The organism is Tsukamurella sp. NPDC003166, from assembly GCF_040611135.1.
Classification (GTDB): Bacteria; Actinomycetota; Actinomycetes; order Mycobacteriales; family Mycobacteriaceae; genus Tsukamurella.
Genome location: NZ_JBEXNL010000022.1, coordinates 1 through 57,671, shown reverse-complemented (window position 1 = coordinate 57,671; position 57,671 = coordinate 1). Strand labels below are relative to the sequence as shown.

Below are 57,671 nucleotides of genomic sequence, written 5' to 3'. Positions count from 1 at the left end.
CGCCGGTCGCTGATCCGGCGGGTGCGATAGTGCAGGGGTGAGCTTCCAGGATCTCGTCGACTACAACGCCTCGCTGCCCTTCAACCGGTGGGCGGGGATCGAGGTGCTCAGTGCGGACCGCGAGGAGGTCGTGCTCCGCCTCGAACGCCGTGACGACCTCTGCCAGAACGTCGGCGGCCTGCACGCCGCGCTCATCGCCGGCGTCCTGGAGAACGCGTGCGGTTACGCGCTCGCGATGCACCCCGGCGCGGGCGGCCTGGTCACCCAGATGGACACGCAGTTCCTGCGGCCCGCTCAGGGCGATGCCTTCCTGGCCGTCGGTCGGGTGATCAAGCCCGGCAGCAAGCAGAGCTTTTCCGAGGCCGACTTCTTCGTGGAGGTCGACGGTGCGCGAGGGCCGCGGTTCGCCACGGCCCGCGCGCTCATCGTCCCGACCTAGCCGCCGCACCTCGACTATCGGCAGCGCGCTGCCGGAACTCGTGAACGCTGCCACCTATTGGCAGCGTTCACAGGAACGTGCAGCGCGCTGCCGAAACCTTCGGCCGAGCCGCTCTGTCGCTGTGCCTACCGACGGTTTCACTCCTTGTCGGCCCGCGCCGGTCAGGCCGTCAGGTGGATGCCCGCACCGTCGACGGTGACCGTCACCCCCGTCAGGTCGTCGACCTGCACGTCGGGGGAGAACCGGCCCGCGCCCCGCCCGATGCCGACGACGCGCATCCCCGCGGCCCGCGCCGCAGCGATCCCCGCCTCGGAGTCCTCGAAGACGATGCAGTCGGCGGGGTCGACGCCGAGCAGTTCCGCGCCGCGCAGGAACCCCTCGGGGTCGGGCTTGCTGGCGCGCACGTCCTCCGCGGTCACCCGCACCGCGGGCAGCGGCAGTCCGGCCGCACCCATGCGCGCCGTCGACAGCGCCACGTCGGCGGAGGTGACCAGGGCGTGCGGGGCACCGTCGAGCGCGGTGAGGAAGGCGAGCGCACCGGCGATGGGGACGATGCCATCCGTGTCCGCGGTCTCCTGCGCGAGCAGGAGCCGATTCTCGGCGAGGTTGACCTCCATCGGCCGGTCGGGCAGGAGGGCGGCCATCGTCGCGTGGCCCTGCCGGCCGTGCGCCACTGCCAGCACCTCCGCCGGGTCGAGGCCCTTCTCCTGCGCCCACCTCGACCAGCACCGTTCGACCACTGCGCGCGAGTCGACGAGCGTGCCGTCCATGTCCAGCAGCAGTGCACGACCGGTGAGCATGTGGTCCTCCTGGGACTCGTGGGGTGGGCTACGCACTCACCCTACGGTTCGGCGGGTTCCGACACGCCGCGCCCGGCGCCGGCGGTCACTGTTCGACGATCAGGTCGCGGGTCAGCTCCGACAACCTGGTCCGGGTGACGAGCCCGGTGAAGTCCGTCGTGGTCAGCGGCAACCGGAACTCGGTGATCTGCGACTGGAGCTTCGCGAAGACCTCGGACACCGGGCTCGGCAACACCGTGAAGTGCTGACGGGACAGAAACACTCGAGCCGGTTCCAGGGCGACCTCCGCGCCGGCTGACTATGCTGGTCGGTATGACGAGGTTCAGCCCCCTCGAATGGCCCGTGGTCCGGCAGCTCCGCTCCGGGGACGTGTTCGGCCGCGGCCCGGCCGTCGAGTCCCCGCGCACTCGGGCGCTCGAGCCGCGCACGAAGACGGCCGATCGGGTGGTGCAGAGCGTGTGCCCGTTCTGCGCCGTCGGCTGCGGCCAGAAGGTCTACGTCAAGGACGAGAAGGTCATCCAGATCGAAGGGGATCCGGATTCGCCCATCTCGCGCGGCCGCCTGTGCCCCAAGGGTTCCTCGAGTGAGCAGCTGGTCAACAATCCGCTGCGGCAGACGAAGATCCGTTACCGGGCACCGTTCGCGACGGAGTGGCAGGACCTCGACCGGGACACCGCGATCGACATGATCGCCGATCGGTTCGTGCAGGCGCGGCGGCACGGCTGGCAGGACTTCGACGAGCACGGTCGCCCGCTGCGCCGCACCATGGCTATCGCCTCGCTCGGCGGCGCGACGCTCGACAATGAGGAGAACTACCTCATCAAGAAGTTGTTCACCGCCGCGGGCGCCATCCAGATCGAGAACCAGGCCCGCATATGACACTCCGCCACGGTTCCCGGTCTGGGAGCCTCGTTCGGGCGCGGCGGCGCCACCCAGTCCCTGCAGGACATGGCCAACGCGGATTGCATCGTGCTCATGGGCGGCAACATGGCCGAGGCGCACCCCGTCGGATTCCAGTGGGTCGCTGAGGCGAAGGCGCGCGGCGCGCGGGTGATCCACGTCGATCCCCGTTTCACCAGGACCTCCGCGGTCGCGGACCGGCACGTGCCGATCCGCGCGGGTTCCGACATCGTGCTGCTCGGTGGGCTCATCAACCATGTGCTGAGCACCGAGAAGTACTTCCACGACTACGTGGTCGCGTACACCAACGCGTCCGAGATGGTCGGCGAGGACTTCCGCGACACGGAGGATCTCCACGGCCTGTTCTCCGGGTTCGACCCGGAGACGGGCACCTACGACCCGTCCACGTGGCAGTTCGTGCCGGGGCGCGATGAGACGCTGCAGGATCCGCGCACCGTCTTCCAGGTGCTGCGCCGGCACTACTCCCGGTACACCCCGGAGGTGGTGGCCGACATGTGCGGCGTCTCGGAGGCGGAGTTCCGCTACCTGGCGGATTCGATCACGAGCAACTCGGGCCGTGAGCGCACCACGTGCTTCGGGTACGCCACGGGCTGGACGCAGCACACGATGGGCGCGCAGTTCATCCGCACCGCGGCCATCCTGCAGCTGCTCCTGGGTAACGTCGGGCGGCCGGGCAGCGGCATCATGGCGCTGCGCGGGCACGCCAGCATTCAGGGCTCCACCGACATCCCGACGCTGTTCAACCTGCTGCCGGGCTACCTGCCGATGCCCTCGGTGGGCAAGCACGACACGCTGGCCGACTACATCGCATCGGTCCGGCCGGAGACGGGCAAGGGGTACTGGCAGTACGCCGACACGTACATGATCAGCCTGCTCAAGGCCTGGTGGGGCGATGCCGCCACCGCGGAGAACGACTACGCCTACGACTACCTGCCGATGCTGAACGGCCCCGCCGGCACGTACCAGACCGCCGTCGACATGCTCGACGGGAAGGTCGACGGGTACTTCGTGCTCGGTCAGAACCCTGCGGTCGGTTCGGCGAACGGGCGGCAGCAGCGCATGGGCATGGCGAAGCTCAAGTGGATGGTGGTCCGCGATCTGAACATGATCGAGACCGCGACGTGGTGGAAGGACGGCCCGGAGATCGAGTCCGGTGAGCTCCGCACCGAGGACATCGGCACCGAGGTCTTCTTCATGCCGGCGGCCACGCACGTCGAGAAGGCGGGCTCGTTCACGCAGACCCAGCGGATGCTGCAGTGGCGGCACCAGGCCGTGCAGCCGCCCGGGCAGGCGCAGAGCGAGCTCGACTTCTTCTACGAGCTCGGCGTCCGGATCCGCGAACGGCTCGCCGGCTCGACCGACGATCGTGATCGCCCGTTGCTGGACCTCACCTGGGACTACCCGATGGACGAGCACGGCAACCCGGATCCCGAGGCGGTGCTCTCGGAGATCAACGGTCGCTTCGTCTCCGGGCCCGACGCAGGGAAGAACCTCACGTCGTACTCGCAGCTGAAGGCCGACGGTTCGACGATCGCGGGCTGTTGGATCTACACGGGCGTCTACGCCGAGGGCAGCAACCACGCCGCCCGGCGCGTGCCCCAGGGCGGCGGCGGGATCGCGCAGTCCGAGTGGGGCTGGGTGTGGCCCGCGGACCGTCGGATGCTCTACAACCGCGCCTCGGCCGACCCGCAGGGGCGGCCCTGGAGCGAGCGCAAGAGGTACATGTGGTGGGACGAGGCGGCGGGCCGCTGGACCGGGCCCGACGTGCCCGACTTTCCGGCCACCCTCGCGCCCGGCACGGTGCCCGAGCCCGGGGCCACGGGGGCCGACGCCCTCGCGGGCGATGACCCGTTCATCATGCAGGCGGACGGCAAGGGCTGGTTGTTCGCGCCGACGGGGCTGGTCGACGGTCCGCTGCCGACGCACTACGAGGCGCAGGAATCGCCGGTGCGCAACGCGATCCACCCGCAGCAGCAGGCGCCCGCGCGAGTGATGTTCCCGCGCGAGGACAACCTCGACGCGCCGAGCGCCGGCGACCCGGGCGCGGACGTGTACCCGTACGTGTTCACCACCTACCGGCTCACCGAGCACCACACCGCGGGCGGGATGAGCCGGTGGTCGCCGTATCTGGCGGAGCTGCAGCCGGAGATGTTCTGCGAGGTCTCCCCGGGGCTGGCCGCGGAGTGCGGGCTGGAGAACGAGGGCTGGGCCACGATCATCTCGCCGCGCGCCGCGATCGAGTGCCGCGTGCTGGTCACCGAGCGGATGCGACCGCTCACGGTGGGCGGCCGGACGGTGCACCAGGTGGGATTGCCGTACCACTGGGGCGTGGGCTCCGATGCTGTGGTGACCGGTGACGCCGCGAACGACCTGATCGGCGTCACGCTGGACCCGAACACGCAGATCCAGGAGTCGAAGGTGGGGTCCTGCACCGTGATCGCGGGCCGCCGGCCGCGCGGCGCGGCGCTCGAGGAGCTGGTCCAGAGCTACCGGGACCGGGCGGGGGTCACCGTCGAGACCGACAACGTGCGCCTGACCGACCCACGGCCCGAGGACATCTTCCCCGACCCGGAGCGAGACGATCCCGAGCAGGAGGGGTTCACTCGATGGTGACCAGCACACGACGAGGAGGAGGTGTCAGGCGATGGGACAGCTGACCGGCCCCACCGACCCGAGTGTCGACGCGCACTGGCACGTGCACGAGGCGCGGCGTGGCTTCTTCACCGACACGTCGATCTGCATCGGCTGCAAGGCCTGCGAGGTCGCGTGCAAGGAGTGGAACCGCAATCCGCGCGACGGTGACCTCGAGCTCACGGGCATGTCGTACGACAACACCGTGGCGCTCGGCGCCAGCACCTGGCGACACGTGGCCTTCATCGAACAGGACCGCGAGAGCATCGAGCGCGCCCGCGAATCCGGCCGTGCGCTGGTCGGCCTGGGCATGCCCGCGATCCGCGGTACTGCCCCGACGAGTGCGGGGGCTGCGGCGACCGAGGAGATGCCGGCCAGGGGTGACGCGGACGTCACGCCGCCCGACACCCCCGAGTTCCGCTGGCTGATGTCTTCGGACGTCTGCAAGCACTGCACCCATGCGGGCTGCCTCGACGTGTGCCCCACGGGCGCGATGATGCGCACCGAGTTCGGCACCGTCGTTGTGCAGAACGACATCTGCAACGGCTGCGGCACCTGCGTCGCGGGCTGCCCGTTCGGCGTGGTCGAGCGGCGTAGCGACGGCACCGTCGCCCCGACCACACGGGAGGGCTATCGCAAGGGCGAGCAGCCGCCCGTCGACAACCGTGGGATCGCGCAGAAGTGCACGCTCTGCTACGACCGGCTCCGCGACGACGAGACGCCCGCGTGCGCCAAGACCTGCCCCACCACGTCGATCAAGTTCGGTGAGCGCGACGAGATGGTGGCGACGGCCCGCGAACGCGTCGCGCAGCTGCATGCGCAGGGCATGACCGAGGCCCGCCTGTACGGCGCCAACGAGAACGACGGTGTGGGTGGCACCGGCTCGGTGTTCCTCCTGCTCGACGAGCCGGAGGTCTACGGTCTCCCGCCCGACCCGCGGGTCTGCACGGCCGACCTGATGACGATGTACAAGCGCGCCGGCGCCGCCGCCGCGGGGATGATCGCGGCCGCCGCCGTGTCCTTCCTATCGGCCCGGAAGCGGGGCCGATAGATGACGAGCTCGGAGTTCGACCAGTTCCGCCCGCCCCTGCCCGAGCGGCGCGGCAAGCGCGGCGACGGTTCGGGCAGGTCCGGGAAGTCCAGGCGGCCTGACGATCTCATGGTGCCCGAGGCGGTGATCGAGCACGTCGACGGCTACTACGGCCACCCGATCGTGAAGCCGCCGCCGTGGGAGGCGCCCGTGGGCGCGTACCTCGTTCTCGGTGGCATCGCGGGCGGCTCGGGCCTGCTCGCCGCGGGCGCGCAGCTCTCGGGGTACCCGGTGCTGCGCCGCAACGCCCGCCTCGCCGGCCTCGGTGCCGCGGGCGTGGGCGCGCTCGCGCTGGTCGTGGATCTCGGTCGGCCGGAACGCTTCCTGCACATGATGCGCACCTTCAAGGTCACCTCGCCGATGAGCGTCGGCTCGTGGATCCTCTCCGGGTACAGCGGCATGATCGGCGTGGCCGCCGCGGCGGAGGTCGACCGGCTCCTCGGCGAGCGGCTTCCGCTCGGCCCGCTGCGGAAGGTGCTGCGGAGCGCGGAGGCGCCCGCGGGCCTGGGCGCCGCGGTGTTCGCGACGCCGCTCGCGGCGTACACGGCGGTGCTCCTCGCGGACACGGCGATGCCCACCTGGAACGCCGCCTACCGGGATCTGCCCTTCGTCTTCGTCAGTTCGGCGAGTCTCGCCGCCGGCGGGTTGGCACTCGTCACCACCCCGGCCGCGGAGGCGGCGCCGGCCCGGAACCTCGCGGTGCTCGGTGTGATCGGTGATGTGGCCGCGACGCGGATCATGGAGTCCCGCATGGATCCCGTGGCCGCGGAGCCGTTGCATCACGGCACGCCCGGCACGCTCATGCGCTGGGCGGAGCGGCTCGCGATCGCCGGGGGCGTGGGTGCGCTGCTCACGGGCGGTCGCCGGGGCCGGGTCCGACGGTGCCTCGCCGCCCTGTCCGGCGGCGCGCTCGTCGCAGCGTCGGCGTGCACCCGGTTCGGTGTCTTCGAGGCCGGCCTGGAATCGGCGAAGGACCCGCGCTACACGATCGAGCCGCAGAAGCGGCGCCTGGCAGCCCGCCGCGCTGCGGGGAACACGGGCGACTCGATCACCGGATGACGATGCGCCCGGCCGGCCCGGTGACGGTGCGGCCGATCACCGGGTAGCCCGGTACCTCGCCCACCACGAGCAGGCCGCCCGAGGTCTGCGCGTCGGCGAGGAACAGCAGATCGTTGTCGCTCGCCCCGTCGACCTCGAGGTGTGGCGCCACCCAGTCCAGGTTGCGGCGGGTGCCGCCCGAGACGAATCCGTCCCGCAGGGCCTCGCGCGCACCGTCGACCAGCGGGACGGCGGCGGCGTCGATCTCCGCCGCGACACCCGAGGCCCGGCACATCTTGAACAGGTGCCCGAGCAGGCCGAACCCGGTGACGTCGGTGGCGGCCCGCGCCCCCGCCGAGAGCGCGGCGGCGGCCGCATCCCGGTTGAGCGTCGTCATCGTCGCGATCGCTGCCTCGAAGACCTCGCCCGTGCGCTTGTGCCGGTTGTTGAGCAGCCCCACGCCGATCGGCTTGGTCAGCGTGAGCGGCAGCCCCGCGACGGCGGAGTCGTTGCGCAGCAGCCGGTCCGGATGCGCGACGCCGGTCACGGCCATGCCGTACTTGGGCTCCGGGTCGTCGATGCTGTGGCCGCCGATCACCGGACACGCGGCCTTCTGCGCCACGGCCAGGCCCCCGCGCAGCACTTCGGTCATCAGCTCCATCGGCAGCTGCTCGCGGGGCCAGCCCACGAGGTTGATGGCCATCACCGGCCGGCCGCCCATCGCGTAGACGTCCGAGAGGGCGTTGGCGGCGGCGATCCGGCCCCAGTCGAAGGCGTCGTCCACCACGGGGGTGAAGAAGTCCGCGGTGGAGAGCACGGCCAGATCGTCGGACAGCCGGACCGCCGCGGCGTCGTCACCGTCGTCCAGCCCCACCAGGACGTCCGGGGCGACTTGACCCTGCAGGCCCCGCACCGCGTCCTCGAGTTCACCGGGAGGGATCTTGCAGGCGCAACCGCCGCCGTGCGCGAAGGAGGTGAGCCGGGCCGGGTCTGCGGTCATGGCACCACGCTAGCGCGCCGACCGAACCCCGGAGGCGGGCGTCGGGGTCTATGTTGGTCGGCGGAGGTGTCCGGGTTCCTGGTGGGCCCCCCGGTCTTCAAAACCGGTGAGGTCGAGTATCTCGGCCTGGCGGGTTCGATTCCCGTCCACCTCCGCCACCTTCCGGCGGACGGACGAGCAGAGGAGGCCGCGTGACGGATCCCCGCAGGCGGATTCCCCGCACCGATCGGCTGCTCGCCGAGCCGGCGCTCGTCGCGGCGGCGGCGCGGCTGGGCGAGCGGCGGGTCCGCGCCGCGATCGCGCGGGCCCAGGACGCGGCTCGCCGGGGCGAGTTGGCGCCCGAGGCCGTCTCGGGCGCGATCGAGCGCGACCTCGCCGCGACGGCCCCGTCGTCCCTGCACCCCGTGCTCAACGCGACCGGCGTCGTGGTGCACACCAACCTCGGCCGGGCGCCGCTGTCGCCGGCTGCTGTTGCGGCGCTGGTCGACGCCGCCGGCTATGTCGACGTGGAGCTCGATCTGGTGACCGGCATGCGGAGCAAGCGCGGCGTGGCGGCCCGAGCGGCACTGCTCGCGGCGTGCCCGGTCGCGGAGGACGCCCTCGTGGTCAACAACGGGGCGGCGGCACTCGTGCTCGCGACCACCGCGCTCGCCGCCGGCAGCGAGGTGGTGATCAGCCGCGGCGAGCTGATCGAGATCGGCGCGGGCTTCCGCCTGCCCGATCTCATCGCCTCCACCGGCGCCCGGCTACGGGAGATCGGCACCACGAACCGCACCCACGCCCGCGACTACGCCGAGGCGATCGGCCCCGACACCGGATGCGTCCTCAAGGTGCACCCCAGCAACTTCCGCGTCGAGGGCTTCACCGCCGAGGTCGGGCTCCCCGAACTCCGCGAGGTGTGCGGCGACGTCCCGCTGGTCATGGACCTGGGCAGCGGCCTGCTCGCCGCGGATCCAGCGTTGCCGGGGGAGCCCGACGCCGCGTCCGCGCTCGCCGCGGGCGCCGACCTGGTGACCGCGAGCGGCGACAAGCTCCTCGGCGGCCCGCAGGCCGGAATCGTCCTCGGCCGTGCGGATCTCGTGCAGCGTCTCGCACAGCACCCGCTCGCCCGCGCGGTGCGCGCCGACAAGCTGGTGCTCGCGGCGCTGGAGGCCACCGTCGGCGGGCCGCAGGCGCCGGCGATCGCGTACCTGCACGCCGAACCTGACGGGCTGCGCCGCCGCGCGGAGCGACTCGCCGAGCGCGTCGGCGGCACCGTCGTCCCGCACGACGGCAGGGTCGGTGGTGGAGGTGCACCGGGAGTCCCGTTGCCGGGCTGGGCGGTCCGGCTGCCGGAGGGGCTCGCGGCGCCGCTCCGCGCGGGCGATCCCGCCGTGCTGCCGCGCGTCTCCGACGGGGCCTGCCTGATCGATCTGCGATGCGTACCGGAGGACTCCGATGCGGCCGTGGCCGCTGCCGTCGAGCGGGCGTCGGCGTGGACGTCGTAGCCACCGCGGGTCACGTCGATCACGGCAAGTCCACGCTCGTGCGTGCGCTCACGGGGATCGAACCCGACCGCTGGGCGGAGGAGCAGCGGCGCGGACTGACGATCGACCTCGGATTCGCGTGGACCGCGCTGCCGTCCGGCCGGGAGACTGCCTTCGTCGACGTGCCCGGGCACGAGCGCTTCCTCGGCAACATGCTCGCCGGACTCGGGCCCGTGCCGGTCGTCTGCTTCGTGGTCGCCGCCGACGAGGGGTGGAGCGCGCAGTCCGACGACCACCGCGACGCCGTGGCCGCCCTGGGCATCCGGCACGGACTGGTCGTGATCACCAAGACCGATCGAGCCCCCGCCCGCGTGGCCGCGGTGCGTGAGCAGGCGCGGGCGCGGCTCGCCGGTACCGGGCTCGCGGACGCGCCGACCGTCGCGGTCTCGGCGACGACGGGGGAGGGCCTCGATGCGCTGCGGTCGGCGCTCGACGGTGTCCTTGCGGGCGTTCCCGCGCCCGACCCCGCTGCCCGCGTACGGATCTGGATCGACCGGGCGTTCAGTGTCGTGGGTGCGGGCACCGTCGTCACCGGTACGCTCGCCGCGGGTACGGTGCGCGTGGGAGACGAGCTCGAGCTCGTCGGCGCTGCCGGGACACGGAGGGTCGTGGTGCGCGGTCTGCAGCGGCACGGCGCGGCCCGGGACGAGGTCGGCCCGGTCTCGCGCATCGCGGTCAACCTCCGCGGCGTCGCGGTCGAGGACATCCGCCGGGGTGATGGGCTGCTCGCGCCCGGCCTCTGGCCGGTGACGGACGTCGTGGACGCTCGGCTCGCGCTCACGGACGCCGAGACGCGCGTCCCGGAATGGCTCACCGTCCACGCCGGCACCGCCGCCGTCCCCGCCCGGGTACGGCCCTTCGGCGGCGAGCACGCGCGCCTGACTCTTGCCCGCCCCCTGCCGCTGGTGCTCGGTGACACGGTGGTGCTGCGCGATCCGGGCGCGAAGCGCATCGTCGGCGGAGCGACGGTGCTCGACGCGGATCCGCCGGCGCTGCTCCGGCGGGGTGACGGTGCGCGCCGCGCGGGTGCCCTCGCCGACCGGGGCGCTGATGGGGACTTGCTCGCGGAAGTCGCCCGCCGCGGCGCGGTCCGGCGCGACCGCCTCGTCGACCTGGGCTACGGCACAGAGGTCCCGGACGGCGTGCGGGTGGCCGGGGACTGGTGGATCCACGAGAAGACCCTCGACGCCTGGCAGGCGCGGCTGCGTGGTGCGGTCGCGGACCTGCACGAGCGGGATCCGCTCGCGGCGGGCCTGTCGCTCGGTGCGGCGAGCGAGACGCTCTCGTTGCCGGACCCGTCCCTGCTGCCGGCCGTGCTCGACGGTGCGGGACTCGACAGCGAGGGCGGACGGCTCGCCCTGCCCGGTCACCGTACCGATCTGGGGCCCGCGGAGACCGCGGTGGCGGAGATCGAGCGCCGGTTGGCCGCAGCGCCCTTCGCGGCGCCCGACGCGGACGACCTGGCGGCGCTCCGGCTCGGCGGCCGCGAGCTCGCCGCGGCGGAGCGCGCGGGGCGTCTGCTCCGGATCGCCGACGGGGTGGTGCTCTCGCCGCGCGCGCTCGCTCTCGCGATGCGGGAGCTGGCGGGGTTACCACAGCCCTTCACGACCTCGGAGGCGCGGCAGGTGCTGGGCACGAGTCGGCGGGTGGCGGTTCCGCTGTTGGAGCACCTCGACGGGAAGGGGTGGACCCGCCGGATCGACGCGGGACACCGTGAAGTGGTCCGCTGATTCCGTGACCTGTGGCCTCGTGCCGAGGTTCGTGTCGAGCGCCCGCGCGGAATGTGTTACGGCACACAGTGTCCGCGATCACATTTTAGCTCATTGCTTAAAGATTGGCGTCAGTCCCACGCGTCGCGGAGAGTATTGGGCATGACCAACTACCGTGACTTCAAGAGCCTCACCGCAGATCCCACCGCCGGCACCGTTTACGCCCGTCTCGCCGACGTTCAGGAGGACGCCGCGCTCCCCACCGCCGCGCCCCGCTCCGGATTCGCCGCCTCCGGCATCCGCGCCGCCCTGCAGCGCTTCGTATCGGCCAACCCCGAGTACACCGGACCCGCCGCACTCCGGTTCTGATCGATCACGGGCGGTGGCCGCGCGCCAACCGCTCACCGTCGGGTGTCCTGCGATAGAGCACCTCGCGCCCGCTCCGAGCCCGGTCGATGAGGCCGTTCTCGTAGAGCACGCGTAGGCTCTGGGAGACCGCCGACGGCGAGACCTCCAGACGCCGCGCCAGTTCGCCGACCGCCACGGGCTCGACGAGCGCATGCAGCACATCGGCTTTCGCCCCGCCGATCAGGCGGCGCAGCGCCCCGGGCGGTACTACCCGCGTCGACTCTGCGAGCGTCGCGCTGCCGCGCGCCGGGTAACCGACGTGCGGCGCCGCCGTCTCGGGGGAGTAGGCGCTCACCAAGCGGGTGACGAAGACGCTGGGCATCAGCGTCAGTCCCCTTCCCGCCGCTGCGAACTCGCCCTCCTCGCCGGCGTACGCAGTGTCGAGTCGCAGTCGGCCGTCGCGGTCCCACGCGAGTTGCGGTGCGAGTGAGTCGAACAACTGGGTCGGCCCGCCCATCGCGAGTTCCCGTCCGCGGAAAGTGATGTCCGCCTCGAGGATCCGGTTCACCGCTGCCCACACCGGAGCGATCGCCACGCGGTGGTAGCGCTCGAGCGCACCCGCGATCCGTGGCCCTGCGCGCTCGCCGTCGTCCAGCAGCCGCTGGAGCGGCGGCGACGGCTCGCCGCCCTCTCGAAGCTGCTGCAGCTGAGTGTGAATGAGCTCGGGATCGGTCGTCGCGATCGCTGTGAGGCCCTCGTCGAGCGAGGGTCGCGTGACGCCCGGCCTGGGGAGCGGGGTCAGGAAGTCCGGGATCGCCGGGCCGGGCGCGATCAGCGCGCTGATCAGCCTGTGGTCATAGCGATCGCGTTGCGCCTGCGCGTTGTCCTGCCACCGCTGCAGGTGCGCGGGCGTGCTGATCGTCCCGTTCAGATGGAACAGGCTCAGCGCCGTCTCGCTCATCGGAGCGAGCACGAAGCGCACGTCCGACAGATCGCGGACGTCGAGCACGTAGGTCAACATGAGACCGCCAGTGTATGTCCCGCAGGTCCCGCCCGATCGTGACTTAACAGCGTTAGCCCGGACGGCGTCCTGGGATTTCGTCTGCGACGAGTGCTTGCTACCCGCCGGTAACCGGGTTCACCGGGTGCGGTTCATCACGCGGAGCAGCGCGGGTCCGAGGATCGGCGCCGCGAGCGCCCGAATCATCAGGTCCTGCATCCGCTGATGCGCGCGGGTGGGCGGCGCGAACCGTGCCATCCCGATGCGGGCCTCTCGTTGTCGCGTCCGCACGTCGGACCGCAGCCCGGATTCCCATGTTCGCAACGCTGTTCCGAGGTCGCCGGGGTGGTCGGCGAGCGCCCTTGCGAGCCGGTCGGCGCCGGCCAGCGCGAGCCCCGCGCCGTGACCGGCGAACAGGGAGACGCACCACGCCGCGTCGCCGAGCAGCACGACCCCTCCGCGCGACCACGTGTCCATGACCACCTGGCTCACGGAGTCGACGTACGCGTCGTCGGTGTCGGCGCTCCGGCGCGCGGCCTCGTGCACGGGGCCCGAAAGATCGCCGAAGTGCGCGTTCAGGGCTTCGACGGGGTCGCGCGGCGCCTCGCTCGTCCGGTACGTGAAGAAGGCCGACGGTGCGCCGTCGCGGGGGCGGAACACCGCCGCGGTCCGGCCGACGTCGATGAACGTGCTCGCCGTCTGCTCGGGGAGCCCGTCCGGTGCGCCGTCCATCGGGAACGCGATCACCGCGTGGCCGAGGGAGCGGAGGCAGTCGTCCGCGGGGCCGAAGGCCAGCTCGCGGACACCGGAGTGCAGCCCGTCGGCGCCGATCAGCAGGTCCGCGTCGTGCTCGGTGCCGTCGCTGAGGGCGATGTGCAGCGGACCGGCGCCCGCGGCACCGTCGGACACGGCGGTGATAGTCGTGCCGAACCGGGGCTCGGCAGTATCGCCGAGTGCCTCGAACAGGACCGCCTCGAGGTCCCCACGGAACACCGTCAGGGCATGTGAACCTATTGATTCCTGCGCGAGAGCGGCGGGCATCGTCAGTTTGGTCGAGCCGTCGGCGCGGACGAGTCGCGAGGTGAAGATCCCCTGGTCCCGTTCGCGCAGGGCGGGGGCGAGGCCGAGCGCGTCCGCTGCGTCGAAGCCCGGTCCGAGGAGGTTCACCAGGTAGCCGCCGGTGCGGCGTTCGGCGGCGCGCTCCACGACGAGCACCCGGTGCCCGTCGCGCTGCAGTCGCAGTGCCGCTGCGAGTCCGGCGATCCCGGCCCCCGCGATGACGATGCGCAGTCCGTGGTCGGCCATGCATCCTCCTTGTTTGAACGAGTGTTCAAACAAGTATGAACGCTTGCTCATCAAGGCCGCAAGGTGGGCTAGGATCGGTGCCGTGCCCAGGGGAGTCGCGATCGACGGTGCCCGGCAGCGTCTGTTCGAGGCTGCCGAGGCGGTGATCCTGCGTGCCGGCGTGGACGGGCTCACGGGTCGCGCGGTGACGGCGCAGGCCGGCGTCGCGACCGGACTCCTGCACGCCCACTTCGGCGACTTCGAGGGCTTCCTCGCCGCCTACGTCGTGGACCGCAGCTTCTTGCTCACGACGGAGTCGGGGAACGCCGCCGGTCGCAAGGGGGATGTCGCGGAGGAAGTGTGTTCGGTGTTGGCAGGGCTGTCGCAGCCCGCGTCGACGGCGCTGGCGCGACTGCTCGCCGCGCGCCCGGGGCTGCGCGGCGCGGCGGCCGAGGTCCTCGGCGACGGTGCCGCCGGGTTCGAGGGGGTCATCGCGGTGGTGGCGGACCGTCTGGCCTCGGGTGCGATCCGCCCCGGCGTCGACGCGGGGGCCATGGCCTACGGCATCGTCGGCGCGGCGCTGTGGGCGTGGTGCGCAGGTGATTCCGAGACTCGATGGCGGTCCGCGGTCGCCGCGTTGCTCGCCCCGGCGCTTCCGCGCTGAACCGGCGCGGCGGCGACCCGGATCCGGATCGCCGCCGCAGGGATGTTCGTCAGGACTCGCGGAACTCCGCGGAGGTCAAGCCCTGCTCCTCGGCCTTGCGCAACTCGACCCGGCGGATCTTGCCGCTGATCGTCTTCGGGAGGTCGGCGAAGGCGATGCGGCGTACGCGCTTGTAGGGCGCGAGGTGCTCGCGGCTGTGGTCGAAGATCGACTGCGCGGTCGCCTCGTCGGGTGCGTGGCCGTCGGCGAGCACGATGTACGCCTTCGGCACCGCGAGGCGCAGCTCGTCCGGCGCGGGGACCACCGCGGCCTCCGCCACCGCGTCGTGCTCCAGCAGAACGGATTCCAGCTCGAACGGGCTGATCTTGTAGTCACTGGACTTGAAGACATCGTCGGTGCGGCCCACGTAGGTCAGGTAGCCGTCCGCGTCCACCTCGGCGACGTCGCCCGTGTGGTAGACGCCGCCCGCCATGACCTTCGCGGTCTTCTCGGGATCGCCGTGGTACCCCACCATGAGGCCGAGCGGCCGCGGGTCGAGACGCAGACAGATCTCGCCTTCGTCGACGCCCTGCTCGCCGGTCGCGGGGTCGATGAGCACCACGTCGTACCCGGGGCACGGGCGGCCCATCGACCCGTCCTTGAGCGGCTGGCCCGGCGTGTTCGCCACCTGCACCGTGGTCTCGGTCTGCCCGAATCCGTCGCGGATGGTGACGCCCCACGCGTCGCGAACCTGGGAGATCACCTCGGGATTGAGCGGCTCGCCCGCGCCGACGACGACGCGCGGCGGCATCTTCAGGGCGCTGAGGTCGGCCTGGATCAGCATGCGCCACACCGTGGGTGGCGCGCAGAAGCTGGTGACGCCCGCGCGCTCCATCTGCGTCATCAGGGCGGCGGCGTCGAACCTGTTGTAGTTGTAGATGAACACGCAGGCCTGCGCGATCCACGGCGTGAACACGTTGCTCCACGCGTGCTTCGCCCAGCCGGGCGAGCTGACATTGAGGTGGACGTCGCCGGGGCGCAGCCCGATCCAGTACATCGTCGAGAGGTGCCCCACGGGGTAGCTCGCGTGGGTGTGCTCGACCAGCTTCGGCGCGCTCGTGGTGCCGGAGGTGAAGTACAGCAGCAGGGTGTCGTCGGCGTGCGTGACGTGCGAGGGGGTGAAGTCCGACGGTGCCGTGTACGCGTCCGCGAACGACGTCCAGCCGGCGACGGGTGCGCCCACGGCGATTCTGGTGACCTCGGCGGCGGCGGGCACGCGCTCGGCGAGCTCGCTGCGCACGATGACGTGCTTCGCGCCGCCGCGGGCGATGCGGTCGGCGATGTCGCCCTCGGCGAGCAGCGTGGTCGCGGGGATGACCACGGCGCCGAGCTTGATCGCGGCGAGCATCACGTCCCAGAGCTCGACCTGATTGCTGAGCATGAGCAGGATCCGGTCACCGGGCTGCACGCCGTGGTCGCGGAGCCAGTTCGCGACCCGGTTGCTGCGCGCGCTCATCTCCGCGTAGCTGAACTTCGACTCGGAGCCGTCCTCCTCGACGATCCACAGGGCGGGAGCGTCGTTGTTCTCGGCCACCCGGTCGAACCAGTCGAGCGCGAAGTTCCACTCGTCGAGCTGCGGCCAACGGAACCGCTCGCGAGCGGCATCGTAGTCGTCGGCGAGCTCGACCAGCAGGTCACGCGCGGCGAGGAAGTCTCGATACCCCTGTGTGCTAGCCACTTTCAGATCCTCCGGTTGATTACTTGGATATCCAAGTATATAGTGATGGGCAACACATCGCGCAAGGGCTTCGCGATGGACCTCGATCGAGAGAGAAGGACACACATGGCTGACGTGCGCACCATCCCGCATTTCATCGACGGTCGCCGGGTCGAGGCCGGCGCTGTCATCGCCGGCTCCGCCGGCGGAGGCCGCACCGCCGACGTCTTCGACCCGAGCACCGGTCAGGTGCAGGCCACCGTCCCGCTGGCGAGCACCGCCGAGGTCGACGACGTGGTCGCGCGGGCGAAGAAGGCTCAGGTGCAGTGGGCCGCGTTCAACCCGCAGCGCCGCGCCCGCGTCTTCATGAAGTTCATCGACCTGGTCCACCAGAACGTCGACGAGCTCGCCTCGCTGCTCTCCAGCGAGCACGGCAAGACCATCGCCGACGCCAAGGGCGACATCCAGCGCGGCATCGAGGTCATCGAGTTCTCGATCGGCATCCCGCACCTGCTCAAGGGCGAGTACACCGAGGGCGCCGGCACCGGCATCGACGTCTACTCGATGCGCCAGCCGCTCGGCGTCGTCGCCGGCATCACGCCCTTCAACTTCCCGGCCATGATCCCGCTGTGGAAGGCCGGCCCGGCCCTGGCCTGCGGGAACGCCTTCATCCTCAAGCCCTCCGAGCGCGACCCCTCCGTGCCGGTGCGCCTGGCAGAGCTCTTCATCGAGGCCGGCCTGCCCGAGGGCGTCTTCCAGGTCGTCCACGGCGACAAGGAGTCGGTCGACGCGCTGTTGAACAACCCGGACGTCAAGGCCGTCGGCTTCGTCGGCAGCTCGGACATCGCGCAGTACATCTACGAGACGTGCGCCAAGAACGGCAAGCGCAGCCAGGCCTTCGGCGGCGCCAAGAACCACATGGTGATCCTCCCGGACGCCGACCTGGACCAGGCCGTCGACGCCCTCATCGGCGCCGGCTACGGCTCCGCCGGCGAGCGCTGCATGGCGATCTCCGTCGCCGTCCCCGTGGGCGAGGAGACCGCGAACCGCCTGCGCGAGCGGCTCGTCGAGCGCGTGCAGCAGCTGCGCGTGGGCCACAGCCACGACCCGAAGGCCGACTACGGGCCCCTCATCACCCCGGCCGCGGTGGAGCGCACCAAGAGCTACATCCAGCAGGGCGTGGACGCCGGCGCCGACCTCGTGGTCGACGGCCGCGAGCGCACCAGCGACGAGCTGACCTTCGGCGACGCCGACCTCTCCGGCGGCAACTACCTCGGCCCGACGCTGTTCGACCACGTCACCAAGGACATGTCGATCTACACGGACGAGATCTTCGGCCCCGTGCTGTGCATCGTCCGGGCCAACACCTACGAGGAGGCCCTCGCGCTGCCCACCGAGCACGAGTACGGCAACGGCGTGGCCATCTTCACCCGCGACGGCGACGCCGCCCGCGACTTCGTCGCCCGCGTCGAGGTCGGCATGGTCGGCGTCAACGTGCCGATCCCGGTTCCTGTGGCGTACCACACCTTCGGCGGCTGGAAGCGGTCCGGCTTCGGTGACCTGAACCAGCACGGCCCGCACTCGATCCTGTTCTACACCAAGACCAAGACGGTGACCTCGCGCTGGCCCTCGGGCATCAAGGACGGCGCGGAGTTCTCCATCCCGACGATGCACTAGGAGCGCGACGTGCCCTACCCGAACCTGACGGGGGACGACCTGGCCATCGTCGAGATGGCCCGCGACTTCTCCCGCAAGCGCCTCGCGCCCTACGCACTGGAGTGGGACGCCACGAAGCACTTCCCCGTGGCGGAGATGAAGGAGGCGGGCAGCCTCGGCATGGCCGCCATCTACACCCGCGAGGACGTGGGCGGATCCGGCCTGCGCCGGCTCGACGGTGTCCGCATCTTCGAGGAGCTCGCCAAGGGCGATCCCGTGACCGCGGCGTTCATCTCGATCCACAACATGTGCACCTGGATGGTGGACACCTACGGCTCCGAGGAGCAGCGGCAGGAGTGGATCCCCAAGCTCGCGCCGATGGACGTCATGGCCAGCTACTGCCTGACCGAGCCGGGCGCCGGCTCGGACGCGGCCTCGCTGACCACCAAGGCGGACCGCGACGGCGACGACTTCGTGCTCAACGGCACGAAGCAATTCATCTCCGGCGGCGGCGCCTCCGACCTGTATGTGGTCATGGCGCGCAGCGAGGGCGAGGGCGCCCGCGGCATCTCGACCTTCCTCGTGGACAAGGGAACCCCCGGTCTCTCCTTCGGGCCGCCCGAGGTGAAGATGGGCTGGCACAGCCAGCCCACCACCCAGGTGATCTTCGAGAACGTGCGGATCCCGCCCTCGCGCATGCTCGGCGGGGCCGACGGTGCCGGCAAGGGCTTCGGCATCGCCATGAACGGGCTCAACGGCGGCCGGCTCAACATCGCCGCCTGCTCCCTGGGCGGCGCCCAGGCCGCGTACGACAAGGCGCTGCAGTACATGACGGAGCGTGAGACGTTCGGGCGCAAGCTCATCGACGAGCCGACCATCCGGTTCGCGCTCGCCGACATGGCCACCTCGCTCGAGGCCTCCCGGCTGATCCTGTGGCGCGCGGCCACGGCACTCGATGAGAACGATCCCGACAAGGTCGAGCTCTGCGCCATGGCCAAGAAGTTCGTCACCGAGACCTGCTTCCAGGTGGCAGACCAGGCGCTGCAGCTGCACGGCGGCTACGGCTACCTGCACGAGACCGGCGTCGAGAAGATCGTCCGAGACCTGCGGGTGAACCGGATCCTCGAGGGCACCAACGAGATCATGCGGATGGTGATCGGCCGCGCCGAGGCCGCCCGCATCCAGGGCAAGTAGGAGAGGCGTTTTCATGAGCACCATCGCATTCCTCGGGCTCGGCCACATGGGCGGCCCGATGGCGAAGAACCTCGTCGCGGCCGGCCACACGGTGCGCGGTTTCGACCTCGTCCCCGCGGCGCAGGACGCGGCCCGCGCGGCCGGCGTCACCGTGATCGACACCGCCGAGGAGGCCGTGGTCGGTGCGGACGCCGTGGTCACCATGCTGCCCAGCGGCGCCATCGTCAAGGCGGTGTACGACTCCGTGCTCCCGCACGCCGCGCGGGGCACGCTGTTCATCGACAGCTCGACCATCTCCGTCGACGATGCCCGCGCGGTGCACGCGCAGGCCGAGGCCGCCGGGATGCTCCAGGTCGATGCGCCCGTGTCCGGTGGCGTCAAGGGCGCCGACGCCGGCACCCTGGCGTTCATGGTCGGCGGCGACGACGCGGCCTTCGCCGCGGCACAGCCCGTGCTGGATCCGATGGCCGGCAAGGTGATCCACTGCGGCGGCGCCGGCAACGGGCAGGCCGCCAAGGTGTGCAACAACATGATCCTCGCGGTCCAGCAGATCGTCGTGGGCGAGGCCTTCGTCCTCGCCGAAAAGCTGGGCCTGGCGGATCAGGCGCTCTACGACGTGGTCACCGGCGCCACCGGCAACTGCTGGTCGCTGCACACCAACTGCCCCGTACCGGGACCGGTGGCAGGGGCACCGTCGGGCAACGAGTTCAAGCCCGGCTTCGCGACGGCACTGATGAACAAGGACCTGGGGCTGGCGATGGACGCCGTGGCGTCCACCGGCTCGACCGCCCCGCTCGGCACGCACGCGGCATCGCTGTACGCGGCGTTCGCGCAGGACAACGGGGGCCTAGACTTCAGCGCGATCATCAACACACTGCGATAGGCGACACGGAGGGCGGCGCGATGACAGAACCGGACGTCCGGGACCCGATCGCGCGGGCCCGCCGCAATTGGGAGGACGCCGGGTGGGGCGGCGACATCGCCTCCGGCATGGAGGCGGTGACCTCGGTGATGCGCGCGCACCAGATCCTGCTCGCGCGGATCGAGGCGGCGCTCAAGCCCTTCCGGCTGTCCTTCTCCCGGTTCGAGCTGCTGCGGCTGCTCGCCTTCACCAAGCGCGGCGAGCTGCCGATCTCGAAGGCGAGCACCCGGCTGCAGGTGCACGTCTCCTCGGTGACGCACGCGATCGATCGGCTCGGCGAGGCCGGGCTGGTCGAGCGCAAGCCGCATCCGACCGATGGACGCACGACCCTGGTCGCGATCACGACGGAGGGCCGGGAGCTGGTGGAGAAGGCGACGGTGGTGCTCAATGACGTCTTCGCCGACATCGGTATGCCCGACGACGAGTCCGCTGCGCTGGTGGGCGCGATCCGCTCGCTGCGCCGCTTCAACGGCGACTTCTGACCGTCGCCGGCGGAGCCGGGGCGTCCGTGCCGCCGTTCGACGGTGCGCGGTGCAGGCTCCGCGCACACCCGGCGAACGCGACGGCGAGTCCCGCGCGCACGACCAGGATCAGCGCGAAGGCGTGCTGCGCGGGTATGCCGCCCGCCAGTGCCGCGCAGCCCGTCCCGAGCGTCGCGACGCCGAGCGCGAACGCCGCCTGCTGCGCCGTCGACACCAGCCCGCCGGTGAGCCCGGCGATCCGGTCGGCCACCGCCCCCATGATCGCCCGACCAGCGGCCCGAACTGCATCGCCTGCGCGGCGCCCACGAGGATCGGGGCGCGCTGCGCCGCCCACGCCCAGACCTGCGGGGCCGCGAGTCCGCTCGCCGCGAGCGCCACCAGCCCCACGGCGTTGAGCAATGCCCCCATCGGCACGTCGCTGCGCATGCTCACGTCCCTGCCGCGCGACGACGCGACGCGAGAGCGGCTCACGCGGATAGTGCCTCCGGAGTACGCCGGGGACTTCTGAGAGTCGTCCACGTTGTCCCCGGTCCTCGCGGCTCCGCCGCCGTGCGGGCTTCGCGCGCCTAGCATCGGCGGCATGCACTGGCTGGCGCAATGGTGGGCGCGGGAAGTGGTGGACGGCTGCAAGGGGCCGCTCCTGCTGAGCTTCGTCGCGTTCGTGGTCGCCTTCGTCGTGGTCCGGTTCATCACCCGGATGATCCGCGCCGGGAAGGGGCCCTTCCACGACATCTCCGGCGGCGGTGGCGTGCACCTGCACCACTCGACGCCGGGAATGCTGATCCTGATGCTCGGCGCGTTCATGGGAATCGGCTCTCCGCCGTTGTCCGGGTGGACGTACGCCGCAGGTGTGCTGATCGGGGTGGGCACGGCGCTCGTGCTCGATGAGTTCGCCATGCTGTTCCGGCTGCAGGACGTGTACTGGTCGCAGGAGGGGCAGCTGTCGGTGAACATCGTCACCCTCGCGGCCGCCCTGATCGGGCTGGCCGCTGTGGGGGTGTCGCCGCTCAACATCAAGGACCTGCCGCCGGAGGTCGCCGCGCTGCGCGGCGTGATCGTCTGTTGGTTGGTGATCCATTTCGGCTTCGTCGCCACGACCGCCCTCAAGGGCAAGTACCCGACGGCGCTGATCGCGCTGTTCGTCGGCCCGGTCGCCTTCGTCGCGGCCGTCCGGCTCGCACGTCCGACCTCGCCCTGGGCGCGGCACCGCTACTCGTCGGAGAAGCTGGAACGAGCCCGCGAGCGCGCCGAGCGGTTCGACGCGCGGTGGGGACGCTACCGAGCGCGCTGGGACGATGCGATCGGGGGCGCGCCCACCGGACAGCCGCGGCACTGAGCACGTGACCCGCCGGTAACCTCGCGGGGCGCGCGGGCAACCAATAGGGTCGGTAGTCGTGCACGCAGAAGGAACCTTCACCGTCGAGCCCGTCTACCCGGAGTCGCTCGCCCCGCTCGCCGACCTCGCGCTCAACCTGCGCTGGGTGTGGCACGGACCCACGCAGGACCTGTTCTCCGCCCTCGCCCCCGAGGTGTGGGCGGCCACCCATGACCCGCTCGAGGCGCTCCGCGGCGCCGATCAGGCACGGGTGGCCGAACTCGCGGCGGACGAGGAGTTCGTCGCCCGCGTGCGGGCGCTCCACGCCGACCTGAACGACTACCTGACGCGGCCGGCCTGGGCGGACGAGCTCAAGGACGGCGCGAAGGGGATCGCGTACTTCTCGATGGAGTTCGGGGTCAGCCAGACACTGCCCAACTACTCGGGTGGCCTCGGCGTCCTGGCGGGCGACCACCTCAAGGCCGCCTCGGACCTGGGCCTCCCGCTGATCGCCCTGGGCCTGATGTACCGGCACGGCTATTTCCAGCAGTCGCTGTCGGCCGACGGCTGGCAGCTCGAGCAGTACCCCGAGCTGGATCCGAAGCAACTACCGCTGCGCCCCGTGACCCTCTCGAGCGGGCAGCAACTCGTCGTCTCCGTGCCGCTCGAGGGTCGCGTGCTCAGCGCGGCGGTGTGGCGGGCCGAGGTCGGCCGGATCCCGTTGCTCCTGCTGGACACCGACATCGAGAACAACGATCCGGACCTGCGCGGGATCACGGACCGGTTGTACGGCGGCGACGCGGAACACCGCCTGCGCCAGGAGATCCTGCTCGGCATCGGTGGGGTCCGCGCGGCCCGCGCGTTCTGCGACCTCACCGGGCACCCCGGCGTCGAGGTGTTCCACGCCAACGAGGGGCACGCCGGATTCCTGGGGCTGGAGCGGATCCGCGAGCTCATGGCGACGGAGGACCTGTCCTACTCGGAGGCCAGGACCCTCGCCCGCACCGCCACCGTCTTCACCACCCACACCCCGGTGCCCGCCGGCATCGATCGCTTCCCGGTCGATCTCGTGCGGCGCTACTTCGGCGACGGCGGGCAGATGTGCACGATGTTGCCCACCGTTCCGCTCGACGAGATCATCGCGCTCGGCGCGGAGGCGGACCCCGGCGTGTTCAACATGGCGCACATGGGATTCCGTCTCGCCCAGCGCGCCAACGGGGTGTCGGAGCTGCACGGGGCTGTGAGCCGCGAGATGTTCGCCGACCTGTGGCCCGGCTTCGAGCCCACCGAGATCCCGATCGGCTCGGTGACCAACGGCGTCCACCGCGGCACCTGGGCCGATCGCCTGGTCACCGAGCGCGCCACCGACCCGCTCTCGATGCCCGACGAGGCCCTGTGGCGCCTGCGGACCACCCTGCGGCACCGCCTCGTCGACGAGGTGCGTTCCCGCACCCGCGCCGCCTGGATCGAGCGGGGCGCCGTCGACGCCGAACTCGGCTGGACGGACCGGATGTTCGACCCCGAGGTGCTGACCATCGGCTTCGCGCGCCGGGTGTCCACCTACAAGCGGCTCACCCTCATGCTTCGCGATCCCGAGCGGCTGCGCGCCCTCCTGCTGGACCCCGACCGGCCCGTGCAGGTCGTGATCGCCGGCAAGAGCCACCCCCACGACGACGAGGGCAAGAGGCTCCTGCAGCAGTTGCTCCACTTCACCGACGACCGCACGCTGCGGCACCGGATCGCCTTCCTGCCCAACTACTCCATCGGCATGGCCGGGTACCTGTACCACGGCTGCGACGTGTGGCTCAACAACCCGCTGCGGCCGCTGGAGGCCTGCGGCACCTCGGGCATGAAGAGCGCGATGAACGGCGGCCTCAATCTGTCGGTGCTGGACGGCTGGTGGGACGAGCTGTACGACGGCAACAACGGCTGGGCCATCCCGTCGGCCGTCGGCGTCGACCCGGGGCGGCGCGACGACATCGAGGCCGACGCCCTCTACGACCTGCTCGAACACGATGTGGTGCCGGCCTTCTACGACCGGCGCGACGCCGACGACGCCCCGCCGCGGTGGCTGTCGAAGGTGCGGCACGCGCTGTCGGCGACGGCGCCCGAGGTGTCTGCGGACCGCATGGTCCGCGAGTACGCGACCGACTACTACCGGCCTGCGGCGCGGTCCGCCCGGGCGACGCGGCCGGTGATCGGTGAACTGGTCGAGTACATCGCGCGGGTGCGGGCGGGCTGGGACGCGGTGCGCGTCGGCCCGTCGACGGTGGCGGTGGTCCCCGAGGGGGTCGACCTCGCCGCCGACATCGACCTCGGCCCCCTGGAGGACGGCGATGTGCGCGTCGAGGCGGTGATCGGCGGGGTCAGCGAGGGCGGGGACATCGTGGGCGGCAAGCCCGTCCGGCTCCACTTCGACGGCGAGCGGTACCGCGCCGTGCTGCCCGCGCAGGTGGGCAGGTTCGGATACGCGGTGCGCGTCCTGCCGCAGAACCGCCTCCTCGCCGGTCCCGCCGAGCTCGGTCTGGTGCGGTACGCGCGATGACGGTGCTCGCGGTGGACCTCGGCGGCACGAAGGTGGCGGCGGCGCTCGTCGAGCCCGACGGCACCGTCGTCGAGGCCTCGCGGCACCGCGCGCCGACCGGCGTGCGGGCGTCCACCGCGGATCTGCAAGCGGCGATCGCGGGTGTCGTGCGTGACGCGCTCGCCGCCGCGGAAGGGCCGGTCACCGGGGTCGGGCTCGCCGCGGCGGGTCCGGTCGACGAGGCCGCCGGGACCGCTTCACCGATCAACCTCGAGGCCCTGCACGGCTTTCCGCTCCGCGACCTGGTCGCCGACGTCGCCGGCGGCCTGCCCGTGGAGTTCCGCCGCGACGGTGTCGCGATAGTGCTGGGCGAGCATTGGCTCGGAGCCGCCCGCGGCTACGACGACGCCCTGGGGATGGTCGTGTCGACCGGGGTCGGCGGCGGTTTCGTGGTGGGCGGAAAGGCTCTGGGAGGCAACGCCGGCCACATCGGCCAGGTCGAACTGTCCGGGTACACGGGCAGCGTCTCGCTGGGCCGGACGACGATGCTCGAATCCGTCGCCTCCGGCCCGCACACCGTGGACTGGGCACGTGCGCAGGGATTCCGTGGCTCGACGGGCGAGGAACTGGGTGCCGCGTACCGGTCGGGCGACGAGGTCGCGGTCGCCGCGGTCCGACGGTGCGCCGCCGCCGTCGGGCAGGGGATCGGCAGCGCCGTCGCGTTGGTGCCGGTGTCGGTCGTTGTCCTCGGCGGCGGATTCACCCGCGTCGCCGACGATTTCGTGGCGCTCGTGCAGGCCGCCGTCGCCGCGCACCCGCTGCCCTACGTGGCCGCCGCCCGAGTGGTGCCGGCCGGTCTCGGTGGTGACGCCCCGCTCGTGGGCGCCGCCGCGCTGATGTACCGCCGGGACCTGCTGCCGTGATCGGCGGGCTGCTCTCTCCGCGGGATGCCCGCACTCATTGGTCTTCCCAGGTCGTGCCGAGCGACCAGTTCCTGCTCTACTGCTTCGACCACGGCGCCGCCCGCGGGCCCTCCGCGGCCGAGGTGGCGGATCTGGTCATCGCCCGCGCACCGTCGATCACGGACCTGAGGCTGCGGATCGCGCCCGCCCCAGGCGATCTCGAGCACCCGGCCTGGGCGCCGAACGTCGTCGTGGACGTGCGCGAGGGCATCGCCCGGACCTGGGCCGAGGTGCCCGCCGCTCTCGCGCGGCTGTTCGCGCGCCAGGTGGACGCGACGGTGTCGCCCTGGCGCGTGCACGTCCTCCCGCACATCGCCGGCGCCCCGCGGTGCACGGGAACGGCAACCGTCGTGGTGCTGCAGGTGGCGCACGCCCTCGCGGACGGGCGCCGCGCGTCCGCCATCGCGCGGACCCTGTTCGACGGTGCGCCGGGCCCGGAGGCCCCCGTCTTCCACCCGTTGCCGGGCGCGGTGCGCGCCGCGCGGGGCATCGTCGGGCTGCCGGTCGCGCTGGCGCGGACGGTGGCGCTCGGCCTGCTCAGCTCGCCGGCCAGGGCGGAGATCGACCGGCGCACCCGCGCGGGGAACCTGCCCGAGCCCGTCCCGGGCTCCCCGCTGACCGTGCTCAACGTCCCGCCCGATACCTCGCGGGACGTGCGGATGGTCGTGCGCGACAGTGCTTCCCTCCGGTCGGAGCACACCGTGACGGTGAACGCGCTCGCCGCGGTGTCGCTGGCGGTCGAGCGGTACCTGCGTCGGCGCGGTGCCGCGGTCCCCGACGCCCTCGCCGCCGAGGTCATGGTCGCTCGGGAGCGTCGGAACGGGGAGCGCAACGCCTTCGGGAACGTCTCGGTGCCGCTCTATCCGGAGGTGCCGCCCGCGGAGCGCCCCGCGCTCATCGCCGGCGCGCTCGACCGCGCGCGGGTCCGGGCGGGGAGCCCGCTGTGGCGCACCGTGGGCGCAGCGGAGGAGGCGGCACCGTCGGTCCTGGCGAGCATGGGCGTGCGGGCCTTCGACCCCTCCGTGCGGCCCGAGACGATGGCGGGCGCGACCGTGCTGTCGAGCGTGTACCGCGGACCGTCGGACCTGGTGCTGCTGGGCGGGAGATCGGTGTTCACCGCAGGATTTCCGGCGCTCTCGCCCGCGATGGGGCTCACGCACGGCGTGCACGGCCTGGGCGACGCGGTGACCGTGTCGGTGACCAGTAGCTGTACGGCGGTACCGGACCCGGACGACTACGCGGAGCTGCTCGTGGCGGCGCTCGACGAGGTCGCTCAGCTCCGCTCCTGAGGCGCGGGCCCGGTCGTGTCGCCGACGACGAGCTCGACCTCCATCGCGAGCGTGGGCAGCGGCGCACCGTCGTGGGCGGCGAGTACCGCCTGCGCCGCGAGACGGCCCATCTCGACGATGGGCTGCCGGATCGTGGTGAGGGTGCGGGCGAAACCGTCCACCCGGACACCGTCGAAGCCCACCACGGAGAGGTCCTCGGGAACACGGAGCCCCCGGACCTCCGCCGCGCGGATCACGCCCACGGCCAACAGATCCGACTGCGCGATGATCGCGGTGAGACCGCGGTCGAGCAGCTCGGCGCCGGCGCGGAAACCCTCGTCGATGGTGCTGTCGGCGGTGACCGCCACGGGCGCGTCCGGGAACGCCGTGCGGGCGGCGTCGGTGCGTGCGCGCTCCACGTCGCCGTGGCGCAGCCGGACGATGCCCGCCGCGCGGTGGCCGAGTTCCTTCAGGTGATCGGTGAGCCGGGTCGTGGCGGCGCGGTTCTCGACCCCGACGCTGCCGATCTCGTCGACCTGGTTGCCGGCGGTGACGACGGGGACCGAACGCCTGCTCATCGCGGCCCGGAGCTGGGGGAGCGCGGGGGAGCACCCCGCGGCCACGATCCCGTCGACGGGGAGCGTGCGCAGGCGCTCCTCAGGCACCGAATCGGGGATCAGGAGGACCGAGGTGGGGCTCGAGGCGAGCGCCGCGGACACCCCGTCGAGGATGCCGATGATGACGGGATCGCGGAAGGCGCGCCCGGCCTCGTCGTCGACCTGGACGCCGATGATGTCGGTGCGGCCGCTGCGCAGGGAACGGGCGCGCGGGTCGGGGCCCTCGTAGCCCAGCTGGGCCGCGGCGGCGAGGACCCGGGCGCGCGTGGCGTCGCTGATCGGCTTGTCGACGCCGAAGGCGTGCGAGGCCGTCGACAGCGAGACGCCCGCCGCCTCGGCGACGTGCACCAGCGTTATCCGGTTTGACCCGCGTGTCATGGGGACCTAGTCTAGCAAGCAGTAATCGAAACGTTTCGAAGGGCTGATCGGTGAGCGTGGACTTCCAGGAGCAGAAGACGGACGCGGCAAAGGGCTCGGTGCTCGCCTGGCGCAATGCCGTCGCGGTGATCTTCGCGCTCAGCGGCCTCACCTTCGCGAGCTACCTGGGCCGGCTGCCGCAGGTGCGCGACGAGCTCGGCGCCACGACGCTGCAGGTGAGCCTGCTCACCTTCGGGCTGGCCGTCGGGTCCGTGCTGGGCCTGGTCGGGTCGGGCGCGCTGGCCGCCCGGTTCGGGGCGCGGCGGGTGATCGCGGTGACGCTGCCGGCGCTCGGCGTGACGATGATCGCGGCTGCGGCGGGCGCGCAGTCCGGCAACTACGCGCTCACGTTGCTGCCGCTGGTGTTCGTCGGACTTTCGCACGGCATCACCGACGTGTGCATGAACCTCTCCGGTGCGGAGAACGAACGGGCGCTGGGGCGCACCGTGATGCCCGCCTTCCACGCGGCGTTCTCGATGGGCACCGTCGCGGGCGCCCTCACCGCCGCCGCGGCGCAGGCGGCGCACATGCCGCTGCTGCCGCACTTGGTCGTGGTGAACGGCGTGCTGCTCGTCGCCGGGTGGTTCGCGCTGCGGCACGTCCCCTTCCAGGCGCACGACGCCGACGATCACGCGCCCGTCTCCCGGCGCGAACGGATCGCCGTGTGGCGCGAGCCCCGCACCCTGCTCATCGGCCTCATGGTGCTCGGCATGGCGTTGACCGAGGGCAGCGCCAACGACTGGCTCGCGCTGGCCATGGTCGACGACCACGGCACGTCGAAGACCGTCGGCACGCTGACCTTCGCGGTCTTCGTGGCCTTCATGACGATCGGCCGGCTCGCGGGCACCGGTGTGCTGGACAGGTTCGGGCGGGTGCGGACGCTGCGCACGTGCGGCGCGTTGGCCTTCGTCGGGCTGTCTCTGGTGATCTTCGGCCCGACCTGGGCCGCGTACGTGGGCGTCGCGCTGTGGGGCCTCGGCGCCTCGCTGGGTTTCCCCGTGGGCATGTCCGCCGCGGCCGACGATCCGCGGATGGCGGCGGCGCGGGTGTCGGTGGTCTCGACGATCGGCTACCTGTCCTTCCTCGCCGGCCCGCCGATCATCGGCGCGCTGGGCCAGTACGTGACGCTGCTCTACGCGCTGATCCTCGTGCTCGTCGCGGTCGCGGTCGCGGTGTTCGTCGCGCCGGCGGCGCGCGAGCAGCGGACCGTCGCCGGGGAGTAGTGGGGACTGGTAGCGCAGGCTGGCGGCGCAGGCTGGCGGCGCAGGCTGGCAGCGTTGGCGCCGAGCGCGGGGTTGTGGGGCGTGGTTGTGCCGGGTGTCGCTCGCAGTGGGATGCGGCTCGCCGCGGTGGGTCGTCCCCCGCGCGGCACCGATCCGCCCGCTCTACGTTCGAGCCCCACTGGAAGCCGTGCGTGCGGTGAGGGGTCGTCTGACCCCTGCGCGGCGTTCGGTCCCCCGCTGGAAGCCGCGAACGTTCAGCCGGGGATGGGGCTGACTCGGTGCCCGATACCCGTGCCCGCACCCCACGCGCGGCGCATGGCCGACTCGAGCCGAAATCGCTGGACCTGCGCGTTTGGATATACGCAGAGTGCATAGCCCACTACGAGAAAACGGCTCTGACCGGCATAAATATGGGTATGCGCTGTGCGTATAGCTGCGCGAAACGATCATCCTCGCCGCCTCGCCGCCTCGCCGCCACGCCCGCCACGCCCGCCACGCCCGCGGACCAGGCGGAAGCAGGCGGCGACGGATCAGCGCAGGAGCTGCCAGGCGAAGGCGGCGGCCAGGGCGCCGGCGCCGTTGAGGCACCAGTGCAGGGCGATGGGGGCGATGAGGGAACCGCTGCGGGAGCGGAGCCAGGTGAACACCAACCCGGCGAAGGCGGTGGCCAGCACGGCACCGGCGATGCCGAGGAACTGCGCCAGCGCGCCGGCGCCGAGCAGCTTCGTCAGGCCCGCGTTGCCGCTGGTCAGCCCCAGCGACGAGGCGATGTGCCACAAGCCGAAGAGCAGTGAGCCCGTCACCACGACCCAGCGGACGTGCATCGCGCGCGACAGCGTGCCGTGCAGGGCGCCCCGGAACGCGAGCTCCTCCGGGATCACCGTCTGCAGCGGGATGATCACCATCGAGGCGATGATCGCCGTCGAGAAGGTGGCGTAGCGGTCGTTGAGGAAGAGCCCGCGGGTCACCGGCAGCAGCGCGCCGATCGCGATCACCGCCGCCACCACGAACACGGCCGCGGCGGCGTACTTCGCACCGGACCGCCAGTGCTCGCGACCCAGCCCCAACTCGTGCCAGTCCAGCCCGCGATGCCGGGCGATGCCGATGAGCAGCACCGCGGACACGGGGACGGCCAGCAGCGCGGCCCAGCTGCCGGTGAAGTGCGCGATGAGATTGGTGGCGACCAGCACCGCCACGACCACGCCCACGTCGACGATCGCGCGCGCCCCCGACACCGCCGAACGCAGGGCGGAATGATCGGGAGGGCTCGCCTGTGCAGCAGTCACCCGCTCCATGGTCCAGACCCGCGGCGGTTCGCGCAACGGGCGTGAGCATCGCTAAGGTGTCCACCCGTGACCAAGGACCGCATCGCGCAGGCCGACGGCGGTCTCGCCGGCGGGCTCCGTCGGGCGGCACTCCCGCTCTTCCTCACAGCGGTCGGGGCCCGCATCGTCTGGATTCTGGCGGGCAGGCACAACTTCAACTTCGTGGACCTGCGGGTCTACTACGAGGCGGCGCGCCGGGTCACCGACGGCGGGCTCTACGACTTCGCCCTCCGCGACTACACGCCCGACCAGCCGCTGCCGTTCACGTACCCGCCGTTCGCGGGGCTGTTCTTCTTCCCGCTGCGTTTCCTGCCCTTCCCGGTGGTCGCGGTCGGCTGGGTGGCGCTCACCGCGGGGCTGTTGTTCCTGGTGATCCGCATGTCCCTCGCCATCCTGGCCGCGGGGCGCGGCGCACCGTCGCGCCTGGGCGACGTGCCGCGCGAGCTGCCCCTGCTCTGGACCGCCGGCGCGCTCTGGATCGACCCCGTCCGCACAAACCTGGACTACGGGCAGATAAACGTCGTCCTCATGGCCTTCGGGGTGTGGGCCGCCTACCTCGTGGCCCGCAGCGCGCCCGGCCCGGCGCTCGCGCTGCGGCCCGCCGAGGTCGACGGTGCCTCCGGCCTCCTGATCGGCATCGCGGCCGGCATCAAGCTCACCCCTGCGGTGGGCGGGCTGTTCCTGCTCGCGCGCGGCCGGGTGTGGGCCGCGGTCTGCTCGGCGGTGACCTTCGGCGCCACCGTCGGGATCAGCTACCTGCTGCTGCCCGCGGAGACGCGCCGCTACTTCACGGTGCTGCTCGGCGACACCGGGCCGATCGGCGATCCCGCCAAGCCCGACAACCAGGCGCTGCGCGGCGCGGTGTCGCGGTTCGTGGGCCACGACGTGGGGACCGGCGTCGCCTGGCTCGTCGCGGTTGCCGTCGCGGCCGCACTGCTGTTCGCCGCGTGGTGGGTCGTGCGCCGCGGCGACGCCCTCGTCGCGCTCGTCCTCGTCCAACTGCTGGGGCTGCTCGGCTCGCCGATCTCGTGGATCCACCACTTCGTCTGGGTCGTGCCGTTGCTCATCTGGGTGGTGCACGGTCCACTCGGCCGGGCCGGCGGCGAAGGCTTCACGACCCCCGGCGCCGCGTACACCCGGTGGTCGACGGCGCTCGCGGTCGGGCTCGCCGCGATGTACTACGTCGGCGTGCACTTCACGGACGACCTGCTCAAGCTGGTGGGGTTGCACGACGGTCTCCTCCGCGCCGTCCTTCTGGCCGAGGGGGTGCTCGCCGCCCTCGGCCTGGTCGCGCTGATCCTTGCGCAGCGGCGGCGCCTACGCGCCGTACTCTGAGCGGATGAACAACCTCGGCCGTCTCGGCCTTGCGATCCTGACCGCGACGGCCCTCGCCACCAGCGCCTGCGCGACGTCCACGGCACCGTCGGGCCCGAGCGACGCACCGTCGGCCACCGGAACCGTGACATTGGTGACCCACTCGAGCTTCCACCTGCCGGAGAACGTGCTCGCCGACTTCACCAAGCAGACCGGTCTGAAGATCAAGACCGTCGAGCTCGGCGACGGCGGCGAGCTCGCCACGAAGTTGTCGCTCACCCCGGGGAACCCGCCCGGCGACGTCGCCTTCGGCGTCGACAACACCTACGCCGCGCGGCCCGTGCGCGCCGGGGTCTTCGACGAGTACGTCTCGCCCGCTGCCGCGAACGGCGCGCAGGAGTACGCGCTCGCCGGCATGCCGCAACTGACGGCCGTCGACTTCGGCGACGTGTGCGTGAACATCGACACCCGGTACTTCACGGACAAGAACCTGCCCGAGCCGGTCTCCTATCAGGACCTCGCGAAGCCCGAGTACCGCGGGCTCACCGTGGTCGAGAACCCGGAACTCGCCTCGCCGGGCACGGCCTTCCTGGCGGGCACCGTCGCGACCCTCGGCGAGGGCTGGCAGGACTACTGGCGCTCGCTGCGCGCGAACGACGTGGCCGTCGCGCCGAACTGGAGTACCGCCTACTCCACCGACTTCTCCGGATCGTCGGGCAAGGGCCCGAAGCCGATCGTCGTCTCCTACGCCAGCTCGCCCGCGGCCGAGGTGGGCAAGGACGGCGCCGCGCCCCCGACCAAGGCGCTGCTCGACACCTGCTTCCGGCAGGTCGAGTACGCGGGTGTGCTGCGCGGCACCAAGAACCCCGACGGCGCGCGCAAGCTCATCGACTTCCTGCTGACTCCCGCGGTGCAGGCCACCATCCCCGACGAGATGTACGTCTACCCGGTGACCCGCGGCGTCGCGCTGCCCGACAGTTGGGCCAAGTACGCACCCGTCCCGCCGAAGGCCGCCACGCTGCCCGCCGACCGCCTCGCCGACGAGCGCGACGGCTGGGTGCGGCAGTGGCGCCAGCTGATGGGGCGGTGACCTTCCGGGTGCTGCGCGGCGTCGCGCCCTCGGCCTCCCTCGGGCGGCTCGCCCTGCTGGCCGCGCCGCTGCTGTTCGTCGCGGTCTTCTTCGTCTGGCCTGTCGCCGCGATCATCGGGCGCGGGCTCTCGTCCGACGGTGTCTCCCTCTGGGAGGGCTTCACCGGTGCGGGCGGGCTGGGCCTGGTCTGGTTCACCGTCTGGCAGGCCGCGGCGTCGACGCTGCTCACCGTGGTCCTCGGGCTACCGCTCGCGTGGCTCACCGCGCGCGTGAGGTTCCGCGGGCAGTGGCTGGTCCGGGTGCTGGTGACGGTGCCCTTCGTGCTCCCGACCGTGGTCGTCGGCGTCGCCTTCCGGACGATGTTCGCGCCCGGCGGGGGCCTGGGCTTCCTCGGCCTGTCGGAAACGGTGTGGGCGGTGCTGCTCGCGCACGCCTACTTCAACGTCTCCGTGGTCGCGCGGATCGTCGGCGGCGTCTGGTCGGCCGTCGACCCGCGCGCCGAGCAGGCCGCGCGCACGCTCGGCGCCGGGCCGGCGCGCGCCTTCCTCACCGCCACGGCGCCCGCGCTGCTCCCGGCGATCGCGTCGGCGGCATCTGTGGTGTTCCTCTTCTGCGCCACGAGCTTCGGCATCGTCCTCGTGGTCGGCGGCAGCCGGCTGCGCACTCTCGAGACGGCGATGTACCAGGAGGTCGTCGGCGCCTTCGACCTGCGGACCGCGGCCCTGCTCGCGCTGGTGCAGATCGTGGTCGTGATCCTCGCCGTGACCCTCAGCGGGGCGCTGCGCGTGCGGGCCTCGCGTCCCTCCTCGGCGGCACGCCCGCAGCCCGCCCGGCCGGACGGCCCGGCTCGGATCGGCGTGCTCCTCGGCGTGCCGGCGGCCGTGGTGGCGTTGCTCTTCCCCCTGGCCGCGCTCCTGCTCCGTTCGCTGCATCCCGACCAGTCGGGCGCGCTGAGCCTGGACGCCTACCGCCGGCTGACCGCCGACATCGGCGGGGTGGTGCCGGCCAAGGCGCTGACGATGTCTCTGGTGACCGCCGCGCAGGCGGGTGCGATCGCGCTCGTCGTGGGAACTCTGGCTGCGCTGGCCATCTCGCGCTCGCGCGGCCTACTGAGCCGGTTCGCCGACGCGGTGGTGATGCTGCCGCTCGGGGTGAGCGCCGTGACCCTCGGTTTCGGCTACCTCCTTGCGCTGCAATCGCTCCCGACGGTGCGCGAGTCGCCCGCGGTGCTGCCCTTCGTCCAGGCGCTCGTCGCGCTGCCGCTGGTGGTGCGCGTGCTGGTGCCCGCGCTCGCCGCGGTCGACCCGCGGCAGCGGCAGGCGGCGGCCGTGCTCGGCGCGTCCCCGCTGCGCGTGTTCACCACGGTCGACCTGCCGGTCATCGGGCGATCCGTGGCCGTCGCCGCGGGGTTCGCGTACGTCGTTACGCTGGGGGAGTTCGGGGCGGCCAGCTTCCTGGTCCGGCCCGAGCAGATGACGCTGCCCGTGCTGATCGGCCGCATCTCCGGCCGTCCGGGGTGGGACAACGCCGCGCTGGCGGCGTCCTGCTCCGTGCTGCTCATCGTGGCGACGGTGCTGGTGATCGGGCTCGTCGAGGTGCTCCGCCGGGACGACACCGCGAGGGCCGAGTTCTGACCGGGCGCAGGGGGCGCGGCCGGGGATCCGCGAGAGGGGACTGCACGTGCTGACCATCGACCGCGTGAGCGTGCGGTACGGCGCCGAGACGGCGGTGCGCGAGGTCTCGCTCACCGTCGGGCATGACGCGACGGGAGCCGAGCCCCCGGACGGCCCGTCCGGGGGAGGCTCATCGGTGACTGCGCTGCTCGGCCCGTCGGGCTGCGGCAAGTCGACGCTGCTGCGCGCCGTCGCGGGTCTCGAGCCGCTGGCCTCCGGCCGCATCCTTCTGGACGGCGCCGACCTGGCCCGGGTGCCCACGCACAGGCGTGGGTTCGGCATGGTCTTCCAGGACGGCCAGCTGTTCGGGCACCGCGATGTGGCGGGCAACATCCGCTACGGCCTGCAGCGGCGGCACGTGCCGCGCGCCGAGGCCGACGCCCGGGTCGAGGAGCTGCTCGAGCTCGTCGGGCTGCCGGGCCTGGGGTCGCGCCCCGTCGGGGAGCTGTCCGGCGGCCAGCAGCAGCGCGTCGCCCTGGCCCGCGCGCTGGCCCCGCGCCCGCGGCTCCTGCTGCTGGACGAGCCGCTCTCGGCGCTGGACCGCCGGCTGCGCGACCGCCTCGTCGGCGACCTGCGCCGGATCCTCCGCGAGACCGCCACGCCCGCCCTGATCGTGACCCACGACCACGACGAGGCGGTGGAACTCGCGGACACCGTCGCCGTGCTCGACGCCGGCGAGATCGCCCAGGTCGACCGGCCCGCGCGGCTCTGGCGGCGTCCCCGCACGCCCGAGGTCGCGCGGTTCCTCGGCTACACCGTGCTGGTGGACGCGCAGGTCGAGCGCCAGCAGGCGACGTGCGCACTGGGGCAGGTCATCGTCGACTGCCCGGACGGGCGGTTCCAGCTGGGGCTGCGGCCCGGCTCCGTCGTGCTCCAGGCGCACGGGGTCCCGGCCCGCGTGGTGGGTTCGGTCCCGACCGCCGACGGAGTGCGGATCACCGTCGGCGTCGACACCGACGACGGCGAGCTGCTCGTCGAGGCGCTCGGCGACACCGCGCCCGCCGACGGAGAGATCGTGCGCGTCGCGCTCAACCCGCGGCGCGTGGCCGTGATCGGATAGGTCTCGTGACCGAGAACACGTCCCCGAGCCCGTTCGGCCCGCGCCAGGAGCGTGCGCTCCTCGCGATCGGCGAGACGCTGATTCCCGGATGGGACGGCGTACCGGGGCCGCGGGGCATCGACTACCTCGCGACCGTCGCGGCGATGGCGCAGCACAAGCTGCTGCCGCGCGAGCTGCGCGAGATGAAGATCTTCCTCGACCTGTGGGACACCCGCGGCATGGGGCTGGCCCACGGCATCGGCCCGCGCAGGTTCTCCGCCCTGCCCCATGGGGAGCGCGAGGCCGCCCTCCTTCGGTGGGGCGGTTCGACGGTGGCCGCGAAGCGCTCGATCTTCCAGGGCCTTCGCTCCTTGCTGATCGCCGCCTACTTCGTGGCGCCCGACGCGACCGCGGCGCGCGCCGCGATGGGCTACCCGGAGGCCTTCGGGCCCCTGCCCGATGCACCGCCGCGGCCGCTGACTCCGCTCGTCGTGACCGGCGACAGGTTGAGCGCCGACGTGGTGATCGTGGGCTCCGGCGCGGGCGGCGGCACCGCCGCGGCGGTGCTCGCCGCAGCGGGCCTCGACGTGCTGGTCCTGGAGAAGGGCGGCTATCACGACGACCGTGACTTCGGCCGTGGCGAGCTCGAGGCGCTGACCACCCTGTACTCGGGGCCACCCGCCTCCACCCTGGAGGGCCAGCTCGCCCTCATGTCCGGCGGCACCCTGGGCGGCGGCACCGTCGTCAACTGGACCACCTCCTTCGCCACCCCCGACCACGTGCGAGCGGAGTGGGCCGCGTACGGGGCGCGGCAGTTCGCCGGCGAGGAGTACACCCGCGCGCTCGCGGCCGTCCAGCGGAGGCTGTCGGTGAACCTCGAGCACGGCGCGATCGCCCACCGCGACGCGATCATGGAACGCGGCCTCGGCGCGCTGGGCCGGCACTGTGCCCCGATGCCGCGCAACGTTCTCGGCTGCGATCAGGGTGTCGAGTGCGGGCGGTGCGGCTACGGCTGCCGGATCGGCGCCAAACAGTCGGTGACGAAGACGTGGTTGCAGGACGCCGCCGACGCCGGGGCCCGCATCGTCGTCGAGGCCGACGTGCGGCGGGTGCGGGTCGCGCGTGGCCGCGCCACGGGTGTCGAGGTGGCGCTGGCGGACGGGAGGCGGGTCACCGTCGACGCCCGGGCCGTGGTGGTGTCCGCCGGCTCGATCCAGACCCCGGCACTGTTGCGTCGTTCCGGGCTGCGCAACGAGCGGATCGGGGCGAACCTGCGGTTGCACCCCGCGACCGCGGTGGCCGGCCGCTTCGACGAGGACATCCGGCCGTGGGAGGGCGGGCTGCAGACCCGCTACTCCACCGAGCACGCCGACCTCGACGGCCGCGGTTACGGCGTGATCTACGAGACGGGGCCCATGCATCCTGGGGCCGCCGTCGCCTTCCAGCCCTGGCACTCCGCGGCCCACCTCGCCGACGACATGCGGTCCCTGCGCCGCACCGGGGTGGTGGGCGTGATCCTGCGCGACACCGGCGCGGGCAGGGTCACCGTCGGGCGCGACGGCGAGCCCGTGGCGCACTACCGGATCAGCGACTACGACGCCCGTCATCTGCACCGTGGGGTGGTGGGCGCCGCCGAGATCCTCGCCGCCGCCGGCGCGACGGCGCTCCGCACCGCGCATCAGGTGCGCGTGGCGGTGGACCTCGCCGACGCGGTCGACGCCGCCGGACGCGCGGACCGCATCGCCGACCTCGCCGGCCGGGCGCACGCGCAGGGCTACGCCCCGGCGAGATGCATGATGGCCGCGCTGCACATCATGGGTACCGCCGCGATGGGCGGCAGCCGGCAGACCTCGGCGACCGACCCCGACGGTGCGACCTGGGAGGTGCCGAACCTCGTCGTCGCGGACGCGTCGTGCTTCCCCACCCCGAGCGGCGTGAACCCGATGATCTCCATCGAGGCGATCGCGCACATGAACGCCTCCCGCCTCGCGGCGCGCCTGACCTGACGGGTCCGCCGGTCCGACGGTGCGCCGTCCGACCGCCGGTCGCGCGCGGGGTCAGGGCCGGGGCGCGTGTGCGGGGAAGTACCAGTCGGGCAGGGGGCCGGGGCGCAGGGTCGTCGCGTCGCCGGGCCGGGTGAGGGTGAAGACGGCGCGCTGGATGCGCGGGATGCGATCCATGTCGTCCGCGATCGTGGCGAGCCGGGCCGCGACCTGCGACTCCGGCAGGTCACCCTCTAGGTCGACGGCGGCGACGAGGAACAGGCGATCGGCGCCGACCCACTCCATGTGCAGGAAGCTCACCTGCTTGATGTCCGGGTGCGCGAGCAGTGCCTCGAGTATGTGGTTGCGGGCCAGGGGCGTCGCCTCCTCACCCGTGAGGAAATCCATGTTGCGCCGGATCAGGAAGACGGCGACGACGCCGAGCAGGATCCCGACGGCGATCGACCCGATCGCGTCCCACACCGAGTTCCCGGTGATCTGGTGCAGAGCCAGCGCGGTCGCGGCGATGACGATGCCGATCAGGGCGCTGAGGTCCTCCGCGAAGACCGAGCGCAGCACCGGGTTGGACGTGATCCGCACGTAGCGCAGCGGATGCATCATGCGCTCCTGCGCGCCGGCCCTGGTCTGCCGCAGGGCCTGGAGGAACGACGTGCCCTCCAATACGAACGCGATGGCGAGCACCGCGTAGGCCCAGCCGTAGTCCGAGGTCTCCTCGGGCGCGGCCAGCGCCGAGACGCCGTGCCACACCGACACCGCCGCGCCGACGCTGAACAGGCCGAACGCCGCGAACATCGACCAGACGTAGCCGGACCGGCCGTAGCCGAAGGGATGCGACGGGTCCGCGGGCTTCGCGGCGCGCCGGGCGCCGATGAGCAGGAAGACCTCGTTGCCCGTGTCGGCCCACGAGTGCGCGGCCTCGGCGACCATCGCCGCCGAGCCGGTGACCACCGCCGCGACCGACTTCGCCACCGCGATGAGCACGTTGGCACCGAACGCGATGAGCACCGTCAGCAGGCTCTCGTCGTGGGACCCGTCCTGTGCGTCGTCGCTCATGCTGCCGATCGTAGGCCCGCGGGTGACGCGCGCCGGGCATGATGGTGGTCATGGGTGCATTCGATCCGTACGTCGCCGCCGACCGCCGTTACGAGGGCGTTCCGTACCGTCGCGTAGGGGAGTCGGGGCTCAAGCTCCCGGCCGTCTCGCTCGGCCTCTGGCACAACTTCGGCGACGACAAGCCGCTGCAGACCCAGCGCGACATCCTGCGCCGCGCGTTCGACCTCGGGGTGAATCACTTCGACCTCGCGAACAACTACGGGCCGCCGCCCGGCAGCGCCGAGCGGAACTTCGGCACGCTGCTCGCCGAGGACTTCCGGCCCTACCGGGACGAGCTGATCATCTCGTCGAAGGCGGGCTGGGACATGTGGCCGGGACCGTACGGCTTCGGCGGCTCCCGCAAGTACCTGCTCGCCTCGCTGGACCAGTCGCTGGGGCGCATGGGGCTCGACTACGTGGACGTCTTCTACAGCCACCGGCCGGATCCCGAGACGCCGCTCGAGGAGACCATGGGCGCACTGCACCACGCCGTGACCTCGGGCAAGGCGCTGCACGTGGGGATCTCCTCGTACAGCGCGGAGCTCACCGCTCGCGCGCAGGAGATCATGCGTGATCTCGGCACCCCGCTGCTCATCCACCAGCCGTCCTACTCGATGCTCAACCGCTGGGTCGAGCGGCCCGACCCCGCGGGCGGCGCGGAGGCTCCCTCGTTGCTCCGGACCACCGCCGCCGAGGGGATGGGCGTCATCGCCTTCTCGCCGCTCGCGCAGGGCCTGCTCACGAACCGCTACCTCGGTGGCGTACCGGAGGACTCGCGCGCCGCCGCCGGCAAGAGCCTCTCCAGCGGGATGCTGTCGCAGGAGAATCTCATGCGGGTGCGCGGCCTCGCCGACCTCGCCGCGGCGCGCGGGCAGACGCTCGCGCAGATGGCGATCGCGTGGGTGCTGCGCACCCCGGCCGTGACCTCCGCACTCATCGGCGCGTCCAGCGTCGCGCAGCTCGAGGACAGCGTGGGTGCGGTGGCGAACCTCGACTTCTCCGACGCCGAGCTCGCGGCGATCGACGAGTTCGCCGTGGACGGCGGCGTGAACATCTGGTGGGGCGCCACCGAATCGACGTCGTGATCGGGGGCGCACCCGGCTCGGGAACGGGCACCGTCGGGCGGGTGTACGCGGGCGCCGACGCGCGGACCCGGCACGCCGAGCGCCTCGCGCGCCTGGAGGACGCGGGGCTGGAGCTCTTCGCGACCGCGGGCTACCAACAGACGACGGTGGCCGCGATCTGCGAGCTCGCCAGGGTCTCGCGCCGGCACTTCTACGAGCAGTTCGACGATCGGGAGGCGCTGCTGCGGCACCTGTACGACGGGGTGCAGGCGCGGGGGCGCGCTGCTGTCGCGGCGGCGCTGGCCGACGGTGCCTCCGGCGCGGGCCCGCAGGCCGTACGGGACCTGGTGTCCCGCGGTCTGGCCGCGTACATCGACGCGGTGCTCGCCGACCCCCGCGGCCTGCGGGTCGCGTTCGTGGAGGTGGTGAGCGTGAGCGCGGAACTCGAGCGATTCCGGATGCACAATCGCGCGGCCTGGGCCGCGATGGTGCGTGCCGCGGCCGAGGAGGCGGGCGCCCGCGCGGCCGCGCCCTGGGCCTACGCGGCGTTCATCCCCTCGGTCAACGAGTTCCTCATGGCGTGGTGGCAGCACTCCGACGACCACTCCGACCCCGCCGAACTGGTGAGCGTCCTGACGTCCATCCTGACGGACCTGCTGGTGGGCGCACCGTCGGACTGAGGCTCGGCGGAACCGCCCGGCCGTGCACCGTCAGGCGGCCCGGGTGCGGTTCGGGTTGTCGCGCACGGACTTCAGGGACTTCTTGAGGTCCTTCTTGGAGGCGCCGTCCGCGGCCAGGCGATTGAGTTTGTGGATCACCACGGGGCATTTCATGCACCGCGTCTTCTTACGGCAGCACTTCTTCTTGGGCTTGCTGCCCACGAGTTCGTGCGCCTTGGTCTTACTCACCTCAATAGGTTAGCGCAACCTAATGAGAACTTGTCAATCGTCACACCGGCGCTCTGCGATTCGGGCCGGACCGCCTGTTCCCCCTAAACTGGTATCGACCAGGCGTGTCCGCACGTCCCTTTTTCGTGTCCGCGAGACGCGCTCCGTCACGACGGGGCCGCCCGCGTGCGCGGACGCCAACCGCAGGAGAACCCTTGTGAGCCAGCCCAGCTTCCGCAACGTCGCCATCGTCGCGCACGTCGACCACGGGAAGACCACCCTTGTCGATGCGATGCTGCGGCAGTCCGGCGCCTTCGGTGAGCGCGCCGAGCTCGTCGACCGCGTGATGGACTCGGGCGACCTCGAGAAGGAGAAGGGCATCACGATCCTGGCGAAGAACACGGCCGTCCACCGTGTGAACGCCGACGGCACCACCACCGTCATCAACGTGATCGATACCCCCGGCCACGCCGACTTCGGCGGCGAGGTCGAGCGCGGCCTGTCGATGGTCGACGGCGTCGTCCTGCTCGTGGACGCCTCCGAGGGCCCGCTCCCGCAGACCCGCTTCGTGCTGCGCAAGGCGCTCGCCGCCTCGCTGCCCGTGATCCTGGTGGTCAACAAGACCGACCGCCCCGACGCCCGCATCGAGGAGGTCGTCACCGAGGCCCAGGACCTGCTGCTCGACCTCGCGTCCGACCTGTCCGACGAGGCCGCGGAGGCCGCCGAGCTGGCGCTCGGGCTGCCCGTGATCTACGCCTCGGGCCGCGAGGGCAAGGCGTCGACCACTGCGCCGGCGAACGGCGAGGTCCCGGACGCCGAGAACCTCGACGAGCTGTTCGAGATCCTGCACGACCACATCCCGGCGCCCAAGGGCGACCCGGCCGCCCCGCTGCAGGCGCACGTGACCAACCTCGACGCGTCGGCCTTCCTCGGCCGCCTCGCCCTGGTCCGTATCCACAACGGCACCCTGCGCAAGGGTCAGACCGTGGCCTGGATGCGCGAGGTCGACGGCGAGCCGGTGGTCACCAACGCCAAGGTCACCGAGCTGCTGGCCACCGACGGCGTCGAGCGCAAGCCCGCCGAGGAGGCCGTCGCCGGCGACATCGTGGCCGTCGCGGGCTTCCCGGAGATCATGATCGGCGACACCCTCGCCGACCTCGACAACCCCGTCGCGCTGCCCCGGATCACGGTCGACCAGCCCGCCATCTCGGTGACCATCGGCACCAACACGTCGCCGCTGGTCGGCAAGGTCTCGGGCCACAAGCTGACCGCCCGCATGGTCAAGTCGCGCCTCGACTCCGAGCTCATCGGCAACGTCTCGCTCAAGGTCCTCGACATCGGCAAGCCCGACCAGTGGGAGGTGCAGGGCCGCGGCGAGCTGGCGCTGGCCATCCTCGTCGAGCAGATGCGCCGCGAGGGCTTCGAGCTGACCGTCGGCAAGCCCCAGGTGGTCACGCGCAAGGTCGACGGCAAGGTGCACGAGCCCTTCGAGCACCTCACCATCGACGTCCCCGAGGAGTACCTCGGGTCGGTCACCCAGCTGCTCGCGAACCGTCGCGGCCGCATGGAGACCATGGCGAACCAGGGCACCGGCTGGGTCCGCATGGAGTTCGTCGTCCCGTCGCGCGGCCTCATCGGCTTCCGCACCGACTTCCTCACCGAGACCCGCGGCACCGGCATCGCCAACGCCGTCTTCCACGAGTACGCGCCGTGGGCCGGCGAGATCCGCGCCCGGCACACCGGCTCGCTGGTCTCGGACCGCCAGGGCAGCGTGACCCCGTTCGCCATGATCCAGCTGGCCGACCGCGGCACCTTCTTCGTCGAGCCGGGCGCCGACACCTACGAGGGCATGGTCGTGGGCATCAACCCCCGCGCCGAGGACCTCGACATCAACGTCACCAAGGAGAAGAAGCTGACCAACATGCGTCAGTCCTCCGCGGATGTGATGGAGACCCTCGCCAAGCCCATCAAGCTCGAGCTCGAGGCCGCGATGGAGTTCTGCGCCGGCGACGAGTGCGTCGAGGTCACGCCCGAGGTCGTCCGGGTGCGTAAGGTGCACCTGAACGCCACCGAGCGCGCCCGCGAGCGGTCGCGCGCCAAGTCTCGGGACCAGTCCGCGGGCTAGGCCCCCGGGTCCGCCTCCCGGAGGGCTCCGGGGCGGCGGTGGCACGGCCCGACGGTGACCGGTTCGGGCGGGAACGACAGCGAGCGGAGGAGGCGCGGTGCGGCGGAGGTCCCTGGGGCTGGCGGTGTCGTCGGCCCTCCTGGCGGCGACCCTCACCGCGTGCGTCGCGGACCCGCCCCCGGCGGTCCCGGGGTCGGAGACCTCCGCGCCGCCGCAGGTGCCCACCGCGACCGGCGCCACCGTGCAGGTCGCGATCGACGGCCTGGGGGCGGGGTTCAACCCGCATCTGGCGTCGAACTCGTCGGCCGCGGCGCGGGCGCTCGCGGCGATGACGCTGCCCAGTGTGTTCCGGGAGACCAGGGCCCCGGACGGCCGGGTGGTGCTGGCCCAGAACACCGACCTGATCCCGACCATCGAGCACCCGGCGCCGCTCCAGATCGCCTACACCATCCGGCAGGACGCGCAGTGGTCCGACGGTGCGCCGATCGCGGCCGAGGACTTCGTCTACCTGTGGCAGTCGATGATCACCGCCCCGGACACCGTCGGCTCGGCCCCCTACCGGCAGATCGAATCGGTGGCGTCCGGCGCCGGCGGCAAGCGGGTCATCGTCACGCTCAAAGCCCCCCTCCCGGGGTGGCGCACGCTGTTCCAGAACCTGCTCCCCAGCCACCTCGTCAAGGGCTCACCCGGCGGCTTCAACGGCGCGATGCGCGAGAAGATCCCGGCATCCGGCGCGGGCTACCTGGTCAAGAAGGTGGACGTCGCGCGGGACGAGGTGACCCTCGAGCGCAACGACCGCTACTGGATGAAGCCGGCCCTCGTCGACCGCATCGTGCTGCGCAAGGGCGGCAGCGACACGCAGCTCGCCAACTCGGTGCGCACCGGCGACGTCCAGGTGGTCTCGGTTCACGGCGGACCGTCGTTGTTGGCCCAACTGACCTCGATCTACCAGGTCCGCGCGGTCGAACAGGTCGACCCGCGCGTGCTGTCCCTGACGCTGAACACCCGCTCGAAGTTCCTCACCGATGTCGCGGTGCGGCGGGCCCTGCTCGATGCGGTGAACGTCGACCTGCTCACCACGGTCGGCTCCGGCGGCGACACGGTCCGGCCCGCCCGGGCGCAGGTGTTGGCACCGTCGGACCCGGGATACGCGCCGACGATGCCGGCCCGGCCCCCGGCGGCCGAGGCCAAGGCCAAGCTGGAGACGGCGCTCGCGGCGGCGGGCTATTCGCTGCAGACCGCGCCGATCCCGCCGAGCCAGAGCGTGCCGCCCACGCCGCCCCCGCCCGCCAGCACCACCGCGCCGTCCACGAGCGCGGATCCGTCGGCGCTGCCGGTGCCGCCGTCCCCGTCGCCGGGGGAGAGCGTGCAGCAGTACGTGCGCGACGGGGTGCCGATGTTCCTGCGGATCGGCGTGCCGCAGGGCAATGTCCCCGCGTTCGCGGTGGCCAGCAATGCCACCGATCAGTTGCGTGCGATGGGCGTCTTCGCGTCCGTGGTCGCGCTCGACCCGCAGGTGGTGGCCGGGACGGCCCTGCTCGACGGTGCCGTCGACGCGGTGGTCGGCTGGTCGGGGACGGGCCCGACGCCCGTCGAGCGGTTCGCGGCCCGGGTCGCGTGCCCCGCGCCGCCCTCGGAGGATTCCGGGCGGGCCGCTACCACGACCCCCGAGGCGCCGAATCTCGAGAACGACCCCGCCGCGACCACGGTCGGTGGCAACCTGGCCGGCCTGTGCGACGCCGATCTGCAGAGCCTGGCCCGCGAGGGGCTGCGCGGCGGCGCCGTCGACCTCGGCGCGATCGACGCCGACCTGTGGTCCCGGGCCACGGTCCTGCCGATCCTGCAGGACGTCACCCTCTCGGCCGTGGGGCCGATGGTGCAGGGGGTCACCCTCGAGGGGCCACCGCAGGACGGCGTGTTCAGCGGCGTCGAGGGATGGGCCCGGAAGTGACTCCACCCGACGCCGCACCGCGGCGGCTGCTGCTGGTGCACGCGCATCCCGACGACGAGACCATCACCACCGGCGGCACGATCGCCCGCTACCTGGCCGAGGGGGCCGAGGTGACGGTGGTGACCTGCACGCTGGGCGACGAGGGCGAGGTCATGGAGCCCCGGTTCGCGCAGCTGACCCCCGACAACGCGGACCAGCTCGGCGGATACCGGATCGGCGAGCTGACCGCCGCACTCGCTGCGCTCAGCGACCCGGCGGGGCCCGTGCTGCGGCCGCTGTTCCTGGGCGGCATGGGACGCTGGCGCGACTCCGGCATGGCGGGGACCCCGGCGGCGGAGCACCCGCGCGCCTTCGCGACCGCCGTCGCGTCCGCGCAGCCCGACGGTGGGCCGGTGGCGGCGCTGGCGGGGATCCTTCGGGAACGGCGGCCGCAGGTCGTCGTGACCTACGACGAGGTCGGCGGCTACGGCCACCCCGACCACATCGCCGCGCACGCCGTGACGCACGCGGCGGTCGAGGCGGCGGCGGATCCGTCGTTGCCGGGCGAGCCGTGGCGGGTCGCGAAGCTGTACTGGACGGTCACGGCGCGCGGCGACCTCGACGCCGGGCTCGACGCTCTGCGCGGCGCCCGGTTGCCCGCGGACTGGCGCGTGGCCGCCCCCGACGAGTTGCCCGCCCACGACGAGGCCGTCGTGACGGCCCGGATCGACGCGTCCGCCGTTGCGGATCGCAAGGTGGCCGCGCTCCGTGCGCACGAGACCCAGCTGGCGGTGGACCCGACCGGGATCGCGTTCGCCCTCACCAACCGGATCGCGCAGCCGGTGTTCCACGAGGAGGCCTTCGTGCTCGCCCGCGGCGTCGCCGCGCCCGGGCCGGACGGTGTCGAGCGCGACCTGTTCGCGGGGATCACGTGATGGCGCCGCTGGACCGCGTGCTGCTCGGCGTGGCGGTCCTCGGCGGCGCCGTCTGCGCCGTGGGGGCCACGATGTACCTGTACACCTACGTGGGGTCCGTGCCGCTGCCTCTGTCGGCGGTGGTGTTCGGCGCGTTCCTGTCGCTGATCTCGGTCGCGGCGCGCCGACTCGGGGGAGAGTCCTTCCACGCTGCGCTTCCCGTGATCGCATTCCTCGTCGTGATCGTCGCGTTCCTGCTGGGTGGGCCCGGGAGCAGCACCGTCTTCTACGACTGGCGGCTGCTCCTCGTCGTGGTTTGTGGAATCGGGATGCCGGTCGCTGCGGGATACCTGGCATCATCGGAAGAGTGACGGACGCTTCTGAGCAGACCCCCGCTCTCCTCCCGGTGCCCTCGGTGCCGAAACGAGCGGTGGAGCCGTACGTGCCGACGGCGTCGGCGATGCGCCGCGCCCTGCGCCGTGCCCGCGACGGCGCCGTGCTCAACGTCGACGAGGCCCAGGTCCTCCTCGCCGCCCGCGGCGAGGACCTCGAGGACCTCTGTCGCTCGGCCGCGCGGGTGCGCGATGCGGGCCTGCTCGAGGCGGGGCTCACGGGGGCCGACGGTACGCCGCAGGTCACCTACAGCAAGAAGGTCTTCATCCCCATCACGCGGCTGTGCCGCGACCGGTGCCACTACTGCACCTTCGTGACGGTGCCCGGCAAGCTGGCCGCCGAGGGGCACGGCGCCTACATGGAGCCCGACGAGATCCTCGAGGTCGCGCGCCGCGGCGCCGAGCTGGGCTGCCACGAGGCGCTGTTCACGCTGGGCGACCGGCCCGAGGACCGCTGGGAGGCGGCGCGGACCTGGCTCGACGAGCGCGGCTACGACTCCACGCTGGACTACGTGCGGGCCATGGCCATCCGGGTGCTGGAGGAGACGGGGCTGCTGCCGCACCTCAACCCGGGCGTCATGAGCTGGGAGGAGCTCTCCCGGCTCAAGCCCGTCGCACCGTCGATGGGGATGATGCTCGAGACCACCTCCGAGCGGCTGTTCACCGAGAAGGGGCAGCCGCACTACGGCTCGCCCGACAAGGACCCGGCGGTCCGGCTGCGCACCCTCACCGACGCGGGCCGCCTCTCGGTGCCCTTCACGACGGGCCTGCTCATCGGCATCGGCGAGGACGAGCGCGAGCGCGCCGAGTCGATCATGGCCATCCGCAAGGTGCACAAGGCCTTCGGCCACGTGCAGGAGGTCATCATCCAGAACTTCCGCGCCAAGCCCGATACCGCCATGCGGTCGGTGGAGGACGCGGACCTCGAGGTCTACCGCGCGGCGATCGCCGTGACCCGCATGGTGCTGGGCCCGGCGATGCGGGTGCAGGCGCCGCCGAACCTCGTCTCCGCGGACGAGTGCCGGCTGCTGCTCGAGGCGGGCGTGGACGACTGGGGCGGCGTCTCGCCCGTGACCCCGGACCACGTCAACCCCGAGCGCCCGTGGCCCGACCTCGATGCGCTCGCCGCGATCACCGCCGACGCGGGATTCGACCTGCGGCAGCGGCTCACGGCGCAGCCCAAGTACGTGCGCGCGGGCAATCCGTGGATCGACCCGCGCGTCGCGCCGCACGTCGCCGCGCTCGCGGACCCGGAGACGGGGCTCGCCGACGCTGCCGCGATGCCCGTCGGGTTGCCCTGGCAGGAGCCGGACGAGGAGTGGGCGTCGTCGGGGCGCACCGATCTCAACACCGCGATCGACATCGACGGCCGGAACACCGACACCCGTTCGGACCTCGGTTCGGCGTTCGGCGACTGGGAATCCGTGCGCGAGCAGGTCCTGTCTCTGTCGGCGCCCGCGAAGGTCGAGTCGGACGTGCTCTCGGCCCTGCGCGCGGCCGAGAAGAACCCGGGCGGGCTGTCGGACGATCAGTACCGGGCCCTCGCCTACGCCGACGACGCCGGACTGGAAGCCCTGGTGGCGCTGGCGGATCAGCTGCGCAAGGACGCCGTCGGCGACGTGGTGACCTATGTGGTCAACCGGAACATCAACTTCACGAACATCTGTTACACCGGCTGCCGGTTCTGCGCCTTCGCGCAGCGCAAGGGCGATGCCGATGCCTTCACGTTGTCCATGAAGGAGGTCGCCGACCGCGCCGAGGAGGCGTGGCAGGTGGGCGCCACCGAGGTCTGCATGCAGGGCGGCATCGACCCGGACCTGCCCGCCACCGGGTACGCCGACCTGGTGCGCGCCGTCAAGGATCGCGTGCCCGGAATGCACGTGCACGCCTTCAGCCCGATGGAGATCGTCAACGGTGCCGCCCACTCGGGCGAGTCCGTGCGGGACTGGCTGATCGGGCTCCGCGAGGCGGGCCTGGATACGATCCCCGGTACCGCCGCGGAGATCCTCGACGACGAGGTGCGGTGGGTGCTCACCAAGGGCAAGCTGCCCACCTCCGCGTGGATCGACGTGGTGACCACCGCGCACGAGGTGGGCATCCGGTCCAGCTCGACGATGATGTACGGCCACGTCGACAACCCGTCGCACTGGGTGACGCACCTCAACGTGCTGCGCGACATCCAGGACCGTACAGGCGGTTTCACCGAGTTCGTGCCGCTGCCCTTCGTGCACCAGAGCGCGCCGTTGTACCTGGCCGGCGCGGCGCGGCCGGGGCCGACCAAGCGCGACAACCGCGCCGTGCACGCGCTGGCGCGGGTCATGCTGCACGGCCGGATCGATCACGTCCAGACCTCCTGGGTGAAACTGGGCACGGCGGGCACGCAGGCGATGCTGCAGGGTGGCGCGAACGACCTGGGTGGCACCCTGATGGAGGAGACGATCTCGCGGATGGCGGGGTCGGCGCACGGATCGGAGAAGACGGTGGCGGAACTGCACGCGATCGCGAACGGCATCGGGCGCCCGGCGCGCGAGCGGACCACCACGCACGCGCAGCGGGGTGCCGCGTGAACGCGCTGGAGCCGCGGGGCGGTGCCGTGACGGGCGAGGTGACCGATCTGGAGCTCGCGCGCACCGTCGGGGTGTTCGTCGCGGTGGCCCGGCCCGCGGTGGCCGGGGCGCGGTTCGTCTCCACGCTCGCCGGCCTGACGCCGATCCCGGTGGTCAACGACTACCTCAAGCGCGATGCGAACGGTCGTTCCCGGTGGTGGGTCATCCCCGTCGGCGCGGTGTCGACGGTGGCGGTGGCCTGGCCGGGCGCGCTCGGCATCGTCGCGCGACTGCTGCCGGTGCAGACGTACCTGGGATTCGCCAACCAGACCGTCGTGGTCGTGGGCATCGCGGGCGAGCACGGCGTCGATCAGGTACCGGAGCAGATCGACCTCGTCGCGCGGGTGCTCTCGCGCCGGCAGATCGACTCCCGTGCGCTGCTGGGTGACCGGCCCGGCTTCCAGGACCTCGTACCCGTGCGCGCGACCGCCGACAAGGCGCGCGGCGGCGTGTTCTCCGCGTTCGGCGCGGTCCGCGACGTGCTGCACACCGTGAAGTCGGCGCGCTCGGCGCTCGAGTCCCGCCCGCGGCCCGCCGGCGTCTTCGACACCCTCGGTAGGCTGCCCGTCGTCGGTGCGGTGGCGGGTTACGTGGGCGAGTTCGCGACGCTGCGCGTCGTCGAGGCCCGCGCGTCCGACGGTGCCAAGATCCTCGGCCTGGAGGCGGTGTTCGCCGGAAACGCGGCCCCGTCGGGTGTCGAGGCGGACCCCGAGCCCGAGGCGTAGCCCCGATTCCCGTCGGTCGGCGGCGCTAGACTCGCGACATGACCGCAGCTCGGAGAGTCGACTTGATGTCGCTGGACGACTGGCGTGCCTTGGGGGAGGACACGTCGGGGCGGTCGGAGCTTCAGGAGGGGGTCCTGATCGTGTCTCCGAGTCCGGTGCCGAGGCATCAGAAGGCGGGTTTTCGACTCGGTTTGGCGCTACACCCGCAGGTACCCGACGGCGTCGAGATCGTGCCGGATGTCGACGTCATCGTGGCGAGCGGGTTCCCGCCGACCGTGCGTCGTCCGGATCTCGTGATCGTGACGGCGAGCACCGAGACGGACATCGTCGCCGCAGATGTGGTGCTCGTCGTCGAGATCCTCTCGCCCGGCACCCGTCGCCAGGATCTGGTGACCAAGCGCAGCGAGTACGCCGACGCGGGCATCCCGCACTACTGGATCGTCGACCTCGACGGCGGCCCGAGCATCGAGGCCCTCACACTCCGCGACGGCCAATACGAAGGTGCAACGTCCACAGGTGAATTCACGACCACGGTGCCTTTCGGACTCCGCGTGGACCTGACCGCACTGATCTGACGAGGGACGGGCGAGGGCAACGCCGTCGAGCGCATCGGACGACCGAGCCGCTAGGCGAGTGGAGGAGGTCTAAGCGAGCGGCGATTGCCCTCGCCCGGCCCGGAGCCCTCCACCCTGCGGGCCCCGAGCGCACCGTCGGGAAACTACGAGATGAGGCCGACGACGGTGGCGGAGATGAACGAGACCAGGGTCGCGCCGTAGAGCAGCTTGAGGCCGAACTTCGCGATCTGGTCGCCCTGTTCGGGCGCCAGGGATTTCGCGGCGCCGGCGATGATGCCGATCGAGCTGAAGTTCGCGAACGACACCAGGAAGGTCTGGACGATCGCGGTGGCGCGCTCGCTCATCACCACGGCGCCGCCGGGGTTCTGCGGCGTGAAGGACAGCATGGCCACGAACTCGTTGCTGACGAGCTTGGTGGCCATGATCTGGCCGGCCTGGACGCTCTCGCCCCAGGGGACGCCCGTGAGCCACGCCAGGGGCGCGAAGATGTGGCCCAGCACGTCCTGGAAGGTCGTGCCGTTGAACACCCACGCGAACAGGCCGTTGACGAGCGCCAGCAGCGCGACGAAGCCGATCAGCATGGCGGCCACCGTGAGTGCGACCTTCGCGCCGTCCATGATGTACTCGCCGAGCATCTCGAAGAAGGACTGTTTCTTCTGCTCGGGGGCGGCGAAGACGTCGTCCTCGGGTGCGACCTCGTAGGGGTTGAGCAGGGAGACGACGATGAACGCGCCGAACAGGTTCAGCACGATCGCGGCGACGACGTACTTCGGCTGGATCATCACCATGTACGAGCCGACGATCGACATCGACACCGTCGACATCGCCGACGCGGAGAGCGTGTACAGCCGGTTCGCCGGCAGGGTCGGCAGGATCTTCTTGATCGCGATGAAGTTCTCGGACTGTCCGATGATCGCGGAGCTCACCGAGTTGAACGACTCCAGCTTCGGCATGCCCGTGATCTTCGACAGGACCAGGCCGAGGTACTTGATGATCAGCGGCAGCAGCTTGATGAACTGCAGGATGCCGATCAGTGACGAGATCACGATGATCGGCAGGAGCACGTTCATGAAGAACGGGCCGGCGCCGTCGGGGTTGGTCTTGAAGTCGACGAGGCCGCCGAAGACGAACGAGGTGCCCTCGTGCGCGTACCCGAGCAGGTTCTTGAAGCCCCGCGAGAGCCAGTCGATCACGGACTTGCCGATGGGGGTCTTCAGCATGATCAGGCCCAGTACGAACTGGATCGCGAGCATGCCCAGGATGTAGGGCGCCTTCTTCTTCAGAAGGGCCGTGTTCCGCGTGGGCAGGTACGCGAGGAACAGGAAGACGAGCAATCCGAACACACCGACGATTACGTGCACGAGTGAATGAAATCACACCCCGGCAAGTTAGGCGACACTTCTTTGTGACACGTTCCAGCGGCGCGGAATACTGTCGGGTGGAAGCAGTCGGTGCGAAGGAGATGACAGGTGACGTACACCATCGCAGAGCCCTGTGTGGATGTGCTCGACAAGGCATGTATCGAGGAGTGCCCCGTCGACTGTATCTACGAGGGCAACCGGATGCTGTACATCCAGCCCGATGAGTGCGTGGACTGCGGTGCCTGCGAGCCCGTGTGCCCCGTCGAGGCCATCTTCTACGAGGACGACGTGCCGGACGAGTGGGCCGAGTACGTGAGCGCGAACATCGATTTCTTCGACGAGATCGGTTCGCCCGGCGGCGCCGCCAAGCAGGGGAAGATCGACTACGACCACCCCTTCATCAAGGCGCTCCCGCCCATGAACACCGACACCGAGCACTGACGTGTCGCGCGTGCCCGTGGCGTCCGGCCTGCCGGACTTCCCGTGGGACACCCTCGCGGACGCGAAGGCGAAGGCCGCGGCGCACGTCGGCGGCATCGTCGATCTCTCGGTGGGCACCCCGGTCGACCCGGTCGCCGAGCCGATCCGCGCCGCGCTCTACGAGGGCTCCGCGTTCCCGGGCTACCCGGCCACCATCGGCACCGCCGCCCTGCGGGAGGCCGCCGCGGCGGCGCTGAGCCGTCGCTACGGGACCGTGGCGCTGCCGGAGAACGCGATCCTGCCCGTGATCGGGACGAAGGAGGCGATCGCGCAGCTGCCGTCGCAACTCGGGCTCGGAAGCGGCGACGTGGTCGTCATCCCCGAGGTCGCCTACCCGACCTACGAGGTGGGTGCTCTGCTCGCCGGGGCGCGGCCGGTGCGGGCCGACGGTACCGCCCAGCTCGGCCCGGAGCGGCCCGCCCTGGTGTTCGTGAACTCGCCCTCGAACCCGACCGGCAAGGTGCTCGGCGTCGACCACCTGCGCAAGGTGGTGCAGTGGGCGCGCGAGCGCGGCGCGATCGTCGCCTCCGACGAGTGCTACCTGGGCCTGGCCTGGGAGGCCGAGCCCGTCTCGGTGCTCGATCCCCGGGTCTGCGACGGCGACACGACCGGCCTGATCGCGATCCACTCGCTCTCGAAGACCTCGAACCTGGCCTCGTACCGCGCGGGCTTCCTCGCGGGCGACCCCGCGCTCATCGCCGAGCTGGCCGCGGTGCGCAAGCACGCGGGCGCCATCGTGCCCTTCCCGGTGCAGGCCGCGATGGCCTACGCCCTCTCGGTGGACGAGCACGAGGCGGAGCAGCGCGCCCGCTACGCCGCCCGCCGCGCGGTGCTGCTGCAGGCAGTCCGCGGCGCGGGCTTCACCGTGGACCACTCCGAGGCCGGGCTGTACCTGTGGTCGACGCGCGGCGAGCCCTGCCGTGACACCGTCGACTGGCTCGCCGAGCGGGGCATCCTCGCCGCGCCGGGCGAGTTCTACGGCCCGCAGGGCGCGCAGCACGTGCGCATCGCGATGACCGCGACCGACGAGCGGATCGCCGCCGCCGCCGAACGTCTGGCCTGATCGGCGGGCGGACGGACGGCGCGCCTCAGCGGTAGATCGTCTGCAGGTTCGTGTACGCCGCCAGGCCCTCGGGGCCCAGCTCCCGCCCCATGCCGCTCGACTTCACGCCACCGAACGGGGCGACGGGATCGGGGATGTACCGGTTCACGCCGATCGTGCCGGTCTGCACGCGCCGGGCGACCGCCGCGCCGCGGTCCGGGTCGGAGGTCCAGACGGTGCCGCCCAGGCCGTACTCGGACGAGTTGGCCAGGGCGATCGCGTCGTCGACGTCGTCGTAGGCGATGACCGAGAGCACCGGGCCGAAGATCTCCTCGCGCGAGGTCACCGCCACGTTCTCGGCGTCCGCGAACACCGTCGGCTCGACGAACCAGCCCCGGTCGCGACCGGGGCGCCCGCCCCCGACGGTGAGCCGCGCACCGTCGGCGATGCCCCGGGCGATGTAGCCCTCCACGCGCTCGCGTTGGTTCCGGGTGGCCAGCGGGCCGATCTGCGTGGTCTCGTCGGCGGCGTCGCCGACCTGCAGTGACTGGGCGAACGCGGTGAAGGTGTCGACCACCTCGCTGTAGCGGGAGCGGGGCGCGAGGACGCGGGTGCCGAGGAAGCAGGTCTGCCCGTTGTTGAGCATCGTCGAGGTGAACAGGCCCTCGCCGATGGTGCCGAGGTCGAGGTCGGCATCGTCGAGCACGATCGCCGCGGACTTGCCGCCGAGCTCGAGCGTGACGGGCCGCAGCAGCCGCCCGCAGGTCTCGGCGATCGACCGGCCGGCCGCGGTCGAGCCGGTGAAGGCGACCTTGTCGATGCCCGGGTGCGACACCAGGTACGCGCCGACCTCCCGGCCGGCGGGGACGATGTTGAGCACACCCGCGGGGAGCCCGGCCGCTGCCGCGGCCTCGGCGAGGAGGAAGGCGTCGAGCACCGTCTCGGGGGACGGCTTCATCACCATCGTGCAGCCCGCGGCCAGCGCGGGCGCGAGCTTGAACATCGCGAGCGCCTGCGGGAAGTTCCACGGCACGATCGCGGCGACGACGCCGATGGGGGAGCGGCGTACCTCCACGGTCCCGCCGAACATGCCCTGTCGCAGGTCGGCGGCGGCCGGTTCGCGGATCAGGCCCGCGTAGTAGCGCAGCAGGAGTGCCGGGTAGGCGCCCTCGAGTTGTGTGGCGACGGCGATCGGCATGCCGTTCTGCAGGCTCACCCGGGACGCGAACTCCGCGGACCGGGCCTCGATCTCGTCGGCGAAGCGCGCCATCGCTGCGGCGCGGCGCTCGGGCTCCCAGGTCGCCCAGCCGTCCTGGGCATCGAACGCGGCCCGGGCAGCCGCCACGGCCCGGTCGACGTCGGCCTCCGCCGCCTCGGGGACGGAGCCGAGCGGCTCCTCGGTGCTGGCGTTGATCGGCACGATCGTGCGCGCGGTGCTGGGAGTGATCCACTCGCCGCCCACGTACAGGCGGTCGTAGGCGGTGGTGGCGGTACTGGTGGTCATGGCGATCCCTTCATCGGACGTGATGACCATCACGGTAGAAACCGCCGGGCGGGCCGGACTGTTCAAAAGTTGGACACTTCCCGTCGCGGCGGCCTCGGTTCCGTGGCCCGTGGCTCAGCCGATCCGCAGGCTCCGCAACCGGGAGTAGAGGGTGGTGCGGCTGATGCCGAGCGCGGCGGCGGCTCGTGCCTTGTTCCCGCCCGCCGCGCGCAGGGCCGCGACGATGGCGTCGTGCTCGGCGCGCTCGAGCGGGCCCAGATCACGCCGCTGCGGGCTCACTCGGTAGCGCTCCGGGAGGTCGCTCACGGTCACGTCGCCCGCGGACCGGGACCGCAGCGTCGAACTCAGTACGGAGCGCAGCTCATGCAGCTCGCCCGGCCAGTCCTGCGCGGCGAGCGCCGCCAGTGCGGACGGGGTCAGCCGGACCCGGTCGCCGCCGGGCAGTCGGCGGAGCATCCCGGTCGCGAGATCGGCCAGCTCCGTGCGGCGGTCGGACAGCGGCGGCAGGTCCACATGCCGCCGGCACGCCGCGGCGAGCGCCGCCGCGGCACCCTCCAGGGCCGGCGTCGCGGGCCCCGTCAGCACCAGGCCGGCCGGCCGGTCGACGACGCCGAGCAGTCGGGTCGCGCAGTCCGCGGGCAGTCGGTCGACGTCCTCGACGAGGAGCGGCCGGGCGGGGTCGGCGAGCGCGAGCGCGCGCAGCCAGCCCTGCGGGTCCGCCGCGGCGGCGGCCCCGTCCAACTCGGTGACCGGCGCGGACAGTGCTGCCCGGGCGGCCGTGGTCCGGCCCGTGCCGGGGCCGCCGCCGACGTACACCGGTCCGGTCTCGGCGTTCCCCGCAGCACGGGACGGCGCGTCGATCCGCCGGAACTCGTAGACGGTGCCGTCCGCGCCATCGCCGACGCGGCGCGCCAGGACGGACACCTCGGAGCCCGATTGCAGGGTGAGGTGAACGGGCCCGGCGTCCGCGGTCAGCTGCGCGAGCAGGTGGTGATCCGCGGGCGTCACGAGATCGGCCGCCGCGGAGTTCGACAGCACCAGGTCGCCCGCGAGGGCGAGGACTGCACGGTCGTGCCCCGTCGTCGCCAGGGTGAATGCCTCGAAGACCCGCTGACGGCTGCGCGGCGAGTCGGCCAGGGCCCGCTCCTCGATGTCCCGGACCGCGCGCTGGACCAGGGCGGGGAGCAACGGGGAGTCGTCGGCGGTCCGGCACGTGATGTCGACCACGCCGAGGAGCCTGCGGGTGATCGGATGGAAGATCGGGTGGCCGTAGCAGCTCAGATGCTTGAACCGGTCGAGGTAGTGCTCCTCCCCGCGCACGGCGACCCCGCTGCGCAGTTCGTGAGCGGTGGCGATCGAGTTGGTCCCGGTCGTCTCCTCGAGGAACACTCCGCCGAAAACCGCACCGAGCCCGTCGAATTCGCGATGCAGGGAACGTGCGCTCGCCTGGATGTCCACCACCCTCGAGTCGCGGTCCGACAGGATCACGCCGTAGGGGGCGTCGCCGATCCGCTCGGTCAGGTCGGTGAGGACCGGTGCGGCCGCGCGGAGCAGCGTGGACCTGCGGTCGACGGCCTGTTCGTCGACCGGGACGGCGGTGTTCGCCGGCGCGAGTCCTGACATCCGGGACCTGCGCCACGACAGTTCGATCTCCGGGCGCACCTGCTCAGGTTAACGACGGCGGGGTGGCCGCCGCGCGGTTCTCGCCGCATCTGCGCGTTTCGCGATAAGTGGTACGCTATAGCAAAGTGTATTGAGGTTCGGTTACGGACGGGAGGTGACGATGAGATTCACGCGGATGAGGATCACGGCGGTGTCGGCGCTCTGCCTCGCCGTCGTGCTGTGCGGCGTGGGGCTGTGGATCGTCGAATCGCACCTGGTCTCGAAGGGTTCGGAGTGCGGCGGGATGGGCTCGCCCCGCGCGGTTCCCGGCGTGCTCGTCGCGGTCGACGATCGCGCGACGCTCAACGTCCTCGACGACCTGCTGTCGCGAATGGGCTGCGGAATGCCCGCTCAGGCGCGCGTCGGTGGCAAATAGTATTCACTGGGGACGAGTGAAGAACGGCGGCCGACGCGTGTCGGCCGCCGTTCTCGCTGTCGGACGTCAGTTCTTGTGCAGGGCGGCGTTGAGCTCCACGCCCTCGCTCTTCCACGGCACGACCTCGACGGTGCCGGTCACCGAGTTGCGGCGGAACAGCAGGTTGCTCCGGCCGGCCAGCTCGCGGGCCTTGATCTGGGTGCCGTCGGGGCCGGTGACCTTGGTGCCGGCCGTCAGGTAGAGGCCCGCTTCGAGCACGCAGTCGTCGCCGAGCGGGATGCCCAACCCCGAGTTCGCGCCCAGCAGGCACCGCTCGCCGAGCGCGATGATCTCCTTGCCGCCGCCCGACAGGGTGCCCATGGTCGACGCGCCGCCGCCCACGTCGGAGTGGTCGCCGATGACGACGCCCGCGGAGATGCGGCCCTCGACCATGGCGGTGCCGAGAGTGCCGGCGTTGAAGTTCACGAAACCCTCGTGCATCACGGTGGTGCCCTCGGCGAGGTGCGCGCCGAGGCGTACGCGGTCCGCGTCGCCGATCCGGACGCCGGTGGGCACCACGTAGTCGACCATGCGCGGGAACTTGTCCACGGAGAACACGGTGACGGTGCCCCGCTTGCGCAGCGCCGCGCGGACCTGCTCGAAGCCGGCGGGGGAGCAGGGGCCGAAGTTGGTCCAGACCACGTTGGCGAGCAGGCCGAACTGGCCGTCCAGACTCAGGCCGTGCGGCTGCACCAGGCGCTGGCTCAGCAGGTGCAGGCGCAAGTACACGTCGTGCGCGTCGACGGGCGCGTCCGCGAGGTCGGCGATGGTCGTCTCGACCACGACGGTGCGCACCTTGCGGTCGGCGTCCGGGCCCGCGAGGGCGGTCAGCTCGGCGGGCGCGCCGGCCGGGTCCTGGACCGATCCGACGGTGCCGCCGCCGTCCGTCAGCGCGGGCGCGGGGTACCAGGTGTCGAGCACCGTCCCGTCGCCGGTCAGGGTGGCCAGTCCGTACGCCTTCGCTCCACGATTCGTCACCTGATCAGGGTACCGGTCCGCGTGGCAGCCCCGGTGTACCGGTCATCAGCCCGAACAGGCGGGGCGATGCATCGGTACGCCCGCGCCGACCGATCCCGGAACGTGTGACACGATCGCCGCGGACTACCAGGTGTTGGTTATGGTCGTGCCGATACCGTTCACCGGCGGAGACGTGATGCTCGACGCCCAGTTCTGCGGTGTACCGCCGCACCCCGTTCGGAGCACGAACCTCGTCGCACCGTTCGCCGTGAAGCTGAAGTCGCTGTAGGTCGCTCTGCGGGTATTGACGGCCCACCCGGGGCTGCCGCCGCCGATCGGTTCCACCCAGATGCCCACGGGCGCGGTCCGCGCCCTCGTCGCGTGGTGGATGCAGGTGTTCGTGCCACTGATCGTCGCGGCGCTCGCCGACGGCGCGACGATCAGTGTGATCGCCACGGACGATGCTGCGGCGACGGCGCCGATTCTCACTGTTGCCATGGGATATCCCTCTGTCGAGAAACCTCGAGAGTTATTCTCGCTGTACAGGATTGACGGTACTTGGCGGCGCGGTCGCCGTATGTCATCCGTTCAGGGGAATCAGCCAGGGGCGAACGCGGCGAGGACGAACGATGCGTCGCTCGCGCTAGACATCCCAGGGGCGTAGGGAGTCAAGCCGCGTGTGCGTCGATTTCAGTTCGGTGACGCCAGGCGGTGGTCTCGTTGTAGCGGTTTCGGCTGGCGAGGCAGCCGTGGAGGATGCCGACGAGGCG

51 protein-coding genes and 1 tRNA gene (1 of these 52 running past the window's edge) are annotated in these 57,671 nt (G+C 72.0%); 36 read left to right on the top strand and 16 right to left on the bottom strand.

All coding sequences use genetic code 11. The annotated features are described in order from the left end of the window. Positions 1-13, top strand: the final stretch of a protein-coding gene (locus tag ABZX10_RS20020; protein ID WP_355544020.1) for a DUF5995 family protein. 968 nt of this gene lie to the left of the window's left edge; only the last 13 of its 981 coding nucleotides appear in the window; its start codon lies off the left edge, out of view; it ends in the stop codon at positions 11-13. 24 nt (positions 14-37) lie between these two features. Then, positions 38-439 (top strand): PaaI family thioesterase, encoded by a 402-nt coding sequence (locus tag ABZX10_RS20015; RefSeq protein WP_355544017.1) that lies wholly within the window; start codon positions 38-40, stop codon positions 437-439. A gap of 161 nt (positions 440-600) precedes the next feature. On the opposite strand, the gene ABZX10_RS20010 is transcribed toward ABZX10_RS20015, so the two are convergent. After that, positions 601-1,275: an HAD-IA family hydrolase gene (locus ABZX10_RS20010; protein ID WP_355544014.1), complete on the bottom strand. Its 675-nt coding sequence runs from the start codon at positions 1,273-1,275 to the stop codon at positions 601-603. Between the two features lie 49 nt (positions 1,276-1,324). Next, complete coding sequence (locus tag ABZX10_RS20005) at positions 1,325-1,501, bottom strand: hypothetical protein (protein WP_355544011.1); 177 nt, start codon at positions 1,499-1,501, stop codon at positions 1,325-1,327. A 50-nt stretch (positions 1,502-1,551) separates the two neighbouring features. On the opposite strand from ABZX10_RS20005, the gene fdnG reads away from it, so the two are divergent. The 3 genes from fdnG to nrfD are packed head-to-tail and all read left to right on the top strand — an operon-like array spanning position 1,552 to position 6,940. After that, positions 1,552-4,773 (top strand): formate dehydrogenase-N subunit alpha, encoded by a 3,222-nt coding sequence (gene fdnG / locus ABZX10_RS20000; protein WP_355544008.1) that lies wholly within the window; start codon positions 1,552-1,554, stop codon positions 4,771-4,773. 31 nt (positions 4,774-4,804) lie between these two features. Beyond that, on the top strand, positions 4,805-5,842 hold the full coding sequence (locus tag ABZX10_RS19995) for a 4Fe-4S dicluster domain-containing protein (protein WP_355544005.1): 1,038 nt from the start codon (positions 4,805-4,807) through the stop codon (positions 5,840-5,842). Further along, positions 5,843-6,940 (top strand): NrfD/PsrC family molybdoenzyme membrane anchor subunit, encoded by a 1,098-nt coding sequence (gene nrfD / locus ABZX10_RS19990; protein ID WP_355544002.1) that lies wholly within the window; start codon positions 5,843-5,845, stop codon positions 6,938-6,940. On the opposite strand, the gene selD is transcribed toward nrfD, so the two are convergent. Further along, complete coding sequence (gene selD / locus ABZX10_RS19985; RefSeq protein WP_355543999.1) at positions 6,930-7,919, bottom strand: selenide, water dikinase SelD; 990 nt, start codon at positions 7,917-7,919, stop codon at positions 6,930-6,932. The two genes, nrfD and selD, sit on opposite strands and share 11 nt — an antisense overlap. A gap of 62 nt (positions 7,920-7,981) precedes the next feature. Between selD and ABZX10_RS19980 the strand changes: the two genes are divergently transcribed. The 4 genes from ABZX10_RS19980 to ABZX10_RS19965 all read left to right on the top strand — a co-directional run bounded on the left by ABZX10_RS19980 (position 7,982) and on the right by ABZX10_RS19965 (position 11,523). Continuing rightward, positions 7,982-8,077, top strand: a tRNA-Sec gene (locus ABZX10_RS19980). A gap of 33 nt (positions 8,078-8,110) precedes the next feature. After that, entirely contained in the window at positions 8,111-9,406 is a 1,296-nt protein-coding gene (selA, locus tag ABZX10_RS19975) for an L-seryl-tRNA(Sec) selenium transferase (protein ID WP_355543996.1), read from the top strand. Continuing rightward, positions 9,394-11,175: a selenocysteine-specific translation elongation factor gene (gene selB / locus ABZX10_RS19970; RefSeq protein ID WP_355543993.1), complete on the top strand. Its 1,782-nt coding sequence runs from the start codon at positions 9,394-9,396 to the stop codon at positions 11,173-11,175. Before selA ends, selB begins: the two co-directional genes overlap by 13 nt. A 141-nt stretch (positions 11,176-11,316) precedes the next feature. Then, positions 11,317-11,523 carry a hypothetical protein gene (locus ABZX10_RS19965; protein ID WP_355543990.1) on the top strand — a complete coding sequence of 69 codons (207 nt, stop codon included), beginning with the start codon at positions 11,317-11,319 and terminating at the stop codon, positions 11,521-11,523. Between the two features lie 4 nt (positions 11,524-11,527). Here ABZX10_RS19965 and ABZX10_RS19960 read toward each other — a convergent pair whose 3' ends face one another. Further along, positions 11,528-12,523, bottom strand: coding sequence for an ArsR family transcriptional regulator (locus ABZX10_RS19960; protein ID WP_355543987.1), 996 nt, complete (start codon positions 12,521-12,523; stop codon positions 11,528-11,530). Between the two features lie 117 nt (positions 12,524-12,640). Next, on the bottom strand, positions 12,641-13,807 hold the full coding sequence (locus ABZX10_RS19955; RefSeq protein ID WP_355543984.1) for an FAD-dependent oxidoreductase: 1,167 nt from the start codon (positions 13,805-13,807) through the stop codon (positions 12,641-12,643). Between the two features lie 82 nt (positions 13,808-13,889). Here ABZX10_RS19955 and ABZX10_RS19950 point away from each other — a divergent pair, with 82 nt between their 5' ends. Then, a complete protein-coding gene (locus ABZX10_RS19950; RefSeq protein WP_355543981.1) occupies positions 13,890-14,450 on the top strand; it encodes a TetR/AcrR family transcriptional regulator in 561 nt (186 codons plus the stop codon). Between the two features lie 49 nt (positions 14,451-14,499). On the opposite strand, the gene ABZX10_RS19945 is transcribed toward ABZX10_RS19950, so the two are convergent. Beyond that, complete coding sequence (locus ABZX10_RS19945) at positions 14,500-16,167, bottom strand: AMP-binding protein (protein ID WP_355543978.1); 1,668 nt, start codon at positions 16,165-16,167, stop codon at positions 14,500-14,502. 105 nt (positions 16,168-16,272) lie between these two features. Between ABZX10_RS19945 and ABZX10_RS19940 the strand changes: the two genes are divergently transcribed. Genes ABZX10_RS19940 through ABZX10_RS19925 form a run of 4 tightly spaced genes read left to right on the top strand, consistent with a single transcriptional unit; the run spans position 16,273 to position 20,400 of the window. Continuing rightward, entirely contained in the window at positions 16,273-17,823 is a 1,551-nt protein-coding gene (locus tag ABZX10_RS19940) for a CoA-acylating methylmalonate-semialdehyde dehydrogenase (protein WP_355543975.1), read from the top strand. Between the two features lie 9 nt (positions 17,824-17,832). After that, positions 17,833-18,996 carry an acyl-CoA dehydrogenase family protein gene (locus ABZX10_RS19935; protein WP_355543972.1) on the top strand — a complete coding sequence of 388 codons (1,164 nt, stop codon included), beginning with the start codon at positions 17,833-17,835 and terminating at the stop codon, positions 18,994-18,996. A gap of 13 nt (positions 18,997-19,009) precedes the next feature. After that, entirely contained in the window at positions 19,010-19,879 is an 870-nt protein-coding gene (mmsB, locus tag ABZX10_RS19930; RefSeq protein WP_355543969.1) for a 3-hydroxyisobutyrate dehydrogenase, read from the top strand. 20 nt (positions 19,880-19,899) lie between these two features. Beyond that, positions 19,900-20,400, top strand: a complete 501-nt coding sequence (locus ABZX10_RS19925) for a MarR family transcriptional regulator (protein WP_355543966.1) — start codon at positions 19,900-19,902, stop codon at positions 20,398-20,400. On the opposite strand, the gene ABZX10_RS19920 is transcribed toward ABZX10_RS19925, so the two are convergent. Next, positions 20,384-20,650: a hypothetical protein gene (locus ABZX10_RS19920; protein ID WP_355543963.1), complete on the bottom strand. Its 267-nt coding sequence runs from the start codon at positions 20,648-20,650 to the stop codon at positions 20,384-20,386. The genes ABZX10_RS19925 and ABZX10_RS19920 overlap by 17 nt on opposite strands. 330 nt (positions 20,651-20,980) lie before the next feature. Between ABZX10_RS19920 and ABZX10_RS19915 the strand changes: the two genes are divergently transcribed. From ABZX10_RS19915 to ABZX10_RS19900, 4 genes are read left to right on the top strand one after another with little or no spacing between them, the layout of a single operon-like run. Then, positions 20,981-21,736 carry a hypothetical protein gene (locus ABZX10_RS19915; RefSeq protein ID WP_355543960.1) on the top strand — a complete coding sequence of 252 codons (756 nt, stop codon included), beginning with the start codon at positions 20,981-20,983 and terminating at the stop codon, positions 21,734-21,736. 58 nt (positions 21,737-21,794) lie between these two features. Continuing rightward, positions 21,795-24,260, top strand: a complete 2,466-nt coding sequence (gene glgP / locus ABZX10_RS19910; RefSeq protein WP_355543957.1) for an alpha-glucan family phosphorylase — start codon at positions 21,795-21,797, stop codon at positions 24,258-24,260. Continuing rightward, positions 24,257-25,162, top strand: coding sequence for an ROK family protein (locus tag ABZX10_RS19905; protein WP_355543954.1), 906 nt, complete (start codon positions 24,257-24,259; stop codon positions 25,160-25,162). The genes glgP and ABZX10_RS19905 overlap by 4 nt, the downstream gene beginning before the upstream one ends. Positions 25,163-25,215: 53 nt before the next feature. Beyond that, positions 25,216-26,490, top strand: a complete 1,275-nt coding sequence (locus ABZX10_RS19900; RefSeq protein WP_355543951.1) for a WS/DGAT domain-containing protein — start codon at positions 25,216-25,218, stop codon at positions 26,488-26,490. Here ABZX10_RS19900 and ABZX10_RS19895 read toward each other — a convergent pair. Further along, positions 26,475-27,464 carry a substrate-binding domain-containing protein gene (locus ABZX10_RS19895; RefSeq protein ID WP_355543948.1) on the bottom strand — a complete coding sequence of 330 codons (990 nt, stop codon included), beginning with the start codon at positions 27,462-27,464 and terminating at the stop codon, positions 26,475-26,477. The genes ABZX10_RS19900 and ABZX10_RS19895 overlap by 16 nt on opposite strands. 50 nt (positions 27,465-27,514) lie before the next feature. Here ABZX10_RS19895 and ABZX10_RS19890 point away from each other — a divergent pair, with 50 nt between their 5' ends. Continuing rightward, a complete protein-coding gene (locus ABZX10_RS19890; protein WP_355543945.1) occupies positions 27,515-28,726 on the top strand; it encodes an MFS transporter in 1,212 nt (403 codons plus the stop codon). Between the two features lie 530 nt (positions 28,727-29,256). Here the strand turns inward: ABZX10_RS19890 and ABZX10_RS19885 are convergent. Next, positions 29,257-30,021, bottom strand: a complete 765-nt coding sequence (locus tag ABZX10_RS19885) for a CPBP family intramembrane glutamic endopeptidase (protein ID WP_355543942.1) — start codon at positions 30,019-30,021, stop codon at positions 29,257-29,259. Positions 30,022-30,078: 57 nt separating this feature from the next. Between ABZX10_RS19885 and ABZX10_RS19880 the strand changes: the two genes are divergently transcribed. From ABZX10_RS19880 to ABZX10_RS19860, 5 genes are read left to right on the top strand one after another with little or no spacing between them, the layout of a single operon-like run. Next, positions 30,079-31,386 carry a glycosyltransferase 87 family protein gene (locus tag ABZX10_RS19880; RefSeq protein ID WP_355543939.1) on the top strand — a complete coding sequence of 436 codons (1,308 nt, stop codon included), beginning with the start codon at positions 30,079-30,081 and terminating at the stop codon, positions 31,384-31,386. Positions 31,387-31,390: 4 nt separating this feature from the next. Further along, a complete protein-coding gene (locus tag ABZX10_RS19875; RefSeq protein WP_355543936.1) occupies positions 31,391-32,455 on the top strand; it encodes a thiamine ABC transporter substrate-binding protein in 1,065 nt (354 codons plus the stop codon). Next, complete coding sequence (locus ABZX10_RS19870) at positions 32,431-34,089, top strand: iron ABC transporter permease (protein ID WP_355543933.1); 1,659 nt, start codon at positions 32,431-32,433, stop codon at positions 34,087-34,089. Before ABZX10_RS19875 ends, ABZX10_RS19870 begins: the two co-directional genes overlap by 25 nt. A 46-nt stretch (positions 34,090-34,135) precedes the next feature. After that, positions 34,136-35,188, top strand: coding sequence for an ABC transporter ATP-binding protein (locus tag ABZX10_RS19865; protein WP_355543930.1), 1,053 nt, complete (start codon positions 34,136-34,138; stop codon positions 35,186-35,188). Between the two features lie 5 nt (positions 35,189-35,193). Beyond that, entirely contained in the window at positions 35,194-37,173 is a 1,980-nt protein-coding gene (locus ABZX10_RS19860) for a GMC family oxidoreductase N-terminal domain-containing protein (RefSeq protein ID WP_355543927.1), read from the top strand. Between the two features lie 51 nt (positions 37,174-37,224). On the opposite strand, the gene ABZX10_RS19855 is transcribed toward ABZX10_RS19860, so the two are convergent. Then, positions 37,225-38,223 carry a cation diffusion facilitator family transporter gene (locus ABZX10_RS19855; protein WP_355543924.1) on the bottom strand — a complete coding sequence of 333 codons (999 nt, stop codon included), beginning with the start codon at positions 38,221-38,223 and terminating at the stop codon, positions 37,225-37,227. Between the two features lie 50 nt (positions 38,224-38,273). Here ABZX10_RS19855 and mgrA point away from each other — a divergent pair, with 50 nt between their 5' ends. Together mgrA and ABZX10_RS19845 are read left to right on the top strand one after the other, a co-directional pair. Continuing rightward, the gene (gene mgrA, locus ABZX10_RS19850) at positions 38,274-39,347 is read left to right on the top strand and encodes an L-glyceraldehyde 3-phosphate reductase (protein ID WP_355543920.1); all 1,074 of its coding nucleotides are present in this window, start codon (positions 38,274-38,276) and stop codon (positions 39,345-39,347) included. Next, positions 39,344-40,006 (top strand): helix-turn-helix domain-containing protein, encoded by a 663-nt coding sequence (locus ABZX10_RS19845; RefSeq protein WP_355543917.1) that lies wholly within the window; start codon positions 39,344-39,346, stop codon positions 40,004-40,006. Before mgrA ends, ABZX10_RS19845 begins: the two co-directional genes overlap by 4 nt. Before the next feature lie 30 nt (positions 40,007-40,036). On the opposite strand, the gene ABZX10_RS19840 is transcribed toward ABZX10_RS19845, so the two are convergent. Continuing rightward, entirely contained in the window at positions 40,037-40,234 is a 198-nt protein-coding gene (locus ABZX10_RS19840) for a hypothetical protein (protein WP_355543914.1), read from the bottom strand. A 196-nt stretch (positions 40,235-40,430) separates the two neighbouring features. Between ABZX10_RS19840 and typA the strand changes: the two genes are divergently transcribed. The 7 genes from typA to ABZX10_RS19805 all read left to right on the top strand — a co-directional run bounded on the left by typA (position 40,431) and on the right by ABZX10_RS19805 (position 49,480). Continuing rightward, positions 40,431-42,338, top strand: coding sequence for a translational GTPase TypA (gene typA, locus ABZX10_RS19835; RefSeq protein ID WP_355543911.1), 1,908 nt, complete (start codon positions 40,431-40,433; stop codon positions 42,336-42,338). Between the two features lie 97 nt (positions 42,339-42,435). Continuing rightward, positions 42,436-44,289, top strand: a complete 1,854-nt coding sequence (locus ABZX10_RS19830; protein WP_355543908.1) for an ABC transporter family substrate-binding protein — start codon at positions 42,436-42,438, stop codon at positions 44,287-44,289. Next, positions 44,286-45,203 carry an N-acetyl-1-D-myo-inositol-2-amino-2-deoxy-alpha-D-glucopyranoside deacetylase gene (gene mshB, locus ABZX10_RS19825; protein ID WP_355543905.1) on the top strand — a complete coding sequence of 306 codons (918 nt, stop codon included), beginning with the start codon at positions 44,286-44,288 and terminating at the stop codon, positions 45,201-45,203. Before ABZX10_RS19830 ends, mshB begins: the two co-directional genes overlap by 4 nt. Further along, entirely contained in the window at positions 45,203-45,553 is a 351-nt protein-coding gene (locus tag ABZX10_RS19820; RefSeq protein ID WP_355543902.1) for a hypothetical protein, read from the top strand. The genes mshB and ABZX10_RS19820 overlap by 1 nt, the downstream gene beginning before the upstream one ends. After that, positions 45,550-48,141: a bifunctional FO biosynthesis protein CofGH gene (locus ABZX10_RS19815; protein WP_355543899.1), complete on the top strand. Its 2,592-nt coding sequence runs from the start codon at positions 45,550-45,552 to the stop codon at positions 48,139-48,141. The genes ABZX10_RS19820 and ABZX10_RS19815 overlap by 4 nt, the downstream gene beginning before the upstream one ends. Next, the gene (locus tag ABZX10_RS19810; RefSeq protein WP_355543896.1) at positions 48,138-48,905 is read left to right on the top strand and encodes a hypothetical protein; all 768 of its coding nucleotides are present in this window, start codon (positions 48,138-48,140) and stop codon (positions 48,903-48,905) included. The genes ABZX10_RS19815 and ABZX10_RS19810 overlap by 4 nt, the downstream gene beginning before the upstream one ends. 65 nt (positions 48,906-48,970) lie before the next feature. Next, entirely contained in the window at positions 48,971-49,480 is a 510-nt protein-coding gene (locus ABZX10_RS19805; RefSeq protein ID WP_355543893.1) for a Uma2 family endonuclease, read from the top strand. A 143-nt stretch (positions 49,481-49,623) separates the two neighbouring features. Here the strand turns inward: ABZX10_RS19805 and ABZX10_RS19800 are convergent, their stop codons facing one another. After that, entirely contained in the window at positions 49,624-50,841 is a 1,218-nt protein-coding gene (locus tag ABZX10_RS19800; protein ID WP_355543890.1) for a nucleoside transporter C-terminal domain-containing protein, read from the bottom strand. Between the two features lie 108 nt (positions 50,842-50,949). Between ABZX10_RS19800 and fdxA the strand changes: the two genes are divergently transcribed. Both fdxA and dapC read left to right on the top strand, forming a co-directional pair. Further along, positions 50,950-51,282 (top strand): ferredoxin, encoded by a 333-nt coding sequence (gene fdxA / locus ABZX10_RS19795; RefSeq protein WP_224646084.1) that lies wholly within the window; start codon positions 50,950-50,952, stop codon positions 51,280-51,282. A 16-nt stretch (positions 51,283-51,298) separates the two neighbouring features. After that, positions 51,299-52,384 carry a succinyldiaminopimelate transaminase gene (gene dapC, locus ABZX10_RS19790; RefSeq protein WP_355544106.1) on the top strand — a complete coding sequence of 362 codons (1,086 nt, stop codon included), beginning with the start codon at positions 51,299-51,301 and terminating at the stop codon, positions 52,382-52,384. A 25-nt stretch (positions 52,385-52,409) separates the two neighbouring features. On the opposite strand, the gene ABZX10_RS19785 is transcribed toward dapC, so the two are convergent. Both ABZX10_RS19785 and ABZX10_RS19780 read right to left on the bottom strand, forming a co-directional pair. Continuing rightward, positions 52,410-53,867, bottom strand: coding sequence for an aldehyde dehydrogenase (locus tag ABZX10_RS19785; RefSeq protein ID WP_355543886.1), 1,458 nt, complete (start codon positions 53,865-53,867; stop codon positions 52,410-52,412). A gap of 114 nt (positions 53,868-53,981) precedes the next feature. After that, the gene (locus ABZX10_RS19780; protein WP_355543883.1) at positions 53,982-55,529 is read right to left on the bottom strand and encodes a helix-turn-helix domain-containing protein; all 1,548 of its coding nucleotides are present in this window, start codon (positions 55,527-55,529) and stop codon (positions 53,982-53,984) included. Positions 55,530-55,665: 136 nt separating this feature from the next. Between ABZX10_RS19780 and ABZX10_RS19775 the strand changes: the two genes are divergently transcribed. Further along, complete coding sequence (locus ABZX10_RS19775; protein WP_355543880.1) at positions 55,666-55,905, top strand: hypothetical protein; 240 nt, start codon at positions 55,666-55,668, stop codon at positions 55,903-55,905. 66 nt (positions 55,906-55,971) lie between these two features. Here ABZX10_RS19775 and dapD read toward each other — a convergent pair whose 3' ends face one another. Together dapD and ABZX10_RS19765 are read right to left on the bottom strand one after the other, a co-directional pair. Next, on the bottom strand, positions 55,972-56,922 hold the full coding sequence (dapD, locus tag ABZX10_RS19770; protein ID WP_355543877.1) for a 2,3,4,5-tetrahydropyridine-2,6-dicarboxylate N-succinyltransferase: 951 nt from the start codon (positions 56,920-56,922) through the stop codon (positions 55,972-55,974). A gap of 123 nt (positions 56,923-57,045) precedes the next feature. Then, positions 57,046-57,399, bottom strand: a complete 354-nt coding sequence (locus ABZX10_RS19765) for a hypothetical protein (protein WP_355543874.1) — start codon at positions 57,397-57,399, stop codon at positions 57,046-57,048. Positions 57,400-57,671 lie beyond the last annotated feature (272 nt).

Bases quoted from the DNA above. Each gene is read 5' to 3' on its own strand.
- ABZX10_RS19995 (WP_355544005.1), top strand. From the start codon at position 4,805: ATGGGACAGCTGACCGGCCCCACCGACCCGAGTGTCGACGCGCACTGG.
- nrfD (WP_355544002.1), top strand. From the start codon at position 5,843: ATGACGAGCTCGGAGTTCGACCAGTTCCGCCCGCCCCTGCCCGAGCGG.
- selD (WP_355543999.1), bottom strand. From the start codon at position 7,919: ATGACCGCAGACCCGGCCCGGCTCACCTCCTTCGCGCACGGCGGCGGT.
- ABZX10_RS19965 (WP_355543990.1), top strand. From the start codon at position 11,317: ATGACCAACTACCGTGACTTCAAGAGCCTCACCGCAGATCCCACCGCC.
- ABZX10_RS19960 (WP_355543987.1), bottom strand. From the start codon at position 12,523: ATGTTGACCTACGTGCTCGACGTCCGCGATCTGTCGGACGTGCGCTTC.
- ABZX10_RS19955 (WP_355543984.1), bottom strand. From the start codon at position 13,807: ATGGCCGACCACGGACTGCGCATCGTCATCGCGGGGGCCGGGATCGCC.
- ABZX10_RS19940 (WP_355543975.1), top strand. From the start codon at position 16,273: ATGGCTGACGTGCGCACCATCCCGCATTTCATCGACGGTCGCCGGGTC.
- mmsB (WP_355543969.1), top strand. From the start codon at position 19,010: ATGAGCACCATCGCATTCCTCGGGCTCGGCCACATGGGCGGCCCGATG.
- ABZX10_RS19925 (WP_355543966.1), top strand. From the start codon at position 19,900: ATGACAGAACCGGACGTCCGGGACCCGATCGCGCGGGCCCGCCGCAAT.
- ABZX10_RS19915 (WP_355543960.1), top strand. From the start codon at position 20,981: ATGCACTGGCTGGCGCAATGGTGGGCGCGGGAAGTGGTGGACGGCTGC.
- ABZX10_RS19905 (WP_355543954.1), top strand. From the start codon at position 24,257: ATGACGGTGCTCGCGGTGGACCTCGGCGGCACGAAGGTGGCGGCGGCG.
- ABZX10_RS19895 (WP_355543948.1), bottom strand. From the start codon at position 27,464: ATGACACGCGGGTCAAACCGGATAACGCTGGTGCACGTCGCCGAGGCG.
- ABZX10_RS19885 (WP_355543942.1), bottom strand. From the start codon at position 30,021: ATGGAGCGGGTGACTGCTGCACAGGCGAGCCCTCCCGATCATTCCGCC.
- ABZX10_RS19875 (WP_355543936.1), top strand. From the start codon at position 31,391: ATGAACAACCTCGGCCGTCTCGGCCTTGCGATCCTGACCGCGACGGCC.
- ABZX10_RS19855 (WP_355543924.1), bottom strand. From the start codon at position 38,223: ATGAGCGACGACGCACAGGACGGGTCCCACGACGAGAGCCTGCTGACG.
- mgrA (WP_355543920.1), top strand. From the start codon at position 38,274: ATGGGTGCATTCGATCCGTACGTCGCCGCCGACCGCCGTTACGAGGGC.
- ABZX10_RS19820 (WP_355543902.1), top strand. From the start codon at position 45,203: ATGGCGCCGCTGGACCGCGTGCTGCTCGGCGTGGCGGTCCTCGGCGGC.
- ABZX10_RS19805 (WP_355543893.1), top strand. From the start codon at position 48,971: ATGTCGCTGGACGACTGGCGTGCCTTGGGGGAGGACACGTCGGGGCGG.
- ABZX10_RS19785 (WP_355543886.1), bottom strand. From the start codon at position 53,867: ATGACCACCAGTACCGCCACCACCGCCTACGACCGCCTGTACGTGGGC.
- ABZX10_RS19775 (WP_355543880.1), top strand. From the start codon at position 55,666: ATGAGGATCACGGCGGTGTCGGCGCTCTGCCTCGCCGTCGTGCTGTGC.
- ABZX10_RS19765 (WP_355543874.1), bottom strand. From the start codon at position 57,399: ATGGCAACAGTGAGAATCGGCGCCGTCGCCGCAGCATCGTCCGTGGCG.